Raw genomic sequence first — 55,784 nt, 5'->3', positions numbered from 1 at the left:
AGCGATGGTGCGCTCGATGTTGTTGACGGCCTGGCGCTTGGCGATTTCGCCAACCAGGACCTCGCCGGACTTGGAGAACGCAACGACCGACGGCGTGGTGCGGCCACCCTCGGCGTTGGCAATAACGGTGGGCTCGCCACCTTCGAGAACGGAGACGACGGAGTTGGTGGTTCCGAGGTCGATACCTACTGCACGTGACATGTGTTGCTTCCTTCTTTCCTTGGAAACTGGTTGGCGCCCTAAGCATTGAGCGTTCTGCACTCAACTCTACTCAGGGCGCCACCGATGTCAATCCAAAGTTGAGTGAAGGACGCTCAACTTTGTGGGCCGCGCGCGGATCCAGCCTCCACATTCCGCGGATTTCCGCCGCCAGATCCGCAAAAGTACGACGGCGGCAGCCAGGTTCGCTTTGGGAGAACGCTTGCGCGGAGGTGCTCAGCGCTCCGTGCCGCGGTCACCATGCAGGGGGCCGCGCTCATCATCCGTCGCCTGGACCTGGCCCGCCGTCAGCCCCTCACGGATGGCCTGCTCGGTGCGGGCGTCGCCGGCCGCACCGGCGTCGCCGTAATCGCCTTCCTCGTATTCGCCGTCAGCGGGACCCCTCTCGGGCTCATTAATCGTGCCGGCATCGCCAAAATCACCGTCGACGTACTGCCCGCCCTCGCCCTCCAGTCCAGGTGCACTGCTGGCCCGGCGGGGCTCCTCGGCGGCAACTTCAGGATTCTCAGTCATGGTGCATCTCTCCTTCGAGGCTCGGCGTCCTTGGCGGCGCACTTGGCAGTCTATCCACGGGGCGGGCGCACCGACAGGGCCGCGGCCCCGCCTCAGCCGACCGCCGGCGGCAGGCCCGCGACGCCGGCCAGGACCGAAAGATGGTGCTCGAAGAGCTCCGCCGGCGCCGTGAAGGTGTCGGGCCCGTACTGGTTGAACACCTCGAAGCTCACCGCACCGAAGAGCGAACTCCACACCAGGACGCCCCGCGCCACGAGCGCCTCCGGCATCTCCAGCCCGAACTGCCGGCGGATGGCGGCCAGGTTCCCCGCCAGGGTGGGTGGCAATTCCGGGAAAGGTCCCGCTGCCACAAGACGCCCCGCCATGGAGGCGGACTCCAGGATGCCGATCAGGCTCACGATGACCCGGGTGCCGGGGACGGTTGTGCGGTCGGCCGGCGCGTTGTACCCGGGAACCGGGCTGCCGAACAGAAGTGCGTAACTGGCAGGTTCCCGCAGGGCCCACGCCCGGACCGCCCGGCCCAGCGCTGCGAACCGGGCAAGGTGGTCCCCGTCCGGAGCCTCGCCCACAGCCGCGTCCACCTCATCCCCCAACTCATCGAAGGCATCGATGAGCAACAGCGTCAGCAGCTCGTCCCGGCTCTCCACATAGCGGTAGACGGCGGAGGACACCACCCCCAAGTCCCTCGCCACCGCACGCAGGGAGAGCGCCGCCGCCCCATCCGTGGCCAGGTGCCGCCTGCCCAGCCGCACGATATCCGCCACAGTCTGCATCCTTGCCCGCTGCCGCGGCGTGAGCGGGCGGGACTTGACGGCGGTGTTGTCGATGTCATCCACGGCTTCATCATGTCATAAAAGAGAGCAGCAGGATCAGAAGAGAGCACCGCTCTTGACTTCTGCTCCAAGCGGCTTCATGCTGGCTTCAGAGAGCGGTGCTCTCGATAACCGAGGAGGAGGCCAGGGTGTCAAATGTAAATGTAGTGACCGGCGCGGGACCGGTGGGGTGGGCGGTCGCGGAGCAGCTGGTGGAACAGGGGCGCCAGGTGCGCGTCCTCACGCGATCAGGCAGTGGGCCGGAGCACCCGCTGATCGAGCGGATCCAGGGGGACGCGAAGGATCCTGCGGTCCTGGGGGACACTCTTGCCGGCGCCAAAGCGGTCTTCCATTGCATCCACGGGTCGGCCTACACGGCCAATGCCTGGCGGGCCGAACTCCCCGCCGCCGAGCAGGCGGTGCTCAAGGCAGCCCGGGAGGTGGGCGCCGTCGTCGTCTTTCCCGAAAGCCTCTACTCCTACAGCGAGCCGGACCGCGTGATGACCGAGGACAGCCCCCGCCGGGCAGCCGGGGGCAAGCGGGGAGTACGGACGGAGCTGCTGCAGGCCCGTGAGGCCTCACCCGCGCCAACGGTGAGCGTGGTGTCGGGCGACTTCTTTGGTCCCCGCGTCCGGATGGCCCACGGCGGCGAACGCATGGTGGCTCCCATCATGGCGGGGAAGAGCGTCAGCGTGGTGGGAAGCTCCCGGCAGCCGCACTCGTTCACGTTCGTTCCTGACCTTGCCCGCGCCATGATCGCTGCGGCCAACAGTCCGTCTGCCTGGAACGCCGTATGGCATGCACCCACGGGTCCTGCCATCACCCAGGAGGAACTTGCATCTGCCTTCGCTGCCGCTGCGGGACGGGCCGCCCCCAAGGTGCGCGTCCTCCCTGGCTGGACGCTCCGGGCGGCTGGCCTCCTCTCGGCGGATGCGCGGGAGCTCGCGGAGATGCTGTACCAGTTTGAGCGTCCGTTCGTCATGGCCTCTGCGGTGTCCGAGGCAATGCTGGGCGTCAGCCACACCCCATTGGAAACGGCTGTTGCCGCCACCGTGGAATGGTGGCGGCAACAGGGCTAGCCTCCGGGAAAGGCGGGGCTAGCGGCTGGGAACCTCTTCAAGGGGTTCGACGCCGGACTCCGGCGTGCGGACGGCATTCCCGCCATCCGTCCGGCCCAGCTTGCTGGGCCACCAGATCTTCGGGCCAATGTCGTAGGCCAGGGCCGGCACCAGCAGCGAGCGCACCAGCACGGTATCCAGCAGGACGCCAAAGGCCACAATGAACGCCAACTGCACCAGGAACATGATGGGAATGACGCCCAGGGCGGCGAAGGTGGCGGCCAGGACCACGCCTGCCGAGGTGATCACGCCGCCGGTCACCACCAAACCACGCAGGATGCCGGGCCTGGTGCCGTGCTTGAGGGATTCCTCGCGGACGCGGCTCATCAGGAAGATGTTGTAGTCAACGCCCAGGGCCACCAGGAAGACGAAGCCGAACAGCGGAACGGTGGCGTCGGCTCCCGGGAACCCGAAGAGGTTGTTGAACACGAAGGCGGACACTCCCAGTGCGGCCGCGTAGGACACCACCACCGAGAGCACCAGCAGGACCGGGGCCACGATGGAGCGCAGCAGCAGCATGAGGATGAAGAGGATCACCACCAGGACCACCGGGATGATGACCACCAGGTCGTGCTGGGCCGTGGTGTTGGTGTCCAGCGCCGTAGCAGTCACGCCGCCCACCAGGGCGCCGGGATCAACGGCCTTCACCTCGGCGCGAAGGGCCTTGATGGTCTCCTCCGCCGCAAGCGAGTCAGCGGCATTCTTCAGCGTGGCGTTGATGAGGACCTTTCCGTCCCGGACGTCCGGTGCGGTGGGAGCGCCCGGGGCTCCGGTGACGGGCACGCTGCCGCGCCCCAGCAGGTAAGCGTCGCCCACGCCGCCGTCCGCTTTCACTTTGTCCAGCACCTCGGCTGCGTTGCCCTGGTCTGCAACCACGACGGCGGGGCTGCCGCTGCCGGCGTCGAAGTGGCGGGCCAGCGCATCCTGGCCGTCCACTGCGTTGGAGGCGGTGAGGATGACGTCCGTCTGCGGCACGCCGTTGGCCTTCAGCTGGAACAGCCCGCCCGCTGCGACGAGGAGCAGGAGGACCGAGGCCACCCAGATGGTCCTGGGGCGCCGCGACACGAGGGAACCCATAGCCCGCCAGAGGCCCTTTTGGCCCTCCAGGCCGGTGACCAGTTCCGGTTCGCGCTGGTCCGCGGGGAGGAGCCTGGGCCGGAAGGGCCAGAAAGCAGCCCGGCCCAGCAGCGCCATCAGTGCCGGCAGCAAGGTCAGCGCGGCGAACAGGGCGCAGAGGATGCCTGCTGCCGCAACCGGGCCCAGGGCCTTGTTGGAGTTGAGGTCGGAGAAGAGCAGGCACAGGAGCGCGATGATCACGGTGGCGCCGGAGGCAAGGACTGGCTCGAAGGACGCCTTCCACGCGGTCAGGACCGCGGCGGTGCGGTTGGTCGTGTGGGTGAGGGCCTCCCGGAACCGGGCCACGAAGAGGAGGGCATAGTCCGTGGCTGCGCCGATCACCAGGATGGAGAGGATCCCCTGGCTTTGGCCGTTGAGCTGGATCCAGCCGGCCTTTGCCATGCCGAACACCAGCAGGATGGCCGCGCAGAGGGCGAACACCGACGTGAGCAGGACCATGACGGGCAGCAGCAGGGACCGGTAGACGATCAGGAGGATGACGAATACCGCGGACAGCGCCACGAGCAGGAGGATCCCGTCAATGCCGCCGAACGCTGCAGTGAGGTCCGCCGCCAGGCCGGCCGGCCCGGTAACGAAGGTCCGCGCGCCTTCAGGGGCCGCCGCGGTGACGGTGCCGCGGAGTTCCTTCACTGCGTCCTTGATTTCGCCGGAGGACCCGATGGGAACCACGAACTGGACGGCCTTGGCGTCCTTCGACGGAATCGGGCCGATCACAGTACTGCCCAGCTTGAGGTCTTCAAGGCTGGTCTTCAGCGTGGCCAGCTCCCCGAGCTGCTGGGGAGTGAAAGCCTCGTTCTTCTCGATGACGATGATGCCGGGGACCTCGTCCGAGTCCCGGAACTTCGCCTGCCAGTCCTGGGCTTCGGTGGCCTCAGCGCTTGCGGGGAGGAACGACGCCTGGTCATTGGATGAGACCTCCTCCAGGCGCCCGAACGTGGGCCCGCCAACCCCGGCGAGTCCCAGCCAGGTCAGCACCAGGACCACGGGTACCAGCCAGCGAAGCCAGAACGGAACACGTTCCCTGGCGACTTTTGTGCGATTCATGATGCCTTCCGTCCACGAGCAGGGGGAGTAAGATTTGTTTCCAGCATAGATTATCTCCACGATAGAGATAAGTGCCAGTCAAGCTTTATTTGGATTGGGTGATCCTGCCGGCAGCGGCGTCAGCAGGCGATCTCCCGCGCTGGAGTAATATCCGTCAGGACGCCGGCGCATAAAGTGGCCCGGGACAGAACGACAGGGAGGTGGAGATGGAAGGCAAGAGCGCTCCCCCACCATCCCCCTTCGAGCGGTCCGGCCCTGAGTTCGGCCACCCCCTGCTGAGGATCCTGCAGGAGTTCACCATTGAAGCGAACCGGTACGTCGATGCCGCCGGCGAGCGCAAGGACATGCACCGCACTGACATGAACGCCCTGGCTGTGATCATGCGGCACACGGCGCGGGGCAATGTGGTGACGCCGGGGCTGCTGCGGAAGGAACTGAACCTGAGTTCGCCGGCCACCACGGCGCTGATCGACCGGCTGGACAGTTCCGGTCACGTGGTCCGCGAGCGGCACAGCACGGACCGGCGGCAGGTCCAGCTGAAGATGACTCCAAAGGCCTTCCAGGAGGGCGGAGCCATCTTCGCCCCGCTGGCGCAGCACATGGGCACCGCCATGGCAGGGTTCTCTGAAGCCGAACTGGAAACCGTCACGCGCTTCATGACGGCGATGATCGATGCCACCGTGGCGGCCAGGACAGAATCCGGATAGCGGGCCCCCGCAGGGGGTAGCGTTTGGTTATGAGTGCGCAGCAGCCTGAGGAAGACGTTTACACGCACGGCCACCACGAGTCCGTGGTCCGGGCCCATGCCGCCCGGACCGCCGAGAACTCGGCCGCCTTCGTTCTCCCGTACCTCACACCCGGGTCCACCCTGCTCGACGTCGGCTGCGGGCCGGGAACCATCACCTGCGATTTCGCCGCCCTGGTCAGCCCCGGCAGGGTCACCGGCCTGGACCGCTCGCCTGACGTCATCAGCCAGGCGCAAGCACTCGCCGTCGAGCGGGAAGTGCCCAACGTCGAGTTCGTGGCGGGCAACATCTACGATCTGGACTTCCCGGACGAAACGTTCGACGTCGTCCACGCCCACCAGGTGCTCCAGCACCTTACGGACCCTGTGGAGGCACTCCGGGAAATGCGGCGGGTGGCCAAGCCGGGCGGCATTGTGGCGGTCCGCGATGCCGACTTCCATGGGATGAGCTGGTACCCGGAAATTCCGGAGCTGGACGAATGGATGGACCTGTACCAGCGGATCGCCCGCCGCAACGGAGCAGAGCCCGACGCCGGGCGGCGGCTGGTCAGCTGGGCCCAGTCAGCGGGATTCACCGACGTCGCTCCCACCAGCAGCAACTGGCTGTACGCCACGGCGCAGCAGCGCCGCTGGCAGGCGCGGGTCTGGGGCGAACGGGTCCTGCATTCAGCCTTCGCTGAGCAGGCACTGGAGTATGGATTCGCCAATGCGGCTGACCTTGCCCGGATTTCGGCCGGCTGGCACCGCTGGGGTTCCACCGACGACGGCTGGTTCCTGATCCCCAACGGCGAGGTGATTGCCCGGGCCTGACCAGCCGCACCAGTGAGTTCGAAGTATGGAAAGGGCGGCCGACGCGAGGCCCTGCTTTTGCCCGCGTAATATTGTTCAGTGCAATTTTCCCTGTGGCTCGCCCTTGCGGGCGCCGGCGTCCTGATCAGCTTCACCCCGGGAGCCGGGGCCATCAACACCATGAGCAACTCGCTCAATGCAGGCTTCCGCCGGTCCATCTGGGGAATCCTGGGCCAGCAGGCGGCCCTCATCGTGCACGTCCTCATCGTGGCGCTGGGCGTCGGAGTGCTGGTGGCCAGCTCCCCCGTAGCCTTCAACGTGATCCGCTACGCCGGCGCCGCCTACCTGGTGTACCTCGGCATCCGCCAGTTCCTGAGTAAGCCAACCGTGGCGCAGGAGCAGGCGGCCGCCCTCCGCAATGAACCCGCCTGGTCCATCTTCCGGCGTGGCTTCTGGGTCAACCTGCTGAACCCCAAGGCCATCGTGTTCTTCCTGGCCTTCACCCCCCAGTTCATCAGGCCCGACCAGCCGCTGTTCACCCAGTACGCAGTACTCACCGCTACCATCGTGGCCATCGACATCCTGGTGATGTGGTTCTTCTTTGCCGCGGCGGCACGGTCCTTCCAGCGGTTCACCAGCACGGAACGGGGCCAGTCGGTGCTCAGCAGGGTGTTTGGCGTCCTGTTCGTGGGGGTGGGCATCCTGCTGGCCCTGATCCACTAGGACTCCGCTGCACCAGGACTCCCTTCGCTCCTCTGCACCACCTGTCACATACCCATACCGCGCCAAGTAATGCATCTTTACAACCCCGTAAAGCATTGTGAACGGACGGGTAGCCAAGAGTGATCGGCAGCGCGCATGCTTAGTCCATGGACTCAACGTCGAGCGCATACCGCGTCATCACCGTCTGCACCGGCAACATCTGCCGGTCCCCCATGGCCGAGCTGATGCTCGTGGCAGCGCTTGAACGTGAGGGCCTGGCCGGACTGGTGGAGGTGGACTCCGCCGGGATCACCGGTTACGAGGCCGGGCGGCCCATAGATCCCCGGGCAGCCCGCAGGCTCGCTGCAACCCAGCTCTCCTCGGAGCACCACATTGCGCGCGAGTGGGAGCCGGAATGGTTCCACGAGCGCGACCTGATCCTGGCCCTGGACATCGACCACTTTGCCTGGCTGAGCCAAGCGGCGCCGGACCAGGATTCCCTGGGCAAGATCCACATGCTCCGCAGTTTCGATCCCGCCATGGCGGAGCGGCACCGGCTGGACCAAGGCATTGAGGACCCCTGGTACGGCGGGCACGCGGACTTCGATGCCGTGTGGCACCAGATCCACGCCGCCCTGCCCGGCCTGGTCCGGCACATCAAGGCAGCGGTCCTGCAGAACACCCAGCTTCAGCCGCACTAGCTGGGTCCCGGCGCAGGAAGAACCTTTGCACCCCGGCAGGAGGAATGCCTCCGGGCAACGGCGCCGTTCATGGATGAAAGCTGCCAACGGAAAACGGTACGCTCTAGTCCATGAGCCCAGCCCCCGTCATCATCGCCGTCGACGGGCGTTCCGGCGCAGGGAAGACCACCCTCGCCGTCGAGCTTGCGGCCAGGCTCCGCGCCCACCATAAGGTCTCGCTGTTCCACCTTGAAGACATCTACCCCGGCTGGGACGGGCTGGCGGCCGGCGTCGAACGCTACGTCACAACGGTCCTTACGCCGCTGAGCCGCGGCGAGGCCGCCACCTGGACAAGCTGGGACTGGAAAAACCATTACGACGGCGACACCCGGGTGACGCTGCCCGCGGAGATCGTGATTATCGAAGGAGTGGGGGCCGCGGCAGAGGCAGCCCGGCCGATGCTCCACACAGTGATCTGGGCGGAGTCGCCCGACGACATCCGCAGGACGCGGGCGCTGGACCGTGACGGGGCGACGTATGAACCGTACTGGGACCAGTGGGCAGCGCAGGAGGACGAGTGGCTGGGCCGCGACGACGTCCCCGGCCATGCGGACCTCCGGGTCCACAACCTTGCCGACGCATCCGCTCCGGCCGAGCTGCTGCAACTCCTCCCCTACCTGCCCGCTCTGGCACCCGCGCTGGCGCCCGAACTTTCCGCACGCCGCAGCCTGCGCCTCCATGCCGAGCGCCTGACGGCCATCCCCGATGCGCCCGCTCTGTTCCAGGCCCTGTATGGCCGCTCTGCCAATGCCGTCTGGCTGGACTCCTCCAATGCAGGCGCGCGCCCGGACAACGCCGGGGTGAAGGAGGCGGGGCAGGCAGCGCGGACCGCCGCTGAGCGCAGCCGGTTCAGCATCATGACGGACGACGGCGGAATGTTCGGCCAGTCGGTGACGCACCGGGCAGGCGTAAGCCGGATCAAGGCGGGCTCGTGCACGGCCACCGTTCCGGGCCCGTTCTTCCGCTGGCTGGACACTGTCTGGGGCCGGGGGGCGGTGCGCACCCCGGATGGATACCCCTGCGAGTTCACCTTGGGCTGGCTCGGCTGCCTCGGCTACGAGCTCAAGCGTGAAACCGGCGGCAGCGACGTTTCCGCGCCCACGCCGGATGCCAGCCTGATCTTTGCCGGCCGGGCGGTGGTCCTGGACCACGCCGATGGGACCGTCTGGCTCCTGGCGCTGGATGCCCCGGATGCCGGCGAGTGGCTGGCTCAGGCACGTGCGGCTGTTGAGGATGCCGCGATCCGCGCCGATCCTGCCCAGGCAGCGGAGGCCGGCGCCAGCACCGGCGTCGTACTGCCTGAACCGCCTGTCTTCCGGAGCCGGGACACGGGCAAACGGTACCGGGAGAAGATCAGCGCCGCCCAGCACCAGATCGCCGAGGGAAACACGTACGAGGTCTGCCTGACCACCACCCTCGAGGCCCGGATCCCGGCCGCCTCGCTGGACCCCTGGACCACCTACCTGGCCTTGCGCCGGAGGAACCCGGCCCCGTTCGCCAGCTACCTGCGGCTGGGAGATCTCTCTGTGGCCAGCACCTCGCCCGAGCGGTTCCTGAAGATAGCGTCCGACGGCCGGATGCGCGCCGAGCCGATCAAGGGCACACGGCGCCGCGCTGCCGACCCCGAAGAGGACCGGCAACTGCGCACCGACCTGGCCACGTCCCTGAAGGACAGGGCCGAGAACATCATGATCGTGGACCTGCTGCGCAACGACCTCAGCCACTTTGCCGAGCCGGGATCGGTGACCGTCAGCAGGCTGTGTGCGATCGAAACCTACGCCACGGTCCATCAAATGGTCAGCACCATCGACGCCCGCCTCCTTCCCGGTGCCCTGCGGGCGGAGGCGGTGGCAGCATGCTTCCCGGCCGGTTCCATGACCGGTGCCCCGAAGATCAGCACCATGGCCATCCTGGACCAGCTCGAAGCCGGACCCCGCGGCCTCTACTCGGGTGCCATCGGCTACTTTTCGCTCAACGGGGCAGCGGACCTCGCCGTCGCCATCCGGACCCTGGTGGTCAGCACGGCGGGTGACGGAACGGCTGAACTGTCCCTCGGCGTCGGGGGCGCCATCACCTCGGATTCCGTACCGGACGATGAATATGAGGAGATCCGCACCAAGGCCCACGGGGTGCTCTCCACCCTGGGCGCGGACTTCCCTGACGACTGATTCCAGGTGACCCGTACCCCTGTCCACAGTGCGGACGCCCGTTTAGGAGGAACCAGCCGCGGGTAGGCACCTGAGGGTCAGCTGACCCGCCCAAGACATGCGGCGGACCCAAGCGCCCACGCAAGGCAGGTTGCCGCATGACGGAACCGTCCCATCCCCAAAACTCCAGCAGGCAGGCACCGCGCAGTTTCAAGTATGTGCTCATGCTCGGGGCCCTGGCGGCGCTTCCGGCGCTCACCACGGACATGTACCTGCCCTCCCTGCCCGCCGTGGAGGCGGACCTCCACACCACCCAGACGGCCGCCCAACTGACGTTGTCCGGAACCCTCGTGGGCGCCGGCATCGGCCAGCTGGTCATCGGCCCCTTCTCGGACCGGTTTGGCCGGCGGCTGCCGCTGCTCATCGGCATTTCCCTGCACGTGGCCATCTCGCTGTTGTGCTCCATGACGCCGAACATCGAAACGCTCACAGGGCTGCGCGTGCTGCAGGGCTTCTTCAACGCGGCCGCCGCCGTGGTGGCCCTCGCCGTCATCCGCGACCGGTTCGTCGGCTCCGCCGCGGCCCGGCTGCTGTCCCGGCTGATGCTGGTGATCGGGGTGGCGCCGCTCCTGGCCCCCACCGTGGGGCAGGCCATCGCCGGAGCCTGGAACTGGCGCGCCGTCTTTTACGCGCTGGCTCTCATCGGGCTGGTTTTGGTGGCGGTTGTCGTGAGGTTCATGCCGGAAACGCTGCCGGAGGACCGGCGCAGTTCCGGCCACCCCAGGCATGTGGCCCGTGCGTACTGGGCGCTGCTGCGGGACCGGCACTTCATGGCGCTGGCCGTCATCCCGGGCCTGGGCCTGGCCCTGATCATGAGCTACGTGGTGGGCTCGCCCTTTGTGTTCCAGAACGAATACGGCCTCACGGCCCAGCAGTTCGCCCTGGTCTTCGCCCTCAACGGCGCGGCACTGGTGCTGTCGGCCCAACTCAACGCCGCCCTGGTCCGGAAATTTCCGCCGGTCCGCCTCCTGCGCACCGCCCTCCTGGTCCAGCTGGGCTTCGCCGTGCTGCTGCTCCTGGTGGTGGGGACCGGTGCCGGCGGAGCCTTCGGAGTGGTGGCCGGCCTGTGGCTGGTCCTGTCAATGCAGGGCATGGTCCCGGCCAACGCGTCGGTCCTGGCCCTCCACAACTACGGGCATATGGCGGGGACGGCGGCAGCGGTGATCGGAGCCCTGCAGTCCGGAGTGGCGGGGCTCGTCAGTCCCCTGGTAGGGGTCCTGGGCGGAAACTCGCTGTCCATGGTCGTTGTCATGATCGGCAGCTGCGCCGTGGCAGTCCTGGTGCTGGCCCTGGGAACGCCTGCCTACCGGAAAGGCGGCTGGCCCGAGCACGCAGGGAACGACGGCGGCCAGCGGGTCGGCGCCGGCGGGTAAGTCCGCGTACCCGCGCCTACTGGACCGTGGCTGTCAGCCGGGCCACGTTGTCCACATACCGTGCAGCGAGCGGCCGGGTTAGCCAGTCCGCGAGTTTGAGCTCGTGCGAGATGTCCCGGTAGGTGTCCTCCACTGCCCGCATCTTGTTGACGATGTCCTCGCCCAGGAGCATCACGGAGACCTCCAGGTTCAGGGAGAAGGACCGCATATCCATATTGCTGGAGCCCAGGACGGCCACCTCGTCGTCGATGGTGAAGTGCTTGGCGTGCAGTACGAACGGGGCCTTGTACAGATAGATGCGCACCCCGGCCTCCAGGAGGGCCTCGTAGTAGGACCGCTGGGCGTGGTGGACCAGGAACTGGTCCCCCTTCTCCGACACGAACAACTCCACGTCGACGCCGCGCTGGGCCGCGGTGGTGATGGCATACAGCAGCGAATCGTCCGGAACGAAGTAGGGGCTGCAGATCGAGATCCGGTGCTGGGCGGAGTAGATGAGCGTGTTGAACAGACGGAGGTTGTTCTCGGTGATGAATCCGGGCCCGCTGGGTACTACCTGGGCCGTTACGCCGCCGGGCTCGGGATCCGCCGGAAGCTGCAGCTGTTGTTCCAGTGACTCGTTCGTTTCACTCAGCCAGTCGGTGGCGAAGACCACGTTCAGGGTGGTCACGATCGGTCCCCGCAGGCATGCCATCAGCTCCACCCACTCGCGGCCCGCCTTGCGGTGCCGCGGGTTGTTGTAGGAGGGCTCGATCAGGTTCTGCGACCCCGTGAAGGCGACCTCACCGTCCACCACCATGATCTTGCGGTGGTTGCGCAGGTCCGGCCGGCGCCACTGGCCGTGGATGGGCAGGAGCGGAAGCATCCGCCTCCACTGGATCTTGCCCGCCCTCAGGCGCTTGAGCAGCTTCTTGTAGCCCTTGATGCGCAGCGTGCCGATGTGGTCGAACAGGAGGCGCACTTCCACGCCCCGCTCCGCGGCTTCCTCCAAGGCAGTGAGCAGGTCATTGGTCACGTGGTCCGAGCTCATGATGTAGAACTCCGCGTTGACGAATTTCTTGGCCTTCCGCACGGCGTTCGTCATTTCAAGGATGGAGTCCGGGTACCCGGGAATGAGGTCCACGGAGTTGCCGTCCACCATGGGCAGGGACCCCAGCGTGCGGTTGAGCTCAGCGGCCGACTTGACCCACTCCGGGCCCGGGTAGTCGCTTTCCGCGTCCGAGAGTGCTGTGATGCCGGCCTGTACCCGGTCGTTGACCAGCTGCTGCTGCGCGCGCCGGCGGCTGGACAGCTGGAAGTTGCCGAACAGCAGGAAGAGGACGATGCCCACAAACGGGATAAAGAAGATGCCCAGCAGCCAGGCCATGGCCGTGGTGGGGCGCCTGTTGCCGGGGATGATGCCCAGGGCAAGGACCCTGATGGCCAGGTCGATAAAGCCCAGGAGCACCACAACCCACGTCGGCGCGGTGCCGGCAAGCGAAAAAGGCCACAACACGTCTATAACTCCCGGGAGATTAGGCTCCGGGGAACGGCTTCCGGCCGGTGCACTCCGCCCAGCTTAGCCGCGGCACCGCACTAAGCTGGTGCCATGAGCTCTCCAGCACCCGTGGTTCTCCTTTTCCTCGACCCCGATTTCCCCGACGGCCGGGCCGCCGATGCGTCCAAGCCCCAGCTGCTGGTCACGGACCTGGGGGTAACCAGGGGCGATGGCGTCTTTGAAACCATGCTGGCTGTGGGTGGATCGGTGCGGAAAATGCAGGCCCACCTGGACCGGCTTGCCGGCTCTGCGGTGGCACTGGACCTGGACATCCCGGAGCAGGATGTATGGCGCCGGGCCATCACGGCGGCCGTGTCCCGGCACCGGGCGGAGAACCCGCCGGCAGACCCGGCGGCTGATGAACTGGTGGTCAAGCTGGTGGTGACCCGCGGTGTGGAGGGCGCCCCGGCTCCCACGGCCTGGGTGCAGGCGTCCCCGGCGGGTGCGGCCGGCCGACGCCAGCGGGAAACAGGAATCGACGTGATCTTCCTTGACCGTGGCTATGACAGCGATGTGGCCGAACGGGCGCCCTGGCTGCTCCTTGGCGCCAAGACGCTTTCGTACGCCGTCAATATGGCCGCGCTCCGCTATGCGCACAAGCAGAGTGCGGACGATGTCATCTTCCTGTCCTCCGACGGCCGCGTCCTGGAAGGCCCCACGTCCACGGTGCTGCTCGCGCACGTGAAGTCCGACGACGACACTCCGGTCAAGCGCCTCATCACACCCCAGCTGGACAGCGGCATCCTGCCCGGAACGTCCCAGGGCGCGCTCTTCGCCGCCGCCAAGGCAGCAGGCTGGGAGCTGGGCTATGGTCCGCTGGAACCACAGGACCTCCTGGACGCCGACGCTGTCTGGCTGATTTCCAGCGTCCGCCTGCTGGCACCGGTGAACACGATCGACGGCAAGCAGATCGGCACCCCGGCAGTGCAGAAGGAACTGACGGCGGAATTGAGCGGACTTTTCGCCGGCATCCACTAGACCTGCACCAGGCGGCGCAATCCCTTTTCCCGCCCCCTGATCACCCGTAAGGTGTGGATCATGGACTCGCGAAACCTGCCGATCGAAAAACTGTCCTTCGACGACTGCTGGGAACTGCTCGATACTGACACGGTGGGCAGGCTGGCCATCGTGGTGGACGAACATCCGGAAATCTTCCCGGTCAACTACGTTGTCCACCTGCGCAGCATCGTGTTCCGCACAGCTCCGGGCTCAAAGCTGTGGGGCGCACGGATGGAACGGCCCGCAGCCCTGGAAATCGATGGCTATGATCCCTCCAGTGAGCAGGCCTGGAGCGTGGTGGTCCGCGGCGAAACGGAGATCATCGAAGACCAGGCCGTGAGGGATGCCGTGGACGGCCTGGGCCTGGAGCCATGGCAGCCCGGCGAAAAGGCCAATTACGTCAGGCTCAACGCCAAAGCGCTGACCGGGCGCCGGTTCAAAGTGAACAGGCCCGATGTTTGGAACACCCGTCTCCAGGACCGGCGCCGGGCCTCGTTCGAGTAGCCGTCGTCAGCGACCGGAACGGGCAGCCTGCCTGGAAAGCTGTGCCTCAAGCCCGGAAAGCAGGATGGTAAGTCCCTGGTCAAGCTCGGTGGCGCCGTCGTACTCCGCCAGCGCCGGGGCCAGGGCGCGCAGGCGTGGAAACTCCTTGGCGGGGAGGCGGTGCAGGCCCAACCGCAGCAGGACTTCGTTCTCTTCAGGGTCCACCACGTACTCCTGCAGTTCGTTGAGGATGTGCCCATAGAGGAAGCCGTAGTAGGCGCGGTAGACGTGCAGCGCATCGGCCGGTTCGAATCCTGCGGCCACCAGCAGGGACAGGATCTGCTCCAGGGGCCGCAGCGTGCCAAGGGGACGCAGGCCCAGCGGCGTGGAAAGGGGCCTGGTCACCAGCAAGGGAACGACGTTGGGGTGCCGGAGTGCCAGCATGCGCAAATTGTGCGCGATCTTCCGGAGCTGCTCTTTCCAGTCCGGGTCCTCGGGATGGATGTTGAGCTGGTTGAGGACCAGTTCCGTGACCCCATCCAGCAGTGCTGCCCGGTTCTCGGCGTACCGGTAAAGGCTCATGGGATCCCGGCCCAGCTCCTGCCCCAGGCGCCGCATGGTCAAAGCGTCCAGGCCTTCGGCGTCCACCAGCTCCAGCGCCTTCGCAAGCACGATGTCCCTGCTCAGCCTTGTTCTGGTGCCGTCGGAGCCGGAGGTCTTGGCGGAAGTCATTTGATCGGTCCTTGCTGGCGGGCGGCCGTCCCGAGGGATTCGAGACGCTTGCCTCACTTGTAGTCTACGAGTAAAGTCTACATTGTAGACAAGCGGCGAAAGCGCTCCCGGTCCCTCCAGTCTCAGCGGGGGACACCCAATAGGCCCCGACCGCCCCCTGTGCAGGGCATCGAGGTTCTGCTGCTGTAGCCGAACGGCGGCGCCACGCACCGAGCGAAGGGATGCCGTCATGGCTAATTCGCAGTTCGATCTTTTCCTTTCCGAAGCCACCTACTCCGACCCTGCGTCCGGCTGCAGCCTGGACCGCGACCGCCTTTACGGGCTTTACATCAGCTGGTGCTCCGTCAACCAGCAGCCGCTCGGCACCGAATCCAGCTTTTGGGCAACCATGAAACAGCGGATCAGGCCTGCAAGAAACGGGCTCCGCATGACGGGTCCGGCGGCAGCCGACTACATCCTGGCCAGCTATCCGCGGCTCCTGTAGTCCGGGGTGGGAGCCGCCGGCAGGAGTCGGCGAATGATCAAATGCTGCGGCACCTTTGTGCCGCAGCATTTTTATGTGGGGATGATCCGGAAGAGGAACCTGGTGCGCACCATCACCCACAACAGCCCCAGGACCACAGCGTAGGCCGCCGTGTTGAGGAAGATGCTTTGCTGCTGGAGGCCGGGAATATTGGCGACGACGGCGATCAGCACCACGTGCATGATGAAGACGTAGAGCGTTGCCCTGCCCAGCGGAATCAGGAACCAGCCGAGTACACGCTGCACCGGTTTCCAGTAGGCGCTGAGGAACGCATAGGCCGCCACCACCAGGACCAGGACGTTGAGCAGCCGGCCGGGGGCCAGGTACGTCCGGCCGAAGAGCGCGTCATACATGGCGCGGTAGGCCGCATCCGATATGAGCGCCAGGCGGACGTCATAGTTGTTGGCCAGGTAGGGATTGCCCCAGGACAGAAAGGCCAGCGCGAACGCCGCTGCCGTGCAGGTTGCCACCACCCAGGTGTGCCTTGACAACCAGGCGATGAGGGCCCGGCGGTGGTAGCCGGCCACCAGCCCGAGCACGAACAGCACCTGCCACACCAGCAACGGGAACGAGTCCTCGAACTGCGACGGCAGGATCCGGAACCTGGTCACGGCACCAACGGCGTACACGGCGAGCGTCGCCACCAGCACCCAGAGGGCCTTGCCGCGCTTCAGTGCCGCGAGGACCAACGGGCTGACCAGCAAAAGCACCACATAGAGACCCATGACGTTGAACTGCCATGGCCCGAACTGCAGCAGCACGATGGCCGGCAGCACCTGGGGCGGGACGGGGAACTGGAACAGGGATGACATGCCGGCGTAGAGGTCGTAGGTCCGGCCGGCACCGCTGTGCCCTGCCCCGCCGGTTCCCTGGTCAACGAACGTGGTGAGCGCCTCGGTGTGGAAGAACGGGAGCAGGGAGAGGAGGAAGACCCCGATCAGGACGGCCAGCGCCGTCAGGTAGAGCTTTCCGGCGCGGCGGGACGTCAGGTCCACAACCCGGCCGAAGTCCTCCTTGGCCTTGGGCCCGTACACCATGCCCACCACCAGCCCGGAGAACAGGACGAACAGTTCAGCACCGGAGACGAACCCGATGGCCTCCTGGGTCAGGAGCTGGAACAGCGAGGACATGCCCAGATGGTTGACCACCACAAAGACGATGGCCATCCCGCGCAGCAGGTCAACCCGCGAGTCCCTGCTGGAGGGGTCCTGGTAACTCCAGGCCGTTGCCGCGTTGATGCGGCGGGGAATCTGCCACAGGGCCGCCAGGAGGATGGCCATGGCGGCGGCAACAGTCCAGACGGCGGCCCCGGAGAGGGTGTTCGCCCGTTCATAGGTGCTGCCGGAGACCGCATCGGTCACGGGGCCAGTCACCATGGGGGACGCCTTCAGCCGGTCCAGCGCGGCCTTTGAGACATCCGGGGTCCCGGTGAGCAGCCAACTGATGCTTGCCACGCCGGTGTCCCTGGTGCTGGTGCGCTCGTCCCAGACCACGGCGGCCGTCTGCGCGTAATCAGGCGAGGTGGCGGTTGACACCACCTGGTCCCACCAGCCCTCCTTGATGTCCGCCTCGGGGGGTCCGCCTGTTGCGGGGCTGTAGAACGCGGAAGTCTGCAGCAGGAAAGGTTTGTTCCGTCCCTGCGAATAGGTGCCGTAGAAGTTTTCGCCGCCGGAGGCCGTCAGCATCTCCTGGAGCTCGCCTGGGCGCGGCACTGTGTTGACTGCGGCGCCGCCGGCAGTGTCGTCATGATAGGCAGCGAGCCCCACCCAGTCCACTGCATCGTCCCCGGGGTAGTACGGGGCGTAAGCGCTGTCGCTTCCGTTCCAGGCTCCATCCCCGTTCGTATCGAGCAGGGCGAAACCTTCGCTTCCGGGCTGCGGCGCATTCCGGCTCCGGTCGAAGGGGTAGTCCTTGCCCAGGTACGGCGCCCACACCATGGCGGCCCGGCCGCCGTCGTACTTCCTGAAGGCCGCCGCCACGTTCCGGAACGCCTTCCGGTAATCGGCCGGCTGCTGGCCCCATGCCACCCAGCTCGTGTTCATGTCGGGGGCGAAACGGATCAGCAGCCGGCCCTTGAAACCGGAGGTAAGGTCCCGCACCTGCTGGGCGAAGGCTTCCGCTTCCTGCGTGCCAAGCTGGTCCAGCGGCACCGACGGCTTCACCGTGAGCAGTGCGTGCGCGCCTTTGGCTGCGGCCTGCTGGAGGAAGCCGTCGAGGTCATTCTGTTCTGCATCCCGGTAGGGAATGGCGACGTCATGGCCGAAGACGGCGGGCGTGGCCCCGAGCCGGTCGCTGAAGCCGGCGGCAGTATCCTCACCCCACTCGAGCACGGCCCCCAGCCACGGCTTTCCCTTGTCCGGGGCCGCGTCTGCCGCCCGGGCCGGCACGGCGGGGGCCAACAGGGCCACGAGGGCGATCAGTGCGGCAGCCAGGAAAGTTCCGGCAGAATGCAGACGGTTCCGCCTGCCGGCGGCGTGGTGGTGCGATGCGTGCGCCCGCATGGTGACAAGGACCCCCCGGTACTCATTGCTCTGGAGACGGGGCGGCGTCCCCGGTAAGAACTTTATCGCCCTGCCGCCCGCTCAATTACGGAACATGACGACGGCGGCGGTGCGGTTTGGCGCCTCAGGTGTTATTTTTTTTGGGAGTAATGAGTACCGGTGCCAAGCCCTGACTGGCCGGTCGGCAACCCTCCCTTTCGCGGCGGGGTGCCTCAGGTGAATACTCGGCATATCGACCGATTCGAGCTGCAAGCGTGAAAGAAGGAGATCCGTCGTGTCTGACGCACCCGCCCCCGACGAAAGACTGTCCTACCGCCTGATTACCGGCGCGGACAACCGTGAATTCTGTGAACGGATCTCGGCTGCGCTGGCGGACGGCTACGTGCTGCACGGCAGCCCGGCGGCAACCTTCAACGGCACCACCGTGATCGTGGCACAGGCCATCGTCCTTCCGGCAGCGATTGCCTCCGCGGATGCCGCAGTGGCCACTGCCGTAGACGAGCTGGAGGGCGAATTCGACGGCGAGGGCCACGCATGAGCTACGCAGGGGACCTGACTCCGCAGGAAGCCTGGGCCAAGCTGGAGCAGGGCGCCGTATTGGTGGACGTCCGTACCGAGGGTGAATGGGCCCACATTGGCATTCCGGACACCAAGGCCACCGACAACGACCCCCTCTTCATCCAGTGGACCTTCCCGGGAGGCATTCCCAACCCCGACTTCGTGAAGGACCTTAAAGAGCAGGCGCCCGAGGACCCCGCCACCGAACTGGTGTTCCTGTGCCGTTCCGGCAAGCGATCCATCGCCGCAGCCACCGCAGCCACGCAGGCGGGCTTCACGGCCTACAGCGTGCTGGAGGGCTTCGAAGGCGACCCTGACCGGTACGGCGAACGCACCGTCAACGGCTGGAAGAACCGCGGCCTGCCCACCAACCTCGGGAAGAACTAAGTGACTTTCAACCAAGACGCCTCCGGCTGGAGCCCAGACACCCAGGCCGTCCGCGGCGGCCTGGACCGCACCAACTTCCAGGAAACCTCGGAAGCCCTTTTCCTCAATTCCGGGTTCGTCTATGAGTCCGCGGCCGCGGCCGAACGGGCCTTTACCGGGGAAGACGAGCGGTTCGTGTACTCCCGCTACGGCAACCCGTCGGTGGCCACGTTCCAGGAGCGGCTCAGGCTGCTGGAAGGCACCGAAGCTTGCTTTGCGACGGCGTCGGGCATGTCCGCGGTCTTCACCGCGCTGGGTGCCCTGCTGGCTGCCGGCGACCGGGTGGTGGCTGCCCGTTCCCTTTTCGGTTCCTGCTTCGTGATCCTGAACGAAATCCTGCCGCGGTGGGGCGTGGAGACTGTATTCGTGGATGGCCCGGACCTGGACCAGTGGCGTGAGGCGCTTTCCAAGCCCACCACCGCCGTCTTCTTCGAGTCCCCGTCCAACCCCATGCAGGAGATCGTGGACATCGCCGCGGTCAGCGAACTGGCACACGCAGCGGGCGCCACCGTGGTGGCGGACAACGTCTTTGCCACTCCCCTGCTGCAGTGCTGCGGTGACCTTGGTGCTGATGTGATCGTCTACTCGGGCACCAAGCACATCGACGGCCAGGGCAGGGTCATGGGCGGTGCCATCCTGGGCACCAAGGAGTTCATCGACGGCCCGGTGAAGCAGCTGATGCGCCACACCGGCCCCGCACTCTCCCCGTTCAACGCCTGGGTCCTGACCAAGGGCCTGGAGACCATGGGCCTGCGCGTGAAGCACTCCTCCGCCACGGCCCTCCGCCTCGCCGAGTGGCTGGAGGAACAGCCGGCGGTGAGCTGGGTGAAGTATCCGCTGCTGGAGTCGCACCCGCAGTACCAGCTGGCGGCCAAGCAGATGAGCGCCGGCGGCACCGTACTGACCCTCGAGCTCGCCCCTTCCGGCGGACGCTCCGGGAAGGAAGCCGCCTTCGCGCTGCTGGACGGGCTGCGGATCATTGACATCTCGAACAACCTGGGCGATTCCAAGTCCCTGATCACCCATCCGGCCACCACCACCCACCGCGCCATGGGCCCGGAGGGGCGCGCTGCGATTGGACTGACGGACGGCGTGGTCCGGCTCTCCGTGGGGCTCGAGGACCCGGAAGACCTCATCCGGGACCTGGAACAGGCGCTGAAGCAGATCTAGGTTTTCGACGCGCCTTCGCATTTTCGACAGGCAGGTTCCCTTGCGCGGCCCGAATGTGCGCCGCGAAAGGGGACCTGCGCCGCGAAAATGAAGCCGCGCGTCGCAGACAATTGAGGGCGGGCTGTCCGTCAGGCCTGGCGGACCCGCAGCAGCTCCGGTGCGGCCGCCACGTCGGCGAGGTCCAGCGCGTCGCGCATGGTCACGTACACGGCCTGCCGGACAACGGCGCCGAACCCCATGTCCTCCGGCGGCGGCCCGGCAAGGGCCTTGTCGCGGGCGCGGCGCTGCTCAGCGGCCCCCGTTCCGCGGGCGATGATGTCCTCCACTCCCTGCCGTGCCAGGGCCAGTTCACCCTGCTCCTCCAGAACGGGGGCGAGGTAGTCCACCAGGGACCGGGCCACATCCGCGGCGGGGGCGGGGCGGAAGTTTCCAAAATCCAGGAGTTCGCCGCTCAGCCCTTCACTGCTCGCCTGCCATGAGGCCATCCGCAGCAGGACGGTGGGAACGGGTGCCGGGTCCACGTCCTCACGCCATTCCCGGCTTGCCGACTCCACCAGCGCCCGGACCAGCACGGCGATGAGCGCTGCGTCCCCGGCCCGAAGGCAGACGTCCGCGACGCGCACCTCAACGGTGGGGTGGTTGCGGGACAGGCGTGCATCGAAGTAGAGCATGCCTTCGTCCAGCATTACCCCGGTGTCCAGCAGCCGGGTCACCACCCGGCGGTAGGCGGGATAGGTGCTGTAAATGCCTGCCGGGCCGGCAGTGGGCCAGCGGTTCCAGGCCTGCGTCCGGTAGCTTTCGAACCCGGTGGGTACGCCATTCCAGAACGGTGAATTGGCGCTCAGTGCCGTGAGCACTGCCAGCTTGTCGCGGATGCGGTCCAGGACCGCCACTCCCTCTTCCGGCGATTCGATGTACGTGTGGACGTGGAAGCCGCAGGTCAGCTGCTCCTGGGCGGTGAGGCCGAACCGCTCCAGCATCCTGGCGTACCGGGGATCGGGCGTGGTGTGGCTGGGGGATGCCACCGGCGAGGTGGCAAGCGCCGCCACCCTGGCCCCGTGCTTCCTCGCCGCCTGGTCCGCCAAGCTGCGTCCGGCACGGATCTGTTCCAGCAGGCTGCCGTACTCCAGGCACGGCCGGGTCTGTGTCTCGATCTGCTCAAGCTTCAGCTCGGCACTCAGGCCCATCTCGTCGTCGTGCGCGGCCTGGTGCCCCGCATGGCTGCCCTCCGGATCCACGGGAAGATCGTCAGCAGCCACGCGGCGCCCGGCAAGGAGGGCATCGGCCAGGGCAAGGGGCTCTCCCGACTCCGGATCAACGATCAGGAGTTCTTCCTCTACGCCGAATGTACGCATACGAACATTCTGCGGCAGCACCCGGGAGTAGGAACTGTCACACGCGGTTCATGACGAAGCGTTAATGCTCAGTCCTGGAAGTACTCCACCTTGGCGCCGATGGTGTTCAGCCGCTCCGCCAGGTCCTCGTAGCCGCGCTCGATCACATAGATGTTCCGCAGTTCCGATACACCCCGCGCCGCCAGCATGGCCAGCAGCAGGCAGGCGGCAGGGCGGAGCGCGGGCGGGCAGCCCACCTCCGCGGCGCGCCATTTGGTGGGCCCGTTGACGTAGATCCGGTGCGGATCCAGCAGCTGCACCTGGGCGCCCAGCCGGTTGAGCTCCGTCAGGTAGATGGCGCGGTTCTCATAGACCCAGTCGTGGATCATGGTCTGGCCGGAGGCGTTGGCGGCAATGACGGCAAAGAACGGCAGGTTGTCGATGTTCAGCCCGGGGAAGGGCATGGGGTGGATCTTGTCCTCGGGGGCGCGGAGCTCCGAGGGCTTGGTGGTGACGTCCACCAGCCGGGTACGGCCGTTGCGGGCCATGTACTCGCCGGAGATCTCCAGCTTCTGCCCCATCTGGCCCAGGGTGGCCAGCTCGATTTCCATGAACTCGATGGGGACCCGCCGCACAGTGACCTCGGAGTTGGTGACGATGCCTGCCGTGATGAGGCTCATGGCCTCGATGGGATCCTCGGAGGGGAAGTACTCGATCTCGGCGTCGATCACGGGCCGCCCCGTGATCTTCAGGGTGGTGGTGCCCACGCCCTCGATGGTGACACCGAGCATCTGAAGGTAGAAGCAGAGATCCTGGACCATGTAGTTGGGGCTGGCGTTGCGGATCACGGTTGAGCCCGCCCGGTGCGCCGCGGCCATGATCGCGTTCTCGGTGACGGTGTCGCCCCGCTCGGTAAGGACGAAGGAACGGTCGCAGTCATCGGCAGGGGGCGCCTGGACCGTGTAGAAACCTGTGGTGGCTTCCACCGACAGGCCGAACTGGCGCAGTGCCTGCATGTGGGGCTCCACGGTGCGCGTGCCGAGGTCGCAGCCGCCGGCGTAGGGCAGCCGGTACTCCCGGGACTCGTCCAGCAGGGGGCCGAGGAGCATGATGACGCTGCGGGTTCTGCGTGCCGCGTCCACGTCCATCGCCGCCAAGTCCAGGACGGCGGGGCGGCGCAGGCGCAGGTCGGTGTCATTGAGCCAGGTGCACTCCACGCCGATGCTGGTCAGCACCTCGACGATGCGGTTGACTTCCTCGATCCGGGCCAGCCGGCGGAGCACGGTGGTGCCACGGTTGATGAGGCTGGCACAGAGCAGGGCGACGCCGGCGTTCTTGCTGCTGTTCACGTCAACCGAGCCGGACAGGGTGCGGCCGCCTTCCACCCGGAGGTGCGTCATCTGCGGTTTGCCCACGTTGACGATGCTGCGGTCGAAGATGTTCTCCAGCCGCTGGATCATCTTCAGGCTCAGGTTCTGCTTGCCCTGTTCCATCCGGGCAACAGCGCTTTGGCTGGTTCCGAGTTCGGCGGCCAGCTGGCCTTGCGTCCAGCCCTTTTCGCTCCGGGCGTTCCTCAGCATGGCGGCAACGTGCCCAGCGGTTTCCTGCGTCATATCGAAAAATATATCATAAATGAGTTATCGGGCTGGCCGTGGGGGTACTACTGAATCCCAGATGGGGACCTGCGCCCCCGTCCTACCCAGCCGATGCGATAGGGGTTCGCCCTTCACAACTCAGCTGCCCAGCCACACCATATTCCACGTCCCCGCCGTGACCGCCGCAACCAGGGCGAGCGCGGCAACCAGGACACCGCCGGCCACCACCCAGAGGTCCAGCACGCTGAACGTGGATGCGCGCGCCCAGGTCCGCTTGCCGCCGCCAAAGCCCCGCGCCTCCATGGTCACGGCCAGCCGCGACGCTCGCCGGATGGCCTGCACCAGGAGCCCGAAGCTCTGTCCCAGTGTCGCCTTCACCCGCTGGGCCAGGCCGCCGCGCGAACCCACGCCCCGCGCCCGGCGCGCCATGCCGATGGTCTGCCACTCCTCGGCCATCAGGCCCACCAGGCGCATCGCGGCCAGGGTTCCCAGGACGAACCGGTGCGGCAGGCGCGCTTTCTGGGCCAGCGCGTCAGCCAGGTCCGTCGGGTCGGTGCAGCTCATCAGGAGGACCGCCGGCAGGGCGATGGCAAAGCCGCGCAGCAGGAAGCCGATGCCCAGCTGGAGGGAGCCCTGGCTCATGGTCCAAATGCCGGCGTCCAGCAGGATCCTTCCGCTGTCGGGCGCCAGGATGGACGTGCTCCAGCCTCCGATGGCGGCCGCAACTATCAGCGGCCAGCCGCGCTGCCACAGCAGGGACAGGGTGAGCCCGGCCAGGGGGAACAGGAGAAGTTCAAAAACCAGGGCAACTGAGGCCGACACCCAGTCGATGGACAGTGCCAGGACCGCCGTGATCAGCAGCACGGCCGCGAATTTGCTCAGCGGGTTGGCGCGGGCCAGGAGGGCGTGGTTGCCGTGCAGGGTCAGTTCCTGCCTCATCGGGCCACCGCCTCCGCCGCAGCCATCCGCAGTTCCACCCCGCCCAGGGCGGCCGTGAACTCCGCATCATGGGTTACCGATACCACCGCGGTTCCTGTGTCCAGGAGCTCGGACAGGAACGAGGCGAGCTCAGCCCAGGTGTTGGCGTCCTGCCCGAATGTGGGCTCGTCGAGGACCAGGACCTGGGGGCTGGCGGCAAGGACGGTGGCTACCGACAACCGCCTCTTTTCGCCCCCGGAGAGCGTGTAGGGGTTGGCGTCCACCACATGGGTGAGGCGCAGGCGCTCCAGGAGTTCGTCAACCCGCTCCTCGCCGTGGCCCAGGTGCCGCGGGCCGAACAGCAGCTCGTCAAGCACCTTGCCGGTCACGAACTGGTGTTCCGGCTCCTGGAACACGGTGCCCACGCGGGAAATCAATTGCTCGGCCTTCCACCTGTACGGGTCGATCCCGGCGCCCTGGCTGAGGTCAAGGGTGGCGGAGACCGTTCCGGATACGGGCTCCAGCAGCCCGGCGAGGGTCAGCGCGAAGGTGGACTTCCCGGCTCCATTGGGCCCGGTCACGGCCAGGGCCTGACCTGCGCGGACCTGCGCGGCCACCCCGTCCTGGACGGGTACCGGCTGGATCCTGCGGAAGCCTTTGCGGCGTGGACGTTCACGGGAAACCGCCAGTTGTTCTGCGGCCAGCAGGAGGTTTCCCGTTCCGGGTGCAGGGACCACGTCCCGGGCCCGGGTGGCGGGCACATAGCCGGGGACCCACACCCCCGCGGCGGCGAGCATGGTCCGCGCTTGGCTGAGCACGCGGTCCGGCGGGCCGTCCAGGAGCACCGCAGATTCGCTGCTGCTGCCCGGCTGCAGGACGACGATCCGGTCCACCAGGTCCTTCCAGACGGACACCCGGTGTTCCACCACCACCAGCGTGGCCCCGGTCTTGTCCAGGCAGCGGGCAACGGCGTCCCGGACTTCCAGGACGCCGTCCGGGTCCAGGTTGGCGGTGGGCTCGTCCAGCAGGATCAGGCCGGGACGCATGGCAAGGATGCCGGCGAGCGCGAGGCGCTGCTTCTGGCCGCCGGACAGGGCCGACGTCGGGTGGTCCAGCGGGAGGTGGGCCAGCCCGACGTCGGCCAGCGCCTCGTGCACGCGCGCCCAGATGGCGTCGCGGGGTACGGCAAGGTTTTCGGCACCGAAGGCGACGTCGTCCCCGACGCGCGACAGCACCACCTGCGTTTCCGGGTCCTGCTGCATGAGCCCGGCCCGCCCGCGCTGGGCTCTGGGCACGGCGCCGTCAACCAGCAACGAACCGGACTCGTCGGCGTCCCCGGCCTCGCCGTTGTCGTCGTTGATGTCTCCCAGCACGCCGGCCAGCGCGTGCAGCAGCGTGGACTTCCCGGCGCCGGAAGGTCCGAGGAGGAGCACGCGCTCACCGGGAGCGATGTCCAGGTCGAGGGCATGGACGGCGGGTTTGGACCGGCCGGCGTGCCGCCAGCCCCATCCGCGGGCCCTGACGGCGGCGGGGTGGACCGCGTCGCCGGCGTCCTGGGAGGGGACCATCAGGAGAAGACTGGCTCCGTGGCGGCCTTGCGGGACGCGAAGGAGCTCAGGACCCCGGTGCGGGCCAGGCCGCGGGTGGCAATCCAGCACAGGGCACCGGCCAGGATGGCCCCGGAGACCGTGGTGAGGACGATGTAGGCGAGCTTGTCCGCGCCCGAGTAGGCGATGTTCCAGCCCCAAGGGGCGAAGGAGTCATTCAGGCCGCAGAAGAACCCGGCGGCGGCGCCTGCCAGCAGGGAGACGGGCAGGTTGAACTTGCGGTAGACGAAGATGGCGAAGATGATTTCCGCGCCCAGGCCCTGGATGAAGCCCGAGAACAGGACGGACGCGCCGTACTGCGAGCCCATGAGGAGCTCGCCGGTGGCGGCAACCGTCTCACAGAAGATGGCGGCGCCGGGCTTCCGGATGATGAGCATGCCCAGCACGCCGGGAATCATCCAGCCGCCGGCCAGCAGCCCGGTGAGGGGCGGGTAGGCGGCGTTCATCGGGGCGGACAGCGCGGCGGCACCCTGGTCCCATGCCCAGAAGATGACGCCACCCGCGATGGCCACCAGGGCCGCCACGACGATGTCCAGGACGCGCCAGGACTTGCCGGCGCTTTTCTTGATTGCTGCAGTGCTCATGTAATCCTCCTGGGAAACAGGAGGGGAAAGTGGACCCGGCCCACGGCCGTTGCCGTAGGGCCGTGACACCCCGAGAACTCGACTCCCTTGCGCCGGTACTAACCGGATCAGGTTCGAGGGTCTGCGGCTGTCCGCACTCTCAGCGCCCACCTGCGGTGCCCGGCTTGTGCCAGGATGCCCGACGGCGGCGCTCCCCTGTCGTTTTAAGTGATGCTTTTTGGTTTGGGTAAGGCTTAAATATCCGCCCAGCTGGGCGTGGTCAAGTTTACACCGGACAGGGGTAGATTGAGGGCCATGACCGCCAATCCACCGGTTGTGACCGGGTTCGATCCCGACTCCGGCGACGCGCAGCCCGAAGGCTCCCTGGAAGCATTGATCCTCCGGGTCGAGGCCGAAGTCCGGGAACTCCAATTCCCCGGTTTCTCGCCGGATGACTCCTTGAACCTGGGCCTGCTGCTGGTGGAGCTCGGCAAGGAGCGGGCCCTGCCCATTGCCATCGACATCACCAGGGGCGGCCAGGTCCTGTTCCACGTTGCGCTGCCGGGTGCCACTCCGGACAACGAATACTGGATCCGCGCCAAGCAGCGCACTGCCGCCCGGTACGAGGTGCCGTCCCTGCTGGTGGGCCTGCGGGGCCGGCTTGGCGGCGGCCGGATCGAGGACAACGCCTGGTTTGACCAATCCCGGTACGCGGCACACGGAGGCGCATTTCCAATCTATGTCACAGGAGTGGGCGCAGTGGCGACGGTCGCGGTCTCCGGGCTGCCGCAACTGCAGGACCATGACCTGGTGGTGGAGGCGCTGCGGGACATCCTGGGATCGGCCCTGCGGGACTAGGAACCGGGGGACCTGCCGCCAACCGGAGGTTCGCTGGGCTTTTATTAGTAATCATGCTTAGCATGCTGTCTCCCCGGGTACGACGACAGGGAATGGGGGCGCGGTCCGTTCCCTGGAACATGCGCGTCAACCAAGGAGCACCATGAGAATCCCGGATGCCAGAGGCCCCATCAGCAGCGCCCTCTTTGCGGCCCTGTCGAAGGCCCCCGGCGCGGCGACGTCCGAGCTGGACCGGCTGTACCGGCTGGCGGCGCAGCAGGTTCTCAAAACGGCCGACATCATTGCCGACGAGGATATCCAACTGGCGCTCTTCTGCCTCTACGAGCTGCACTATTCAGGCCTGGACGGGGTGAGCGGGCACTGGGAGTGGGAGCCGGCGCTCATCAGGGTCCGCCGGTTGATCGAGGAACCCTTTGAAGGGGCCCTCCGCAGCGCCGCCCTCCAAGCCGCCGGAGACTTCGAAGCGCCCTCCGGGGCTGCCATGGACAGCGACGCCGTGGCTGATGTGCTCTTCGGCCTGGCCGCCACGGACTCCGGGCCCAGCGTCTCCCGCTACGTGGCCAGGAAGGCCAGCTTTGACCAGCTCAAGGAGTTCCTGATCCACAAATCCATGTACCAGCTGAAGGAGGCCGACCCGCATACCTGGGCCATTCCCCGGCTCACCGGCCGGCCCAAGGCTGCCCTGGTGGAGATCCAGGCGGATGAATACGGGGGCGGCAGGCCTGACCGCATGCACAGCGCCCTGTTCGCCCGGACCATGCGCGGCCTGGGACTGGACGACTCGTACGGCGCCTACGTCAACGCCGTCCCTGCCGTCTCCCTGGCATCCGTGAACCTCATGTCGCTCTGCGGCCTGAACCGGCGGCTCCGCGGAGCCATCATTGGCCACCTGGCAATCTACGAAATGACTTCCTCCCACCCCAACCGCTTCTACGGCAACGGATTCCGCCGGCATGGTTTCGCGGCGGACATCACGCACTACTTCGACGAGCATGTGGAAGCCGACGCCGTCCACGAGCAGATCGCCGGGCGGGACCTGGCCGGCGGCCTGGTGGAAGCCGAGCCGGAACTCCTTGCGGACGTCCTCTTCGGAGCCACCGCCGCCATGGCCCTCGACGGCCGCCTTTCAGCCCACCTGATGTCCTGCTGGGAAGCCGGGAAACCATCGCTCCGCACTGCCGTTCCGGCGGCCGCGTGACAGGCATGAACCCCGAACAGCATGAAACAGGTCCTGGCGTGGAGCAGGAAGCAGCGGCAGGCTCCATCGTGGTGTGCCCGGACGGGCCGCTGATTGTCAGGGGCGAATTCGATATCGTCACGCCGTCCGGCAGTCCGGTGCCGCGGGACCGGAAGACCGTCGCCCTGTGCCGTTGCGGGGCCTCCGCCATCAAGCCGTACTGCGACGGCACGCACAAGCTGATCAAGTTCCGGAGCGGGCCTCCGGCCGGTTAGTCCACCAACCCGCGCCGGCTTGCCACGCCCTTGCCCTGACCGGCACACGCGGGCGGCTAGGCTGGAGGCAGTCCGTTTTCCGCCCGCAAGGAGTAATAGGAATGAACCTTCTCATCAAGCTGCTCGGGACCGGGGTGAGCCTGGGTGCAGGCCTGGCCGGCACCAAACTGGTCAACACCATCTGGGAAAAGACCACCGGGCAGAAAGCGCCCACGGGCAAACACGAGGACGTCCCCACCAGCCTGCGTTCGGCGCTGACCTTCGCGCTGATCTCGGCGTCCGTCAGTGCCATCATCCAGGTCCTGGCCAACCGCGGCACGCAGCGCGCCATTGCCCGGTTCGCCAAGACGCAGGACATCGTCTAAGCGCAGCGCTACCTGCCGCCGTCGGGGTTGTCCTTCAGGGCAGCCTCGGCGGCGGCTTTTTGCACTACGGCCTCCAGCTCATCCGCAGTGAGCAGTTCCCGGTGCAGATGCTTGGTGCGGTAGCCGGCGCGGCCAACCATATGCGCGGACACGGGCACCGTGAGCAGCTGGAAGATCCACGCCACCGCCAGGACCGGCCACACCCACCACGTCCGCAGCTGGAGGCCAATGGCGGCCAGCAGCAGGAACAGGCCCAGGACCTGCGGCTTGGTGGCGGCGTGCATGCGGCTCAGCAGGTCCGGAAAGCGGAGCAGGCCGATCGCAGCGCCCAGGGACATGATCGCCCCCACCACCATGAACACCGCGGAGAGGGTGTCGATCCAGGCGTCAGGGCCGGAGAAGTCAGGATTCATTGGGCTTCACCCTCCGGTCCGCCACGAACCGGGCCACCGTCACGGACCCGATGAACCCGATGATGGAGACGGCCACCACCAGCATCAGGTTGTTCAGGTGCCGGTTCACGGCCATGTCGACACAGAGCGCACCGCCCAGGATTGCCAGCAGCACGTCCGCTGCCAGCACCCGGTCCAGCAGCGACGGGCCGCGGGCGATCCTGATAATGGCCCCTGCCGCGGCCAGCGAGAAAATGACTGCTGTAACAGCCAGGACAATGTGCATCATGCGGCGGCCTCCGACCGGACGGCTTCAAGTTCTTCCACTGTGCCCATGATGCGGATCAGGCCTGCCTCCATGGACCGCACCTCGTTCCGCAGGCCCTCCACGTCCTGCTTGGACGTGATGTTGAGCGCGTGCAGGTAGAGCGTGGAGGTGGAGCGGTCCACCTCCACCACCAATGACCCCGGGATCAGGGAAATGACGTGCCCCGTGGCGGTGACGATCAGGTCCTGGTGGCTGCGCAGCCGCACGGCGACGACGGCGTTGGTCACCCTGGGTCCGCGGACGGTGGCCAGGTACAGGACCTGGGCGCTGGCCACCACCACTTTCCAAAGGAACGCCAGGGCGAAGGGAACAGCGTAGAGGATGTTGAAGCGCCCGCTGAGCTCGACGGGCGGAAGGTAGAAGAGCCGGGCGACCCCTACTGCCAGCAGCGCACCGAACAGGAGGTTGCCGGGGCTGAAGTCCTGCCACAGCGCGCCCCAGACAATCACCAGCCAGACCAGCAGCGGCAGCTCCTGACGCAGGGATATGCGTTTGCGGCTCATCGCGTTCCTCCCGCGCCAGTGGTCCCCGCAACGGCGGCATCACCCAGCACCGCGTGGATGTAAGGGCCGCGGTCCAGCATGTCGCGGGCGGCCCGGTCCGACAGGCCGAACAGCGGCCCGGCGAAAACGGTCAGTGCAACCCCCACCATCACCAGGGCCGCCGTGGAGCCCACCATGGTGCGCGGCAGCAGCGTCACGGTGCTGTTGAGCTTGGCCCCCGGCCCGGCAACCCGCACCGGCTGCGGGGCAAGCAGCACCGGGTCGGGATGCTCCGCGTCCGTGGGCCGGCGCCAGAATGCGCGGTTCCAGACCCTGGCGACGGCCAGCAGCGTCAGCAGGCTGGTCACCACCCCGCCGATCACCAGCGCGTACGCCAGCGGCGTTCCCAGTTCAATGCCGGCCTGGAGGAGCCCCACTTTGCCCAGGAAACCCGAAAACGGCGGGATGCCGGCAAGGTTCATTGCGGGGATGAAGAACAGCAGCGCCAGCATCGGCGAAAGTTTGGCCAGTCCGCCCAGCCGGTCCACCGAGAAACTGCCGCCGCGGCGTTCGATGAGGCCGGTCACCAGGAAGAGGCTGGTCTGGATGGTGATGTGGTGGGCCACGTAGAAGACCGCCGCCGCGAGACCCGCCACGGAGGACATGGCAAGGCCGAACACCATGTAGCCGATGTGGCTGACCAGGGTGAACGAGAGCAGTCGCTTGATGTCGCTCTGCGCCAGCGCGCCCAGGATGCCCACCACCATGGTCAGCAGCGCAGCCACCATCAGGGGCGTGTTCAGGGTGTCGCCGGGAAAGAGCAACGTCTCCGTCCGGACCATGGCGTACACGCCTACCTTGGTCAGCAGCCCGGCGAACACGGCCGTGACGGGCGCCGGGGCCGTGGGGTAGGAGTCGGGCAGCCAGAAGGACAGCGGGAAGACGGCGGCCTTGATGCCGAACGCCACCAGCAGCATCACGTGCAGGAGCGTCCTTGTCCCCGGGTCCAGGTCACCGAGCTTGAGGGCCAGGTCCGCCATGTTGACGGTGCCGGTGGCCCCGTACACCATTGCGATGGCAATCAGGAACAGCACAGATGACACCACGGACACCACCACGTACGTGACACCGGCGCGGATGCGCGGGCCGGTGCCGCCCAGGGTCATCAGCACGTAGCTTGCGGTCAGCAGGATCTCAAAGCCCACGTAAAGGTTGAAGAGGTCCCCGGACAGGAAGGCGTTGGAGACCCCCGCCACCAGGATCAGGTAGGTGGGGTGGAAGATCGAGACGGGCGCGTCGTGGTCGCCGTCGGCCATGCCCTGCCCCGTGGCGTACACCAGCACGGCCAGGCTCACCGCGGAGGAGACCACCAGCATCAGCGATGAGAACTGGTCCACCACCATGACGATGCCGAAGGGCGGCAGCCAGCCGCCGATGGTCACCGCCGCGGTGCCGCCGTTCCAGGCAGACGCCAGCAGGAGGCATTCGAGCGCCAGGGTCAGCGACAGCAGGGCAATGCTCACCCCCCGCTGGGCACGGGTGTGCCGGATCAGCAGGAAGGTGAGGGCGGCGCCCAGGATGGGAAGTACGACGGCGAGCGGCGCCAGGCTGGCGATGTTCACTTGCCGCCTCCTTCCGGGCTGGGGTCAATGTTGAGTGAGCCGGGCTTTTCCTCCGCGGCGGCATGTTCCGCGGGCATCTCCCGGCCGCCGGCCAGGACCGTGGCCGGTGGTTGGTCCGCTTGCCGGCCCGCATGCAGCGTCGTGTCGGCACCGGAAGCCCCACGGTCGGAGATGTCCATGCCATCAGAGCCGAGCATAGTGAGCGGAAACTCGGAGGTTTCTGCGGGCACTTCGGCATCGTCCTCGGCGTCGAAGCTGGGGGTCGCTGCCACGCGGCGGTCCTCCGCGTCGTCCTGGATCTCATCCTGGCGGGCCAGGAGCCAGGTGCGGTAGATGATGCCCAGCATGAAGGCCGTGACCGCGAATGAAATCACGATAGAGGTCAGGATCAGCGCCTGCGGCAGGGGGTCGTTGTAGTCCTTGGCAGCGATGTCCTTGGCGAACAGCGGGGCCAGACCGGCGTATCCCCCGGTGGCCAGGATCAGCAGGTTGGTTGCATTGGCCAGGAGCATCAGGCCCAGCAGCACCCGGGTCAGGCTGCGCTCCAGGATCAGGTAGATGCCGCAGGCATACAGTGCGCCCATGACGATCAGCAGGGTCAGGTTGACGCTCATGCGTGGCCCTTCGCGGTGGTCTCGGCAGGAACCGCATCCGGTTCCTGTTCCAGCTCCGGTGCCGGTTGGTCGTGGCCGGCCTCCCAGGCCCCTGCCGCTTCCTGGCCGGCCGCCAGGGACCGCTCCTCCAGGTGCTCGTCGATTTCGGCGCCGAGGCTGCGCAGGACATCCAGCACCAGGCCCACCACCACGATGTACACGCCAATATCGAAGATGGTTGAGGTGACGAACTTGATGTCCCCGAACACAGGCAGCCATACCTGGACTATGGCGGACTGGAACACCTGGCCACCCAGCAGCAGGGGCATGACACCCGAGGCGGCAGCCAGCGCCAGGCCGATCCCCAGCAGCGCGCCGGCGCTGAGCGGCGCCGCTTCCCGCAGCTCAAACCGGCCGCCGGCCAGGTAGCGGATGGTCAGCGCCAGGCCGGCGGTGAGGCCGCCCGCGAAACCGCCGCCGGGCAGGTTGTGCCCTGCCAGCAGCAGGTACAGCGAGAAAATGATCATGGAGTGGAAGATCAGCCGGGTGACCACTTCGAAGATGATGGAGCGGCGCTCGGGGGCCAGGGTCCGGCCCGCCACGATCCATGGGTCCCGGGCAGCGGCGGCGAACTTCCGGCTGATGGCCAGGGCCGCGCCGTCACGGGAGCCGGGATCCACGCCGTGGTAGCGCCCTACCGTTCCCTCCGCCACCGACGCGGAGGCCTGCAGCCTGTCACCGCGGCCCCGGACGAAGATCAGGCTGGCCACGCCGGTGGCGGCGAGCGCCAGGACGCTGATCTCGCCGAACGTGTCCCAGGCGCGGATGTCCACCAGGGTCACGTTGACCACGTTCAGGCCCCCGCCGCCTTCATAGGCGAGCTGCGGGAACTGCAGCGATACCGGAATGGCGGTCCTGGCGCCCATGGCGAAAATCGCGGCGAACACCATGGTCACGCCGAATCCCAGCCCGATGATGACCCTCAGCACGCGGTACTTGCCGCCGGTTCGGTCCCGCAGTTCCGGCGGCAGGCTGCGCATGGCCAGGACGAACGCCACCAGGATGATGGTCTCCACCAGCATCTGGGTCAGCGCCAGGTCCGGGGCACCCTGCAGCGCGAACACCAGGGCAATGCCGTACCCGGTCACGGAGACCATGAGCACCGCAAGGAACCGCTTGTTGGCCCTGACGGCGGCCAGGGCGCCGATCACGATGCCTGCACCTGCCACGAGCTGCAGCGGGGAGTTGGGGTCCACGAGGTAAATGCCCTGTGGCAGGGGGTTGCCGCCAAACAGGATTGCCGCGAGTGGAAGGACGAACGCCACGCTGAGGATCACGGCAAGGTAGAAGTACAGTGATCCGCGCTGGGTCCGGCCGGTGATCCAGACGGCGGCGTCGTCGAGCGCACCGATGGTCAGCTGGTAGGCGCGGTCGCCGTCCACCCACGCCGGCACCAGTGCCTGGGTCCGGGCAACGGCGTTGCGGCCAAGGTACATCGCCGCGCCCAACGCGAAGGTGACGGCCGTCAGCCCAAGCGCCGGCGTCAGGCCATGCCACAGCGCCAGGTGACCTGCCTGTTCGGCTGGGGTGCCGGCGTCGGGCGCCATGGACGCAAACAACGCCGCATACGGTTGGATCCAGGCGTCCACCGGTACCGGCCAGAGCCCGTACGCGATGGTCAGGAGGCTGAGGACCGCAGGCGCGGCAAGGAAGGAGGGCCTGATGGCCTTGAACGGAATCGGTTCCACACCGGGCTTGGCCGCGAACGCGCCCCACATGAATCGGGCGCTGTAGGCGAACGTGAGGATGGACCCCACCACCAGCCCCGCCAGGACCACCACACCCCACGCACCGGAATGCGGATCGCCCGCGTGGTGCACGAAGGCCTCAAGCACCGATTCCTTGGCGACGAAACCGCCGAGCAGCGGGACACCCGCCATGGAGGCGGCGCCGACGGCGGCCACGATGCCCAGCGCACGCGAGGAGCGGAAAACGCCGGAGAGTTTGCGCACGTCACGGGTTCCCGATTGATGGTCGATGATGCCCACCACCAGGAAGAGCGTTGCCTTGAACAGGCCATGGGCCAGCAGCATGGCCAGGCCCGCCAGTGCGGCGTCGGGCGTGCCGAGGCCCACCACCATGGTGAGCAAGCCCAGCTGGCTGACGGTGCCGTAGGCGAGGATCAGCTTGATGTCCGTCTGCCGCAGCGCCCGGTAGCCGCCCACCAGCATGGTGGCCAGGCCCAGCCCCAGGACCACCGGCTGCCAGTAGGCGGTGTCCGAGAACCCGGGGGCAAGCCTCGCTACCAGGTAGATGCCGGCCTTCACCATCGCCGCGGCGTGCAGGTACGCGCTGACCGGGGTGGGCGCCGCCATGGCGCCTGGAAGCCAGAAGTGGAAGGGGACCAGCGCGGACTTGGTGATGGCACCGACCAGGATGAGGACGACGGCGGCGCTCACCACGGGCGCCGTGGCTCCGCCGGCCAGCGCGGGCGCTTGCTCGAGGATGGCGGAGATGCGGTACGTCCCCGCCGAGTAGCCAAGCATGATCAGGCCCACCAGCATGGCCAGGCCGCCCGCGGTGGTGACCATCAGCGCCTGCAGGGCGGAGCGGCGCGCGGCAAGCCGGGTCCGCGCGAAGCCGATCAGCAGGTAGGACAGGATGGTGGTCAGTTCCCAGAAAATGAACAGCAGCAGGAGGTCGTCCGCCGTGACCAGGCCGAACATGGCGCCCGCGAACGCCAGCAGCTGGGCGCCGAACGCCCCGAGGTCCTGGTCTTTCCTCTTGAAGTAGCGCGCACAGTAGACCAGCACCAGGGAACCAACGCCCAGCACCAGCAGGGACATCACCGAGGCCAGGGCGTCCATACGGAAGGCCAGTTCAAGATGGAGGCTGGGGATCCACTCGAAGGTTTCGACGACCGCCCCGGGACCCGAATAAATGGGTCCATGCTGGAACATCAGCCAGGCGAAGGAAACCGCGGGGACTGCGGCCAGCGCGTAGAAGGCGTTGCGGCCCCAGAGCCTGAAGAGGAAGGGCGCGAGGACAGCCACCGAAAAGTGCACGGCAAGGACTGTGATCACTGGATTCTCCGCAACGTCAGGAATTCGATTGTCAAAAGTTGGAGCAGGCGGCAAAAAAGTAAGGTCCGGGAGGGCTCAGTTTACCAAGGCGGCCCTGCCGCCTTCCCCGCCCGGCGGGGTCCCGTGGCCGGAATCCCCGCGGGACGGGGGCCACGGTCCCGCAGCTGTTCGCCACGGGCGGATACGATGCATCCTATGAACAGCGCCAGCGCGCCGGGAGCAATGCAGCCTGCCTCGGAACTCGAATCCGGAACCCGGTCCTCCAGCAAAGGCCAGGTGCTGGCCTGGGCGTCCTGGGACTGGGGCTCGGCGGCCTTCAACGCGGTCATGACCACGTTCGTGTTCACCGTCTACCTGACGTCAAAGGCATTCGGTGGTGAGGACAATGCCTCGGCAGTCCTGGGTGCGGCCCTGGCGGTCGGCGGGCTTGCCATCGCACTGCTGGCACCCGTGACGGGCCAGCGCTCGGATGCGGGCGGCAGGCGCAAGCTGTGGCTGGGAGTGAACTCGGCCGCCGTCGCCATTCTCACGGCCCTGTGCTTTTTTGTGTTCCCGCGCCCGGAATTCCTGCTCCTCGGTGTTTCCCTGATTGCACTGGGCAACGTCTTCTTCGAATTTGCCGGCGTCAACTACAACGCCATGCTGGCCCAGGTTTCCACGCCGCAGAATATCGGCAAGGTCAGCGGCTTCGGCTGGGGCGCCGGCTACCTTGGCGGGATCGTGGCTCTCCTGATCGTCCTGCAACTGTTCGTCCAGCCTGCCTTCAACTGGTTCGGCTCCTCCACGCAAGACAGCCTCAACATCCGGCTGGTGGCCGTCTTCTCCGCAGTGTGGTTCTTCGTCTTCGCCCTGCCCGTCCTGTTCGCCGTCCCGGAGCTTCCCCGGGCCGCCCAATCCACGCGGCTCGGCTTCCTTGCCAGCTACGGGCTGCTGTTCCGGCGGATCAAGGCCATTTACGCCACCAGCCCGCACACCATCTACTTCCTGCTCGCCAGCGCCGTATTCCGCGACGGCCTGGCGGCCGTCTTTACCTTTGGCGGCGTCATCGCCGCCGGCACCTTCGGGTTCGCCCTCCCCCAGGTGATCTTCTTCGCCATCTTTGGGAACGTGGTGGCTGCCGTGGGCGCTGTGATCGGCGGGTTCCTGGATGACAAGGTGGGTCCCAAAGCGATCATCACCGGCTCACTCGTTGGGCTCCTGGTTGCCGGGACCGCCATCCTGGTTCTGGGCAACGGAAACTATTCCTTCTTCGGCATGCAATGGGCCGGCACCACCACCTTCTGGGTCTTCGGCCTGTTCCTCTGCCTCTTCGTCGGGCCGGCCCAGTCCTCGTCCCGCGCCTACCTGGCCCGGCTCGCGCCGCACGGGGAATCCGGCGAGCTTTTCGGCCTGTACGCCACCACCGGCAGGGCCGTCAGCTTCCTGGCGCCCGCGCTGTTCACCCTCTGCATCACCCTTGCCACGCCGTTGGTTCCCGCCGGCCAGGCCCAGCGGTGGGGCATCCTGGGCATCATGGTGGTCCTCCTCGCAGGGCTCCTGGTGCTGCTGCCGGTGAAGTCCCCCGCGAAGGCTCCCATCGCCGTCGTGCCCGCCGTCTGAGTACCCCGGCGAGGCCCGCGCCGCCTCTCCGGCCAGGTGTTGCCAGGCGGACTAGGCTGGATTCATGAACGTGGACGAAACCAACCTTCCGGGCCTTGGCCTCAGGAAGGATTTCATGACCGCCTCCGGACGCCGCATCGGCGTGGTGGAGCGGCGGGAAGGCCAAACGGAACTCATCGTTTCCACCTGGGACGATCCCGATACCTGCCAGGCTTCCATTCCGCTCACCAGCGACGAGGCAGCAACGCTCGGCAACCTGCTGGGCGGCACCCACCTGGCCATGAAGCTCGCGGAGGAGCACAAGGACGTTCCGGGCATCGTCACCCGGCAGTTCTCCATCGCCGCGGACTCCCCGTTCCAAAACCAGCCCATGGGCAAGGCCTGCATCCGCACCCGGTGCGGGGTCTCCATTGTTGCCATCATGCGCGAGGGTGAGGTGCTGCCTTCGCCCGGGCCCGACGTCGTCCTTCACGCCGGTGACCTGCTGGTGGCCGTCGGCACCCAGCAGGGCCTCGATTCAGCGGCCGATATCCTGCGCAACGGTTAGTCCGCATGGACCCGCTGGCCCTGACCCTCATTGAGCTGGGGGCCGTCGTGTTCTGCCTCGGCCTGCTGGCCAGGCTGGCGGGACGGATCGGAATGTCGCCCATCCCCCTCTACCTGCTGGGCGGCCTCGCTTTCGGTGCCGGCGGCATCATCAAGCTGGAAGGCATGCACGAGTTCGCCCACCTCTCGGGCGAGATCGGCGTCATCCTGCTGCTGCTTATGCTCGGACTGGAATATACAGCGGCCGAACTCTTCACGGGCCTCCGCCGTTCGTGGCAGGCGGGCGTCCTTGACCTTGTCCTGAACTTCGTACCCGGGGCCGCGCTTGCCGGGCTCCTGGGCTGGGGCGGCGTGGGCGCCATGGTCATGGGCGGGGTGACCTACATTTCCTCGTCCGGCATCGCCGCCAAAGTCATCACGGACCTCGGCCGGCTCGGAAACCGTGAAACGCCGGTGGTCCTCTCCATCCTGGTGTTCGAGGACCTCGCCATGGCCGTCTACCTGCCCATCCTGACCGCCACCCTGGCCGGCGTCGGTTTCCTTGGCGGCCTCACCACGGTGGGGATTGCCCTGGCCGTGGTCACCATGGTCCTCATGGTGGCCCTGCGGCACGGGCACCACGTCTCCAAGGCCGTCCACAGCGAGAACTCCGAGGTCTTCCTGCTCAACGTCCTCGGGGCTGCCTTGCTGGTGGCCGGCGCCGCGTCCGCCATGCAGGTCTCTGCCGCTGTGGGGGCCTTCATGCTGGGCATCGCCATCTCAGGCTCCACCGCCCACAACGCCACGCGCATCCTGGAGCCGCTGCGGGACTTGTTCGCGGCCATCTTCTTTGTGGCCTTCGGCCTCAATACGGATCCCACATCCATTCCGCCGGTGCTCGGGTGGGCGCTGGTCCTTGCGGTGGCCACGGCAGCCACCAAGATGGTCACCGGGATCTGGGCAGCCAGACGGGCCGGGATAGCCCGGCCCGGCCGCTTCCGCGCCGGAGCAGCGCTGGTGGCCCGCGGTGAGTTCTCGATCGTCATTGCCGGCCTGGCCGTTGCCTCCGGCGCTGTTCCCCATGACCTCGCGGCACTGGCCACCGCCTACGTCCTGCTGATGGCCGTGATGGGCCCGCTGGCGGCGCGCTACGTTGAACCTCTGGCCAGGCCGTTCATCCGGCCGCGGGCGGTGGCACCGCAGGCCTAGGCACAGAGGCAGCCGCCAGGCAGCTGCCGCGCGGCTAGATCCGGGTCTTGTGGAAGTTCAGGTGGCTGCGGCTGGCAGTAGGCCCGCGCTGGCCCTGGTACCGGTTGCCGTACTCCCCCTGCCCATACGGGTACTCCGCAGCGGAGCTGAGCCGGAAAAAGCAGAGCTGGCCGATCTTCATCCCGGGCCACAGCTTGATGGGCAGGGTGGCCATGTTGGACAGCTCAAGGGTGACGTGGCCGGAGAAGCCGGGATCGATGAAGCCGGCGGTGGAGTGCGTCAGCAGGCCCAACCGGCCCAGCGACGACTTGCCTTCCAGACGGGCCGCAATGTCATCCGGCAGTGTCACGGTCTCATAGGTTGAACCCAGGACGAACTCCCCCGGGTGCAGGATGAAGGCCTCGTCCTGCTCGACTTCAACCAGCCGCGTCAGTTCGGGCTGCTCCTGCGCGGGATCGATGTGCGCGTACTTGTGGTTGTCGAACAACCGGAAGAACTTGTCTATCCGGACATCCACGGACGACGGCTGGACCATCGCTGGATCGTACGGTTCCAGCACGATCCGTTCGGAATCAATTTCGGCACGAATGTCGCGGTCAGAGATCAGCACCGTCCCAAATTACCGTATCGGTTATCCCCACCTGCATTTTCCCGTTGTTGCCGTAGCCCAGTGAGGCTAATGTTGCGAATGATAGCCGCCGGAATGGTCTCCCGGATGGCGTAACAGGGCTGGGGATGTTGTGAATAAATTAGTGGCACCGTCTGTCATCGGCGTGCTCTGTGCGTTGGCGCTGGTCTCTTCGAACACGGCAGCACCCCCTAGGGCGCTGCCCCCCGGCCAAGCAGGACCGGCAAACATCACGCTTGCCGCTCCCCTGGTGCGCAACACCGGGGGGTCCGCCGCCGGGTCCGGGCCCACCGGCGCCCTCACTCCTGCCGTGGACCCAGACATCCGTGCCGCTTCACCCCTGACGGCGGCCACCCCCGTGCCGGCGCCCACCACCGCGGCGCCGGCTCCTGCCACCAGCGGGGTAGCACCCTCAACGGAAACGTCACCGGCACCGGCCGCCGCTTCCACGCCGCAAACGGCCTCCATCCCGCCGCTGTGGGCGCCGGACCAGGAACTGGCGTCGCCGCCTCCTGCGCCGCAGGCCGTGCCCCAGTCCGCTGCCGCCCTTCCGTCAACGCAGGCCCTTGTGCCGGACAGCAACTCCGCTGCCATCCTCACGGTGTTCACCAAGATCAACGAGTACCGGGTGGCCAACGGGCTGAACAAGGTGAAGTACCACCCCACTGTGGCGGGGTTGGCGCAGGACTGGTCGGATAACATCGCCACGCGCGAGGTGGTCGAGCACCGGGCCAGCTTCTGGACCGACCCCCGCGCCCTGAGCCCCAGCAGCGCCGGCGAGGTCATTGCCATCCGGACCGACCGTGACGCCGCACAGCTCGTCGAGTGGTGGAAGGGTTCCCCGGGCCACAACGCCATGCTCCTCGATCCACGGTTCAACGTGATGGGCATCGGCATTTCCTACACCAACTCCACGTACCAGATCTGGGGAGTGGTGGACTTTTTCGGTTACGCCACGCTTCCGGCCGGCACCATCGATTCCCCGGGCGGCGCAGGGTCGGCCGGCTCGGGGTCGGCCAGCGCCTTTCCGACACCGCCGCCAAGCCTGTGTGACGCCCCTGTACGCCACATGCCGCCCACCCTGAACCTGGCAGCGGCAGCCATCAAGGGACCGGCGGACCTCGTTTCCGTCGACTCAGCCGGCCAACTGCTTGACCGGGCGTCCGCCGGCCCCCGCACCTATGCGCCGGCCAGGGTGATCGGTTCGGGCTTCGGCGGAGCCAAGGAAGTCTTCGTCACGGACTGGGACCGCGACGGCACCTATGACGTCCTGGCCCAATGGACCAACGGCAACCTGACGCTGTACCGCGGCGTTGCAGCCGGAGGGTTCCAGGCTCCGATCACTCTCGGCACGGGCGGCTGGGACACCCTGACCCTGGCTGTGGGAGGCTGGTGCGCCAACAACCGGATGCCCCAGATCCTGGCCCTGGACAGCGCCGGCAACCTCTACCTGTACGGCAACAAGGGGACCGGCGACATCGCGGAGCGCGTCACGGTGGCCACGGGCATCTACGCCTCCCGGCTCTCCATGGTGGACTACGACGGCGACGGCTTCCAGGATGTCCTGGCGCTGAAGGGGGATGGAAGCGTACAGCTCTACCGCGGGTGGGGCACAGCTTCGCTTCGCACGGAAACCCGGCCCACGGTGGCCACGGGATGGTCAGACGTCACGGGAATCCGGGCGCTGCGCAACGTCACCGGACTGAACTCCACGGGCGTCGCGCTCCGGCGCGCCAACGACACCGTGCAGTACTGGGACCTCAGCGCCGGAAGCCTCGCCTCGCCGTCGAACATTGCCGGCCCCTGGACGGGGCAGCGGCTGGCGCAGTGACTGGGCGGTGAAACGGACGCCTCAGACGGCCGGCTCGAGTTCCAGCACGTGCTTCAGCCGGGCCAGCTGGGCCACGTCGGCACTGACCCGCCGCTGCAGCATTCCGTCAATGAACCCCAACCTGCTGAGGAAGCCAAAACGTCCCTGGCGTTTCGCCTCCATGGCGAAACGCACCCGGGTTCCGGCACCTTCAGTGCTGAGGTAGTAACCGCCCCACCGGGTTGCCGGACCGGACACGATGTGGAACTCAATTTCGGCCCCGGGGCGCACATTGGTGATCTCAAGGTCCGCCGGGATGCTCAGGCCGGAGCGGCCGGCCACCATTTTGCGGTACACCGCTCCCTTGGCGTCCGCGGGGCCCTGCATGAGTTTCACGCTGCGCACATCGGTCCGCCATGACGGGAGGTTGGTCGCGTCAAGGAGGTATTGGTACACGGCCGTGGCGTCGCGTTCTATGAGGACCTCGTGCTCTGCGATTGCCATGAAAGAAATTCCTGTGGTTGACGTCGGCTGCCGCAATAGCGCACCTCCCCCAAACTCGGCGGCTACCCGGATCAGGTTAGCCAGCGCCTGCGCCCGGACCTAGCGGGCACCGCGGACGTTATTGAAGAGTTACTGGATGACGCGGGGTGAAGGACACCGACCCGCCGCGCGCCATGGTCGCGGGGAGCGCCCGGATCTGCGCTAAGCTAAGTTCTGCCCCGCGCAGGCGGCGGCACTGCGGCTGTAGCTCAATGGTAGAGCGCTAGCTTCCCAAGCTTGATACGCGGGTTCGATTCCCGTCAGCCGCTCCAGTCCCGCTTCCCTGTCTTTTCAAACCCCGGCGCCCATTGGTGTGCAGGGGTGTAGGGTCGGTAGCCAGGAACCTTTCCGGTTCCGCTACAGGAGCAATCATGGCTGATAAGTCCCCGCGTCAAACGGCATCAAAGAAGTCCGGCAAATCCATCAAGGAAAAGCGCGCAGACAAGAAGGCCGCCGCTGCGCCGGCCAGCTCCCTGGACACCACGTCCACAAAGGCGACAAAGAAGAAGTAACCCGGCAAGAGAGCCTGCCGGCGTAAGCAGAAGACTCCGTCATCGGTCCCGATGACGGAGTCTTTCTTTACGGCCCACGGGAGCTTGCGGACCCTGCCGCCTAGGCACCTGCGTGGCGGTTGACGATCCTCACCGGGTGACGGCCCTTCAGCTCCATTCGAAGCTTCAACCCGCCCTTCCGCGCCAGGATTGTGCCTACGGTCACCGCGGCAACGGCCGGGACGCCGCCCGAGACCAGCAGGGCAACATGCGGGTTGGCATGTTCGGCGATCGAGCCCAGCATGGGGCCGCCCAGTGCCTGGCCCCCGATCTGCACCATGATGTACAGGCTCATCACGCGGCCGCGGATGCCCAGGTTGGAACTGACCTGCACCAGCTGGTTGCAGCCGGTCAGGAACATGAGGCACCAGAATCCCGACAACACCATTACCGCGCCGAAGGACACCATGGACGGGGCAAGCGCGGCAACGCAGAGCATCAGGCCGTACATGCCGGCGCAGAACACCACGGAGCGAAGGCGCAGTTGACGACGACGGGTGGACGCCACCGCGCCGGACAGCGCGCCGAGTGCCACCAGAGCGTTAAGCACGCCGTAGCCGCCGGCACCCACCTGGAAGACGTGGTCCGCGAACGCAGCAAGGATGACGGGAAGGCTCATGGCGAAGACGGAAACAAATCCGGCCATCAGCCATGGCCAGTAGATGGTGGGCTTGCTCAGGGCGTAGCGCAGCCCCTCCCGGAGCATCCCTTTGCTCTTGGGGGCAGGCGGGTTGACGTACAGCTGGTCCTTTCGCAGGATCAGGAGCATCGCCACCGTGGAGCAGCAGGCAACGGCGTTGGCGGCGAAGGCCCAGCCCGCCCCCACAGCGGTCAGGAGCAGGCCGGCGATGGCGGGCCCGATCAGGCCGCCCAGCTGGAAGGTGGTGGAGTTGACGCTGATGGCATTCCGCAAATAGGCAGGACCCACCAGTTCATTGACGAACACCTGGCGGGCAGGCTGGTCGAGGACGGTCACCAGGCCAAGGACCAGTGCGATGCCGTAGACATGCCACACCATGATGACGCCGGTGAGCGCAAGGGTGGCCAGCGTTGCAGCCAGGACGGCGGCCGTGCTCTGGCACAGGATGAGGATCTTCCGCTTGGCGAACCGGTCAGCGATCATGCCGCCCCAAGGACCCAGCAGCAGGGATGGCAGGAACTGCAGCGCAACGGTGATGCCGACGGCGGTCACGGAACCGGAGAGCTGCAGCACCAGCCAGTCCTGGGCGATCCGCTGCATCCAGACGGCGATGACCGCGATGAAGTGGCCGGCCGCGAAGATCCGGAAGTTGGGCACCTTCAGTGAGATGAAGGTGTGCTTCCAGGGGAGGCGCTCGGCAATGACGGGTAGCGGCTGGGTCTGGCTGGCAGGCCGCGCTGCACCCGCCGCGTCGATGACTGGTTGGGAGATGGAGGCCGACGAAGGCGGTGGGGGTGCCACAGGTGTGTCCTCAAAATTGCGGGCGGGCTGGGATGCCCTTAACGCTAGGCTGGCAAAGCAGATTATGGAGGCGTATGGTCCCTATAACTCGTATTGCAGAACGCAATATATCCGCAGGACCTTGGACCACCGGAGACCCACCATGTTTGAACCAGCCCAGTTGAGGTCCTTCCTTGCAGTGGCGGACACCCTCAGCTTCACCAAGGCCGCCGAACGCCTGGGGCTGGCCCAGCCCACCATCAGCCAGCACATCCGCAAGCTTGAAGCGGCCGCCAAACGCACCCTGATCACCCGGGACACACGGGACGTCCGGCTGACCGACAACGGCGACGCCATGGCCGGTTTCGCCCGGACCATCCTGTCCGCGCATGACGCCGCAGCCCGCTATTTCTCCGGTTCGGCGATGCGGGGGCGGCTGCGGTTCGGCACGGCCGATGACCTCGCCATCACAGGACTGCCGCGGATCCTGCGCGAGTTCCGGCAGATCTACCCCCAGATCAACCTGGAACTGACGGTGGGGCAAAGCGACCAGCTCTACCGCAAGCTCAACGCGGGCCAGCTGGACCTCGTCTTCGTGAAATGGGTGGCGGGGGCAAAGGACGGCACAGTGGTCCAGCACGACTCGTTTTCCTGGGTGGGCCTGGAACAGACCATGCTGGAACCCGGCACGCCCGTGCCGCTGATCGCCTACCCGGCCCCCAGCCTCAGCCGCAAGCTGGCCATCGATGCGCTGGAAGCCCATGGCCGGACCTGGCGGATCACCTGCACCACCCGGCAGATCAGCGGGGTGCTCGCAGCGGTCCGGGCCGGCATCGGCGTGGCCGTCATGCCGACGTCACTGGTGCCCGAAGACTTAAAGATCATCACCCGCCGCTTTGACCTGCCCGCCGTGGGGGATGTGGACTTCACCCTGATCCGCAACCCGCTGGCCAACCCTGAGGTGATCGACGCCCTCACCCAGTCGATCGTGGGCCGGACCATTAACCGGCAAACTTAACTCTCTTTGGACCCGATTTCCAGCATTTAGGGGAGATAGGGGGCCCGTGTCCATTGATAGGGGAACTGGCTTGACCTATGCTCTATTACCAAGGTCAAGCAGCAGGCCGCGTTCACTCACCACAAACGCGCTTCCGCACGCCGGCCCGCGTTTGGGACAGGCAGCCAATGACGACAGCCAGGAACACCCATCTCAACTCTGCGCACGCCCGCCCGTACGCCGAAGCCCGGCCCGCTACCCGCCAGAACACCCTTGGCAGCGGACGGGCCTCCGTTGACACGGGATACGTGGGGAAGCCCACCTGCGACAAGTGCCGGACCGACGAATTCGTTTACCTTGAGTCCTACATTCCGCCAACGTACCGGCGCGATGGCAGCGTGGCCGCACTCGGCGAAGTGGCCTACACCTGCACCCGCTGCGAGGATTTCTCAGCCCACAATGTCCCGGTCACCTGGACTCCGCCCGGCTGGTACCTGGGCTAGCGGACACGCAAAATGTCCGGTGGTTGAGCTTGTGCAGACAAGCCAACCACCGGACATTTTTGTGTCTGCCGGTGCTAGATCAGCGCGTCCGAAAGGTGGTTCGGGGTGCCGAAGCGGTGGGCGGTGATGCTGACGGCCTGCTCGTGCAGGAACGGCAGCAGTTCCACGCGCCCGGCCTCGGTGACGGGGTGGGCGTAGATGGCCACGTCAGGCCGGCCGCCGGTTGCCCCGGCCAGCGCGGAGGCGTCGCCGCCGATCAGCCGGATGCGGGCGTTGGACAGCTTGCCTGCCGAAGCGAGGCGTTCCGCCGAAGCCAGCCAGCCGGCGTCGGACTCCACCGTCACCTCGATGTCCTGCGCGGTGAGTACGGACCGCAGCTGCGCGGGAAGTTCGACGGCGGTGGACACGGTCAGCGCCGAGCCCGCCAGAACGCCGGCGGCCACAGTCCGGACAAGGTGGCCCAGCGGCGCACCTTCGGAGAGGCGGACGGTGACCGGCAGGCTGCGGTAGCGGAAGATGTTGCGTTCCGCGCTCAGGCCGGAGACGTCCTTGGCGGTGCCGAATTCTCCAGCCCAGGCCTCGGCGTCGGAGGCCAGGGCCCGCTGGACGGACTCAAGCTCGGCCGGCTGCAGGGCGGAACCGGCCGCGTCGAGGATGCGGCGCACGACCGGGTTGGTGACGGCTGCCGTGGCGGTGCTGTTGGCAGGAACCCAGTCGCCCAGGCCGGCCAGGTAGTTGGGGCCACCGGCCTTGGTGCCCGCGCCGACGGCCGACTTCTTCCAGCCGCCGAACGGCTGGCGCTGCACGATGGCTCCCGTGATGCCGCGGTTGACGTAGAGGTTGCCGGCCTGGATGGAGTCCAGCCAGATACCGAGCTCCTCGGAGTTCAGGGAGTGCAGTCCGGCGGTGAGGCCGTACTCGATCTGGTTCTGGATGGCGATGGCCTCTTCGAGGGTCTCGGCCGTCATGACGCCGAGCACGGGGCCGAAGAACTCGGTCAGGTGGAAGTAGGAACCGCGCTTGACGCCGTAGCGCACACCCGGGCTCCAGAGCCGTCCGGTCTCATCAAGCTTCTTCGGTTCCACGGCCCAGTCTTCCCCCTCGCCCAGCGTGGTGAGGGCGTTGAGGAGCTTGCCGTTGGCCGGCTCGATGATGGGACCCATCTGGCTGGTGGGATCCTGCGGGTAACCCACCTTGAGGGAGGTCACTGCGTCGATCAGCTGGTTGTGGAACCGCTTGGACTTGGCCACGGAGCCCACCAGTATCACCAGTGAGGCAGCGGAGCACTTCTGGCCGGCGTGCCCGAACGCGGAGTAGGCAACGTCCTTGGCCGCGAGGTCCAGGTCGGCGCTGGGGGTGACGATGATGGCGTTCTTGCCGCTGGTTTCGGCCAGCAGCGGCAGGTCCTTCCGGAAGGAGCGGAACAGCTCGGCGGTCTCGTAGCCGCCGGTGAGGATGACGCGGTCCACGGACGGGTGGCTGATGAGCTGCGTTCCCAGCTCGCGCTCCCCCAGCTGGACCATAGTCAGCACGCCCTTGGGCACGCCGGCTTCCCAGAGTGCTTCCACCATGACGGCGCCGCTGCGGGCAGCCTGCTTGGCAGGCTTGATGACGACGGCGGAGCCGGCGGCGAGTGCCGCAAGGGTGGACCCTGCCGGGATGGCGACGGGGAAGTTCCACGGCGGGGTGACGACGGTGAGCTTGGCAGGGACGAATGTGGCGCCGTCGACCGTGTCCAGCCTGCGCGCCGACTCGGCGTAGTAGTGCGCGAAGTCCACGGCCTCGCTGACTTCGGGATCGCCCTGGTCGATGGTCTTGCCGGTCTCGCTGGCCATGACCTCGAGCAGGTCGGCGCGGCGCGCTTCCAGGATCTCGCCGGCGCGGTGCAGGATTTCCGCGCGCTCGTTGCCGGAGAGCCCACCCCAGGCCTTGCCCTTGTCCAGCGCGTTGTCGATGGCGGCGTTGAGCTTTGTTTCGTCGTTGATGAAGGCGGCCTTCACGGCGGCGTTGCCGAGGGTGGAGGACGGCACGCGGTCCAGGATGGCCCGGCCCCAGTCCCGGTTCGCGGGCAGGGACGGGTCGGTGTCCGGGGTGTTGTCGAAGCCCTCATGCGGCCTCGGAACCGGTGGCAGGCTCCGGTCCTGGCGGCGGTTCGGCAGCGGGACCGTGTTGTCCAGGGCCTCCAGCGAAGCGAGGAAGCGCTGCTTTTCGCGCTCGAACAGGCCCTCGTTTTCGCTCAGCTCAAAGACGGCGGACATGAAGTTGTCCTGGCTGGCGCCCTCTTCGAGGCGGCGGATCAGGTAGGCGATGGCCACGTCGAACTCGGACGGGTGCACCACCGGGGTGTAGAGCAGGAGGGAGCCGACGTCCTTCTTGACGGCCTCGGCCTGGCCCTGGGCCATACCCAGCAGCATTTCGAACTCGATGCCGGACTCCACGCCGCGCTGCTTGGCCAGCAGCCAGGCGAAAGCGATGTCGAACAGGTTGTGGCCGGCGACGCCGATCCGGATGTTCCTGATCCGCTCCGGGTGCAGGGCGTAGTTGATGACGCTCTTGTAGCTGGTGTCCGAGTCCTGCTTGGAGCCCCAGGTGGCCAGCGGCCAGTCGTGCAGGGAGGCTTCAACCTGCTCCATGGGCAGGTTGGCGCCCTTGACCACGCGGACCTTGATGCCCGCTCCCCCGTTGGCGCGGCGGCCAGCGGCCCAGTCCTGCAGGCGGATCATGGCGGACAGGGCGTCCGGGAGGTAGGCCTGGAGGACGATGCCGGCTTCGAGGTCCTTGAACTCGGGCTTGTCCAGGATCCGGGTGAAGACCGCGATGGTCATGTCCAGGTCCTTGTACTCCTCCATGTCCAGGTTGATGAATTTGGCCTTAGGGAAGGAGGCGGCGCGCTGGAACAGCGGGGTGAGCTTTTCGACGACGTGCTCCACGGCCTCGTCAAAGGCCCAGGCGGAGTGCGGGGCCACGGTGGAGGAGACCTTGATGGAGACGTAGTCGACGTCGGGGCGCGCCAGCAGCGTGTGCGTGCCCTCGAGCCGGCGGGAGGCCTCGTGCTCGCCGAGGACGGCCTCGCCAAGGAGGTTGACGTTGAGCTTGATGCCGTCCTTCCTGATCTTGGCGATGGCGGGGCCCAGCTTGGCGTCGGTGGCGTCAACGATCAGGTGGCCCACCATTTCCCGCAGGACCTTGCGGGCGACGGGGATGACCACCTGCGGCAGGACGGGGGCCATAGTGCCGCCCAGCGCCACGGCGCTGCGCATGTACCAAGGCAGGAAGGCCGGAACCTTCGGTGCCAGCTTGGCGAGGTTGCGGGCGGCAACGTTCAGGTCTTCGGGACGGACCACGCCGTCCACGAACCCAACGGTGAATTCCAGGCCATTGGGGTCCTTCAGGACGCCGGCGAGCTGCTGGGCAGAGGCGTCTACGGGAACCTTTGAGGCTTCCGTGAGCCAGCGGCGGACAAGGGCGACCGCTTCATCGGCGAGGGCCTTTGCCTGGGGGACGTCGACGTCGACCGTCCGCGGGGTGGCCGCTTTGGCGACTGCCGGTTCCATTGCAACGTGGGTCATGATTTTCCCGATCTTTCTTAGTGTGGGAGGGGTCTTTCCACCAGTATGAGCTTCTCCTCACATAAGATAAAGCGATCTTTTCCAACGTATACAGGTTAGAAAAGTCAATTAATTGCAGGGCGTCCGAAAGCTCTTAAATGCCGGCGGCAGGCCTCCCCCCTCCCCCGTTGCTCCATCACTTTTGGTGGTCAAAGCGTCCGTTTAGGGACCAAAAGTGATGGAGCAAGTCGGGGGTTGTATGGGTGGAAGGCCTGCCGGGGGGAACGCGCGGAAGGTGATGGCGCGTCGGGTGTGAGGTTAGGTAAGCGGGCGGTGCAGTTCCGCGAGTTCCTGGTGGCGCGGGCTGTTGGGGTTCATCAGGGAGTGCTTCCGGCCGTAACCGAAGTAGATCACCAGGCCGATGATCAGCCACACCACGAACCGCAGCCAGGTTTCCCAGTGCAGCTGCAGCATCAGGAAGGCCGAGGCCAGGACGCCGAAGGCCGGGATCACGGGCATCAGGGGCAGGCGGAACGTGCGGGGCGCGTCCGGCCGCCTGTAACGGAAGATGATCACGGACAGGCAGACGACGACGAACGCGGCCAGGATGCCGATGTTGGTGAGGTCCGCGACCGCCTTGATGGGGAAGACGCCGGCCAGGAAAGCGGAGGCGACGCCCGCGATCCAGGTAACACGCTGCGGGGTGCCGTGGCGGTCAGTCTTGGCGAACCAGCCGGGGAGCAGGCCGTCGCGGCTCATGGAGAACCATACGCGGGTCACGCCGAGCAGGAAGGTAAGCATCACGGTGAGGATGGACAGCACCGCGAACACCGAAATGATGGTGGCAATGACGGGCAGGCCCACCGAAGTGAACGCGGAAGCGAAGCCGGCCTTGGGATCGATGTCCTTGTAGTTCTGCATGCCCGTGAGGACCAGGGTGGCGGCAACGTAGAGCAGCATGGCGATGATGAGCGAGAGCACGATGGCCTTGGGCATGTGCTTCTTGCCGTCCTTGGCTTCCTCGGCGGCGGTACTCATGGCGTCGTACCCGAACACGGCGAAGAAGACAGTGGCGGAGCCTGCCACGACCGGGCCGAAGCCGCTGGGCATGAACGGGTTGTAATTGTCGGTGTTGATGTAGAAGACACCCAGCCCGATGATGAAGAGGATCAGGACCACCTTGATGGCCACGGCAACAAGCTCGAACCTGCCGAAGGCCTTGGTGCCGCGGGAAAGGATCCAGGTCACCAGGAGGCAGACCAGGATGGCAGGGATATTGACGATGCCGCCCTTGCCCTCATCCACCGTGGACGTCATCCAGGTAGGCATATGGATGCCGATGCCGGCCAGGAAGGCGTCCAGGTAGCCGGAGATGCCGATGGCCACCACGGCCACAATGGCGATGTATTCCAGCAGCAGGTCCCAGCCGATGAACCAGCCGATCACCTCGCCGAGCGCCACGTAGCCATAGGTGTAGGCAGAGCCTGCGCGGGGAATCATGCCCGCGAACTCCGCGTAGGACAGTGCCGCGGCCGCTGAGGCCAGGCCTGCAATCAGGAAGGAAATCAATACCGTGGGCCCCACTCCCGGGTTGCCCTCGCTGCCGGCGGCCACCAGTCCCGCAAGGGAGAAGATGCCGACGCCGATAATGCCGCCAACGCCAATGGCGGTGAGCTGCCACAGCCCGAGGGACTTGAACAGTCCGCTGTGCTTGCTCTCTTCTTCGATGTCATCGATCGGCTTGCGCCGCATGATCGACTGGCTCAAATCTTTGCTGCTCATCAGGAACTCCTGCTTTGGGGTCTACCCCGCCGCGGCACGCCAAGGAAACTGACTGTGACGGGGGTAACTCGGTTCCAACAGTATGCGTGCGGGGTTGCGTTAGATAAAGTGACTACTTCTAACCTATATTCGTTAGTTTTAGTTAGGAATCCATCATGCTTGACGTCCGCAGGCTCCGGCTGCTCCGCGAGTTAAGCATCCGCGGCACGCTTGCCGAGGTGGCCGAGGCACTGCAGTACAGCCCGTCGTCGGTATCCCAGCAACTGGCGCTCCTGGAAAAGGAAGTGGGGGTGGAACTGCTCCGTAAAACCGGCCGGCGGGTGCAGCTGACGCCCCAGGCGGAAGTTCTGGTGGCGCACACGGCACAGCTGCTGGAGACCATGGAGCAGGCCGAAGCGGACCTGGCTGCGTCCCTGACCACGGTGACCGGAACCGTGCGGATCGCCGTTTTCCAGTCCGCCGCCCTGGCGCTGATGCCCGATACCTTGACCAGGATGGCCGCCGCGTATCCGGAGGTGCGGATCGAGATGATCCAGCGTGAGCCGGAAACGGCACTGCATGAGACGTGGGCGCGGGACTTTGACCTGGTGATCGCCGAGCAGTATCCGGGCCACGCAGCCCCTCGATACCCAGAACTGGACAAGGTGAAGCTGACTACCGATGCCATCCGCCTGGCTGTTCCCCCACCATCCCCGGGCAGGCCGGCGATCCGTTCCCTAGCGGACACGGCGGAACTGTCCTGGGTCATGGAGCCGCGGGGTGCCGCATCACGGCACTGGGCCGAACAGGCGTGCCGCAGCGAGGGGTTCGAGCCCGACGTCCGCTTTGAAACGGCCGACCTCCAGGCCCAGGCCCGGCTGATCGAGTCCGGCAACGCGGTGGCCCTGATGCCGGACCTCGTCTGGACCGGCCGCGGCACAACGGCCCAGCTGCTGGAGCTTCCCGGACAGCCGCACCGCACCATCTTCACCTCGGTCCGCCGCTCCAGCGCCCAGCGGCCGGCGATCCTTGCGGCACGGGAGACGCTTGCTGCAGCAGCCGCCGCCGTGGCAACGGACGACGCCGGGTGACCGGCCGCCGTCGCCCGAGTCCTTAAGTGCGCTCCGAGTCCGCCGAAACCCCGTCGACTGCTCCGTACTTGTCGTTTTCGGGCCTGGAAACGACAACTACGGAGCAATCGATGATGGATGCTCCGGGCAGCGGCGCGTTCCCTCACTCCGTATGCGCCTCCCGGAGTCGCCGTGTTTCGTGCGTCACTGCGGCCAGGGGGCCACAGGTCTAGACTTGAGCCGTTATGAATCGAACAATGTTCAAGTCCAAGATCCACCGGGCCACCGTCACGCACGCCGACCTGCACTACGTAGGCTCGGTCACCGTCGACCTGGACCTGCTCGAGGCCGCCGACATCCTCCCCGGCGAACTGGTGTCCATCGTGGACGTCACCAACGGCGCGCGGCTTGAAACCTACACCATCGCCGGTGAACGCGGCTCCGGCGTGATCGGCATCAACGGTGCAGCGGCGCACCTCATGCACGAGAACGACATCGTCATCCTGATTACCTACGCACAAATGACCACCGAAGAGGCCAAGTCCTTCGAGCCGCGCGTGGTCCACGTTGACGAAAACAACCGGGTCATCCAGCTGGGCAGCGACCCCGCCGAGGGCATCACGCCCGGCATGATGCGCCCGCCCTTCGCGCTTAACAACGCCGCCCTGTAACCGGAGCGTGGACTCCGGCAGACACCTGACGCATGCCCGGGGAGGCATCCCTTGCTAGGGGTGCTGGCAGGGTTCTTCGTGGTCTGGTGCATCATCCTGGTGGGGTGGTTCGTGGGCCGGCGGCGGATCCTCGGGGATAACGCCCGGCCTGTCCTGAGCGGCCTTACCTTCTTCGTGGCCAGCCCGGCTCTTCTCTTTGAGACGCTGAGCAAGGCCCACCTGCAGGAAGTATTCGCAGAGCCCCTGCTGGTCACCGCGGTTGCGGCCATCACCACGGCCGCCCTTTTCTTCACCATCGCCCGGTTCTGGCTGCGGCGGGCGCTTCCCGAGGCGCTGATGTCCGCCATGTCCGCTTCCCTTGCCAACTCGGCCAACCTCGGTATTCCGATCGCGGTATATGTCCTGGGTGACGCCAGCTATGTGGCGCCGCTGCTGATCTTCCAGTTGGCGTTCTTCACCCCGATGTTCCTCATGGTCCTGGACTCGAGCACCAGCACGCACCGCACCACGGTGGTGGGGTTCTTCCTGATGGTCCTGCGCAATCCCATGATCGTGGGCTCCGGCCTGGGGCTGCTGGTGGCCGGCACCGGCTTCCAGGTCCCGGCGCTGGTGATGGAGCCGATCCACCTCATCGGCGGGGCGGCGATTCCTGCCATGCTCATCGCGTTCGGAATGAGCCTCAACGGCACCCGGCCGCTGCAGGCCGCTGCCGGCAGACGGGTGGACACCTTGCTGGCGAGCGGTTTCAAGCTCGCCGTCCAGCCGGCCCTTGCCTATACTTTTGCCCGCTTCGCACTGGGGATGGATGGCCATGCGCTGTTCGCCGTGGTGGTCACGTCTGCGCTGCCCACCGCGCAGAACGTCTTCGTGGCGGCAAGCCGGTACCAGACCGGACTCACCGTCGCCAAGGACACCGTCCTGATCACTACCGTGGTGGCAGTGCCGGCGATGATTGGCGTGGCACTGCTGCTGGCATAGGCACTGACCAAAGGCATAACCGCAGCTTGGAGGGCTGATGAATACTGTGTTGGACACCGTGGTGATCGGGGGCGGGGCCATGGGCTCCGCGGCTGCCTGGGCCCTGTCGCGACGGGGGCGGCACGTGACGCTGGTGGAGCAGTTTGGCCCCGGTCACAAAATTGGTGCGTCCCACGGCGCCACCCGGAACCTCAACCCTGGCTACTACCAGCCCGACTATGTGGACATGCTGGCCGAGGGGCTGGCCCTGTGGGATGAACTGGAGCAGGAAAGCGGCGAGCAGCTGCTGGCGCGCACGGGCATTGTCACCCATGGCCCGGGCGGGGACCTGCCCAAAGTCTTTGACGCGCTGACTGCGGCGGGCATCGAGGCCGAGTTCCTGGACCCGGCGGAGGCCGCCGGGCGCTGGGGCGGCATCCGGTTCGACCGGCAGGTCCTGCACATGCCCGGCGGCGGCCAGTTGAACCCGGAAGCCGCCCTCCCGGCGTTCCAGCGGCTGGCCGTTGCCCGCGGCGCCGAGATCAGGCACCACACCAAAGTGGTGGACTTCGAAGTGTTCGACGACGGCGTGCGGCTCACGCTCGAAGGGGCGGCCGGCACGGAGGTGGTCACCGCAGCCCAGGCCGTGGTGACGGCGGGCGGCTGGACTGAGAAGCTGCTGGCGAGGGTCAGGGGCGACGACGCAGCAGCCTTCCGGATTCCCAGGCTGAGGGTTACCCAGGAGCAGCCGGCGCACTTCCGGGTGGCGGATACCGGCGCCGTGTGGCCCGGCTTCAACCACTACCCGGGCCCGGATTACCGGGGCTGGTACTCCCCCGTGTACGGGATGCTGACCCCGGGCGAGGGCGTCAAGGCCGGGTGGCACGGCGTGGGACCGGAGGTGGACCCGGACCAACGCGACTTCCTGCCGGAACCCACGCAGCTCGCGGCCCTGCAGGACTATGCGCGGCAGTGGCTTCCCGGCGTCGACGCGGATTCCTTTGAGGCCATCAGCTGCACCTACACCACCACCCCGGATGAGGACTTCGTCCTGGACCGCATAGGGCCCGTGGTGATCGGGGCAGGCTTCTCCGGCCACGGCTTCAAGTTCACCCCGGTGATCGGGCGGATCCTGGCAGACCTTGCCACGGGGACACGACCCGCACCGGAGATCTTTCGGGCCTCGCGGTCGTGCAGCCCATAGAAACCCTGGACCCCATGGTGCGTCAACCGGCGCTACCCGACCTAGAGAAAGAGAACCAGTGATGACAATCCCAGAAGAAGTCGACACTCCAGAGATCCTGGTCGACCGGGATGTGCTCCAGCGGAACATCGACCGCATGGCCGCTGCCGTCCGCGCGAAAGGCTTGAACCTCCGGCCCCACGTGAAAACCCACAAGGTGCCCGAAATCGCGCAGCTGCAGCTGGCGGCCGGTGCAGTCGGCATCACTGTAGCGACCCTCGGGGAGGCTGAAGTCTTTGCAGAACAAGGAGCTACCGACATCTTCATCGCCTACCCCATCTGGGTCGGTCCTCGTCAAGCCGAACGCCTGCGCCGACTTGCTGCCACCACAAAGATCTCAGTAGGGCTGGATTCACGGGAGGCCGCCCAAGCTATGGGAGCGTCCTTGGATGACGCAGCCAGCGACTTTGACGTGCTGCTGGAAATCGACAGCGGCCATCACCGAAGCGGAATTGCCCCAGGTGCGGTCGTTGAAGTGGCCCACGCCGCGGCACGCGCCGGTCTGCAGGTCAGAGGCGTGTTCACCTTCCCGGGCCACAGCTATGCCCCGGGGATGCCCCTGAAAGCAACCGAAGAAGAACGGTTGGCCCTCAGACAGGCCTCGGACCTGCTCACACAGGCAGGATTTGAAATCCTGCACCGCAGCGGCGGTTCAACTCCCACCGCCACCCTCACCGGTGATTCCGTAGCCACCGAGGTCCGGCCGGGAGTCTATGTCTTCAATGACGCCCAGCAACTGGAACTGGAACGATGCAACCCTGAAGACATCGCGCTGACCGTCGCCGCAACAGTGGTGAGCCGGCATGAGGGCGACGACGTCATACCGCGAAGGATCGTCCTGGACTCTGGCAGCAAAATCCTGGGCGGCGACCGACCTGCGTGGGCCACCGGCTTTGGACGGCTGCTCGACTATCCCGAAGCACGCATCACGGCGCTCTCGGAACATCACGCGACCGTGGTCTGGCCAGCAGATGCAGAGCTCCCGCCTCTCGGAGATCGGTTACGGGTAATACCGAACCACGTATGCGTGGCCGTGAATCTCGTTGACGACATCACTGTCGTCAACAGCGGCAAAGTCGTGGACCGCTGGCGTGTAGCCGCACGCGGAAAAAACAAATAGCGCTGGGAAGAAAACACACATTCGCCCTTGGGGCTTGTCTGTAGGAAACATCTCCCCCGGCGGCAGCCTAGCTGTATTGATCTGAGAGGTTGGTGACGCGGCTGGCTGGCGT

At 66.7% G+C, this 55,784-nt stretch carries 52 protein-coding genes, 1 tRNA gene and 2 riboswitches (1 of these 55 running past the window's edge); of the genes, 30 read left to right on the top strand and 23 right to left on the bottom strand.

Going from position 1 to position 55,784, the window contains the following annotated elements:
- From dnaK to VXJ37_RS18980, 3 genes are all read right to left on the bottom strand, one after another.
- A protein-coding gene (gene dnaK, locus VXJ37_RS18990) for a molecular chaperone DnaK (RefSeq protein ID WP_331324586.1) crosses the window boundary here: on the bottom strand, positions 1-201 show its beginning. The gene continues 1,674 nt to the left of window position 1, outside the view; 201 of the gene's 1,875 nt are visible here — the first part of the coding sequence; its start codon is at positions 199-201; its stop codon lies off the left edge, out of view.
- A gap of 234 nt (positions 202-435) precedes the next feature.
- Positions 436-732 (bottom strand): hypothetical protein, encoded by a 297-nt coding sequence (locus VXJ37_RS18985; protein ID WP_331324585.1) that lies wholly within the window; start codon positions 730-732, stop codon positions 436-438.
- Between the two features lie 92 nt (positions 733-824).
- Positions 825-1,505 (bottom strand): TetR/AcrR family transcriptional regulator, encoded by a 681-nt coding sequence (locus VXJ37_RS18980; RefSeq protein WP_331324594.1) that lies wholly within the window; start codon positions 1,503-1,505, stop codon positions 825-827.
- A gap of 188 nt (positions 1,506-1,693) precedes the next feature.
- Here VXJ37_RS18980 and VXJ37_RS18975 point away from each other — a divergent pair, with 188 nt between their 5' ends.
- A complete protein-coding gene (locus VXJ37_RS18975; RefSeq protein ID WP_331324584.1) occupies positions 1,694-2,623 on the top strand; it encodes an NAD-dependent epimerase/dehydratase family protein in 930 nt (309 codons plus the stop codon).
- 18 nt (positions 2,624-2,641) lie between these two features.
- On the opposite strand, the gene VXJ37_RS18970 is transcribed toward VXJ37_RS18975, so the two are convergent.
- Positions 2,642-4,843 (bottom strand): MMPL family transporter, encoded by a 2,202-nt coding sequence (locus VXJ37_RS18970; RefSeq protein ID WP_331324583.1) that lies wholly within the window; start codon positions 4,841-4,843, stop codon positions 2,642-2,644.
- A gap of 206 nt (positions 4,844-5,049) precedes the next feature.
- On the opposite strand from VXJ37_RS18970, the gene VXJ37_RS18965 reads away from it, so the two are divergent.
- The 6 genes from VXJ37_RS18965 to VXJ37_RS18940 all read left to right on the top strand — a co-directional run bounded on the left by VXJ37_RS18965 (position 5,050) and on the right by VXJ37_RS18940 (position 11,399).
- Positions 5,050-5,550, top strand: a complete 501-nt coding sequence (locus tag VXJ37_RS18965; protein ID WP_141945381.1) for a MarR family winged helix-turn-helix transcriptional regulator — start codon at positions 5,050-5,052, stop codon at positions 5,548-5,550.
- 29 nt (positions 5,551-5,579) lie between these two features.
- Positions 5,580-6,398: a methyltransferase domain-containing protein gene (locus VXJ37_RS18960; protein ID WP_331324582.1), complete on the top strand. Its 819-nt coding sequence runs from the start codon at positions 5,580-5,582 to the stop codon at positions 6,396-6,398.
- Between the two features lie 78 nt (positions 6,399-6,476).
- The gene (locus VXJ37_RS18955) at positions 6,477-7,100 is read left to right on the top strand and encodes a LysE family transporter (RefSeq protein WP_331324581.1); all 624 of its coding nucleotides are present in this window, start codon (positions 6,477-6,479) and stop codon (positions 7,098-7,100) included.
- Between the two features lie 146 nt (positions 7,101-7,246).
- Positions 7,247-7,780, top strand: a complete 534-nt coding sequence (locus tag VXJ37_RS18950; RefSeq protein WP_331324580.1) for a low molecular weight protein-tyrosine-phosphatase — start codon at positions 7,247-7,249, stop codon at positions 7,778-7,780.
- A gap of 110 nt (positions 7,781-7,890) precedes the next feature.
- The gene (pabB, locus tag VXJ37_RS18945; protein ID WP_331324579.1) at positions 7,891-9,987 is read left to right on the top strand and encodes an aminodeoxychorismate synthase component I; all 2,097 of its coding nucleotides are present in this window, start codon (positions 7,891-7,893) and stop codon (positions 9,985-9,987) included.
- A 137-nt stretch (positions 9,988-10,124) separates the two neighbouring features.
- On the top strand, positions 10,125-11,399 hold the full coding sequence (locus VXJ37_RS18940; protein WP_331324578.1) for a multidrug effflux MFS transporter: 1,275 nt from the start codon (positions 10,125-10,127) through the stop codon (positions 11,397-11,399).
- Positions 11,400-11,415: 16 nt separating this feature from the next.
- Here VXJ37_RS18940 and cls read toward each other — a convergent pair whose 3' ends face one another.
- Positions 11,416-12,891, bottom strand: coding sequence for a cardiolipin synthase (gene cls, locus VXJ37_RS18935; protein WP_440589835.1), 1,476 nt, complete (start codon positions 12,889-12,891; stop codon positions 11,416-11,418).
- Positions 12,892-12,984: 93 nt separating this feature from the next.
- Between cls and VXJ37_RS18930 the strand changes: the two genes are divergently transcribed.
- Positions 12,985-13,911: an aminodeoxychorismate lyase gene (locus VXJ37_RS18930; protein WP_331324577.1), complete on the top strand. Its 927-nt coding sequence runs from the start codon at positions 12,985-12,987 to the stop codon at positions 13,909-13,911.
- 60 nt (positions 13,912-13,971) lie between these two features.
- Positions 13,972-14,436 carry a pyridoxamine 5'-phosphate oxidase family protein gene (locus VXJ37_RS18925; RefSeq protein ID WP_331324576.1) on the top strand — a complete coding sequence of 155 codons (465 nt, stop codon included), beginning with the start codon at positions 13,972-13,974 and terminating at the stop codon, positions 14,434-14,436.
- 6 nt (positions 14,437-14,442) lie between these two features.
- Here VXJ37_RS18925 and VXJ37_RS18920 read toward each other — a convergent pair whose 3' ends face one another.
- On the bottom strand, positions 14,443-15,147 hold the full coding sequence (locus VXJ37_RS18920; RefSeq protein ID WP_331324575.1) for a TetR/AcrR family transcriptional regulator C-terminal domain-containing protein: 705 nt from the start codon (positions 15,145-15,147) through the stop codon (positions 14,443-14,445).
- 229 nt (positions 15,148-15,376) lie between these two features.
- Here VXJ37_RS18920 and VXJ37_RS18915 point away from each other — a divergent pair, with 229 nt between their 5' ends.
- The gene (locus VXJ37_RS18915) at positions 15,377-15,631 is read left to right on the top strand and encodes a hypothetical protein (RefSeq protein WP_331324574.1); all 255 of its coding nucleotides are present in this window, start codon (positions 15,377-15,379) and stop codon (positions 15,629-15,631) included.
- Positions 15,632-15,702: 71 nt separating this feature from the next.
- Here the strand turns inward: VXJ37_RS18915 and opgC are convergent, their stop codons facing one another.
- Positions 15,703-18,171: an OpgC domain-containing protein gene (gene opgC, locus VXJ37_RS18910; protein ID WP_331324573.1), complete on the bottom strand. Its 2,469-nt coding sequence runs from the start codon at positions 18,169-18,171 to the stop codon at positions 15,703-15,705.
- Between the two features lie 145 nt (positions 18,172-18,316).
- Positions 18,317-18,432, top strand: a riboswitch (SAM riboswitch).
- Between the two features lie 13 nt (positions 18,433-18,445).
- Here opgC and VXJ37_RS18905 point away from each other — a divergent pair.
- From VXJ37_RS18905 to VXJ37_RS18895, 3 genes are read left to right on the top strand one after another with little or no spacing between them, the layout of a single operon-like run.
- A complete protein-coding gene (locus VXJ37_RS18905) occupies positions 18,446-18,709 on the top strand; it encodes a DUF1737 domain-containing protein (RefSeq protein WP_142132353.1) in 264 nt (87 codons plus the stop codon).
- Complete coding sequence (locus tag VXJ37_RS18900; protein ID WP_331324572.1) at positions 18,706-19,116, top strand: rhodanese-like domain-containing protein; 411 nt, start codon at positions 18,706-18,708, stop codon at positions 19,114-19,116. Before VXJ37_RS18905 ends, VXJ37_RS18900 begins: the two co-directional genes overlap by 4 nt.
- Positions 19,117-20,325, top strand: a complete 1,209-nt coding sequence (locus tag VXJ37_RS18895) for an O-succinylhomoserine sulfhydrylase (RefSeq protein ID WP_331324571.1) — start codon at positions 19,117-19,119, stop codon at positions 20,323-20,325.
- A gap of 128 nt (positions 20,326-20,453) precedes the next feature.
- Here VXJ37_RS18895 and VXJ37_RS18890 read toward each other — a convergent pair whose 3' ends face one another.
- The 5 genes from VXJ37_RS18890 to VXJ37_RS18870 form a co-directional block, all read right to left on the bottom strand.
- The gene (locus VXJ37_RS18890; RefSeq protein ID WP_331324570.1) at positions 20,454-21,680 is read right to left on the bottom strand and encodes a glutamate--cysteine ligase 2; all 1,227 of its coding nucleotides are present in this window, start codon (positions 21,678-21,680) and stop codon (positions 20,454-20,456) included.
- 68 nt (positions 21,681-21,748) lie between these two features.
- Positions 21,749-23,272, bottom strand: coding sequence for a UDP-N-acetylglucosamine 1-carboxyvinyltransferase (locus VXJ37_RS18885; protein WP_331324569.1), 1,524 nt, complete (start codon positions 23,270-23,272; stop codon positions 21,749-21,751).
- A gap of 120 nt (positions 23,273-23,392) precedes the next feature.
- A complete protein-coding gene (locus tag VXJ37_RS18880; protein ID WP_331324568.1) occupies positions 23,393-24,193 on the bottom strand; it encodes an energy-coupling factor transporter transmembrane component T family protein in 801 nt (266 codons plus the stop codon).
- Positions 24,190-25,740, bottom strand: coding sequence for an ABC transporter ATP-binding protein (locus tag VXJ37_RS18875; protein WP_331324567.1), 1,551 nt, complete (start codon positions 25,738-25,740; stop codon positions 24,190-24,192). Before VXJ37_RS18875 ends, VXJ37_RS18880 begins: the two co-directional genes overlap by 4 nt.
- Positions 25,740-26,363 carry an ECF transporter S component gene (locus VXJ37_RS18870; protein ID WP_331324566.1) on the bottom strand — a complete coding sequence of 208 codons (624 nt, stop codon included), beginning with the start codon at positions 26,361-26,363 and terminating at the stop codon, positions 25,740-25,742. Before VXJ37_RS18870 ends, VXJ37_RS18875 begins: the two co-directional genes overlap by 1 nt.
- Positions 26,364-26,429: 66 nt before the next feature.
- Positions 26,430-26,570, bottom strand: a riboswitch (TPP riboswitch).
- Positions 26,571-26,657: 87 nt separating this feature from the next.
- Between VXJ37_RS18870 and VXJ37_RS18865 the strand changes: the two genes are divergently transcribed.
- The 4 genes from VXJ37_RS18865 (at position 26,658) to VXJ37_RS18850 (ending at position 29,017) form a co-directional block, all read left to right on the top strand.
- A complete protein-coding gene (locus VXJ37_RS18865; protein WP_331324565.1) occupies positions 26,658-27,200 on the top strand; it encodes a heme-degrading domain-containing protein in 543 nt (180 codons plus the stop codon).
- Positions 27,201-27,342: 142 nt separating this feature from the next.
- Positions 27,343-28,398, top strand: coding sequence for an iron-containing redox enzyme family protein (locus VXJ37_RS18860; RefSeq protein ID WP_331324564.1), 1,056 nt, complete (start codon positions 27,343-27,345; stop codon positions 28,396-28,398).
- Positions 28,399-28,403: 5 nt separating this feature from the next.
- Positions 28,404-28,652 (top strand): CDGSH iron-sulfur domain-containing protein, encoded by a 249-nt coding sequence (locus VXJ37_RS18855; protein ID WP_331324592.1) that lies wholly within the window; start codon positions 28,404-28,406, stop codon positions 28,650-28,652.
- Between the two features lie 101 nt (positions 28,653-28,753).
- Positions 28,754-29,017: a DUF4235 domain-containing protein gene (locus tag VXJ37_RS18850; protein WP_141945336.1), complete on the top strand. Its 264-nt coding sequence runs from the start codon at positions 28,754-28,756 to the stop codon at positions 29,015-29,017.
- An 8-nt stretch (positions 29,018-29,025) separates the two neighbouring features.
- Here VXJ37_RS18850 and mnhG read toward each other — a convergent pair whose 3' ends face one another.
- From mnhG to VXJ37_RS18820, 6 genes are read right to left on the bottom strand one after another with little or no spacing between them, the layout of a single operon-like run.
- Positions 29,026-29,430 (bottom strand): monovalent cation/H(+) antiporter subunit G, encoded by a 405-nt coding sequence (gene mnhG, locus VXJ37_RS18845; RefSeq protein ID WP_331324563.1) that lies wholly within the window; start codon positions 29,428-29,430, stop codon positions 29,026-29,028.
- Positions 29,420-29,698 (bottom strand): monovalent cation/H+ antiporter complex subunit F, encoded by a 279-nt coding sequence (locus VXJ37_RS18840; protein WP_331324562.1) that lies wholly within the window; start codon positions 29,696-29,698, stop codon positions 29,420-29,422. Before VXJ37_RS18840 ends, mnhG begins: the two co-directional genes overlap by 11 nt.
- Entirely contained in the window at positions 29,695-30,240 is a 546-nt protein-coding gene (locus VXJ37_RS18835) for a Na+/H+ antiporter subunit E (protein ID WP_331324561.1), read from the bottom strand. The genes VXJ37_RS18840 and VXJ37_RS18835 overlap by 4 nt, the downstream gene beginning before the upstream one ends.
- Positions 30,237-31,841, bottom strand: coding sequence for a Na+/H+ antiporter subunit D (locus tag VXJ37_RS18830; RefSeq protein WP_331324560.1), 1,605 nt, complete (start codon positions 31,839-31,841; stop codon positions 30,237-30,239). The genes VXJ37_RS18835 and VXJ37_RS18830 overlap by 4 nt, the downstream gene beginning before the upstream one ends.
- Positions 31,838-32,455, bottom strand: coding sequence for a Na(+)/H(+) antiporter subunit C (locus VXJ37_RS18825; protein ID WP_331324559.1), 618 nt, complete (start codon positions 32,453-32,455; stop codon positions 31,838-31,840). The genes VXJ37_RS18830 and VXJ37_RS18825 overlap by 4 nt, the downstream gene beginning before the upstream one ends.
- Positions 32,452-35,517, bottom strand: coding sequence for a Na+/H+ antiporter subunit A (locus VXJ37_RS18820; protein ID WP_331324558.1), 3,066 nt, complete (start codon positions 35,515-35,517; stop codon positions 32,452-32,454). The genes VXJ37_RS18825 and VXJ37_RS18820 overlap by 4 nt, the downstream gene beginning before the upstream one ends.
- A 195-nt stretch (positions 35,518-35,712) precedes the next feature.
- On the opposite strand from VXJ37_RS18820, the gene VXJ37_RS18815 reads away from it, so the two are divergent.
- From VXJ37_RS18815 to VXJ37_RS18805, 3 genes are all read left to right on the top strand, one after another.
- The gene (locus VXJ37_RS18815) at positions 35,713-37,116 is read left to right on the top strand and encodes an MFS transporter (protein ID WP_331324557.1); all 1,404 of its coding nucleotides are present in this window, start codon (positions 35,713-35,715) and stop codon (positions 37,114-37,116) included.
- Positions 37,117-37,180: 64 nt separating this feature from the next.
- Entirely contained in the window at positions 37,181-37,663 is a 483-nt protein-coding gene (locus VXJ37_RS18810; protein ID WP_141945318.1) for a cation:proton antiporter regulatory subunit, read from the top strand.
- Positions 37,664-37,668: 5 nt separating this feature from the next.
- A complete protein-coding gene (locus tag VXJ37_RS18805) occupies positions 37,669-38,850 on the top strand; it encodes a cation:proton antiporter (protein ID WP_331324556.1) in 1,182 nt (393 codons plus the stop codon).
- 34 nt (positions 38,851-38,884) lie between these two features.
- Here VXJ37_RS18805 and dcd read toward each other — a convergent pair whose 3' ends face one another.
- On the bottom strand, positions 38,885-39,460 hold the full coding sequence (dcd, locus tag VXJ37_RS18800) for a dCTP deaminase (protein WP_141945314.1): 576 nt from the start codon (positions 39,458-39,460) through the stop codon (positions 38,885-38,887).
- A gap of 142 nt (positions 39,461-39,602) precedes the next feature.
- On the opposite strand from dcd, the gene VXJ37_RS18795 reads away from it, so the two are divergent.
- Positions 39,603-41,309: a CAP domain-containing protein gene (locus VXJ37_RS18795; RefSeq protein WP_331324555.1), complete on the top strand. Its 1,707-nt coding sequence runs from the start codon at positions 39,603-39,605 to the stop codon at positions 41,307-41,309.
- Between the two features lie 21 nt (positions 41,310-41,330).
- On the opposite strand, the gene VXJ37_RS18790 is transcribed toward VXJ37_RS18795, so the two are convergent.
- The gene (locus VXJ37_RS18790; protein ID WP_331324554.1) at positions 41,331-41,792 is read right to left on the bottom strand and encodes an SRPBCC family protein; all 462 of its coding nucleotides are present in this window, start codon (positions 41,790-41,792) and stop codon (positions 41,331-41,333) included.
- Between the two features lie 237 nt (positions 41,793-42,029).
- Between VXJ37_RS18790 and VXJ37_RS18785 the strand changes: the two genes are divergently transcribed.
- Together VXJ37_RS18785 and VXJ37_RS18780 are read left to right on the top strand one after the other, a co-directional pair.
- A tRNA-Gly gene (locus tag VXJ37_RS18785) sits at positions 42,030-42,103 on the top strand.
- A gap of 99 nt (positions 42,104-42,202) precedes the next feature.
- On the top strand, positions 42,203-42,343 hold the full coding sequence (locus tag VXJ37_RS18780) for a hypothetical protein (protein WP_331324553.1): 141 nt from the start codon (positions 42,203-42,205) through the stop codon (positions 42,341-42,343).
- Between the two features lie 100 nt (positions 42,344-42,443).
- Here VXJ37_RS18780 and VXJ37_RS18775 read toward each other — a convergent pair whose 3' ends face one another.
- Positions 42,444-43,823: an MFS transporter gene (locus VXJ37_RS18775; protein WP_331324552.1), complete on the bottom strand. Its 1,380-nt coding sequence runs from the start codon at positions 43,821-43,823 to the stop codon at positions 42,444-42,446.
- Between the two features lie 142 nt (positions 43,824-43,965).
- On the opposite strand from VXJ37_RS18775, the gene VXJ37_RS18770 reads away from it, so the two are divergent.
- A complete protein-coding gene (locus VXJ37_RS18770) occupies positions 43,966-44,820 on the top strand; it encodes a LysR substrate-binding domain-containing protein (protein ID WP_331324551.1) in 855 nt (284 codons plus the stop codon).
- A gap of 167 nt (positions 44,821-44,987) precedes the next feature.
- Positions 44,988-45,302, top strand: a complete 315-nt coding sequence (locus VXJ37_RS18765; protein WP_331324550.1) for a hypothetical protein — start codon at positions 44,988-44,990, stop codon at positions 45,300-45,302.
- Positions 45,303-45,376: 74 nt separating this feature from the next.
- Here VXJ37_RS18765 and VXJ37_RS18760 read toward each other — a convergent pair whose 3' ends face one another.
- The gene (locus VXJ37_RS18760) at positions 45,377-48,871 is read right to left on the bottom strand and encodes a bifunctional proline dehydrogenase/L-glutamate gamma-semialdehyde dehydrogenase (protein ID WP_331324549.1); all 3,495 of its coding nucleotides are present in this window, start codon (positions 48,869-48,871) and stop codon (positions 45,377-45,379) included.
- 297 nt (positions 48,872-49,168) lie between these two features.
- Positions 49,169-50,632, bottom strand: coding sequence for an amino acid permease (locus VXJ37_RS18755; protein WP_331324548.1), 1,464 nt, complete (start codon positions 50,630-50,632; stop codon positions 49,169-49,171).
- Between the two features lie 155 nt (positions 50,633-50,787).
- Here VXJ37_RS18755 and VXJ37_RS18750 point away from each other — a divergent pair, with 155 nt between their 5' ends.
- The 5 genes from VXJ37_RS18750 (at position 50,788) to VXJ37_RS18730 (ending at position 55,672) form a co-directional block, all read left to right on the top strand.
- Positions 50,788-51,702, top strand: a complete 915-nt coding sequence (locus VXJ37_RS18750) for a LysR substrate-binding domain-containing protein (protein WP_331324547.1) — start codon at positions 50,788-50,790, stop codon at positions 51,700-51,702.
- A 224-nt stretch (positions 51,703-51,926) separates the two neighbouring features.
- Entirely contained in the window at positions 51,927-52,352 is a 426-nt protein-coding gene (gene panD, locus VXJ37_RS18745) for an aspartate 1-decarboxylase (RefSeq protein WP_331324546.1), read from the top strand.
- A gap of 51 nt (positions 52,353-52,403) precedes the next feature.
- Positions 52,404-53,330, top strand: a complete 927-nt coding sequence (locus VXJ37_RS18740; protein WP_331324545.1) for an AEC family transporter — start codon at positions 52,404-52,406, stop codon at positions 53,328-53,330.
- A gap of 37 nt (positions 53,331-53,367) precedes the next feature.
- Positions 53,368-54,513: an FAD-dependent oxidoreductase gene (locus VXJ37_RS18735; protein WP_331324544.1), complete on the top strand. Its 1,146-nt coding sequence runs from the start codon at positions 53,368-53,370 to the stop codon at positions 54,511-54,513.
- A gap of 58 nt (positions 54,514-54,571) precedes the next feature.
- On the top strand, positions 54,572-55,672 hold the full coding sequence (locus VXJ37_RS18730; protein ID WP_331324543.1) for a D-TA family PLP-dependent enzyme: 1,101 nt from the start codon (positions 54,572-54,574) through the stop codon (positions 55,670-55,672).
- Positions 55,673-55,784 lie beyond the last annotated feature (112 nt).

It is taken from the genome of Pseudarthrobacter phenanthrenivorans (assembly GCF_036455295.1).
In the GTDB taxonomy this organism is placed as follows: domain Bacteria; phylum Actinomycetota; class Actinomycetes; order Actinomycetales; family Micrococcaceae; genus Arthrobacter; species Arthrobacter phenanthrenivorans_C.
This window is presented reverse-complemented; position numbering and strand designations above follow the sequence as displayed.

What these genes read in the sequence shown, in the direction of transcription:
- VXJ37_RS18985 (WP_331324585.1), bottom strand. Translation starts at nt 732, where the DNA reads ATGACTGAGAATCCTGAAGTTGCCGCCGAGGAGCCCCGCCGGGCCAGC.
- VXJ37_RS18980 (WP_331324594.1), bottom strand. Translation starts at nt 1,505, where the DNA reads ATGCAGACTGTGGCGGATATCGTGCGGCTGGGCAGGCGGCACCTGGCC.
- VXJ37_RS18970 (WP_331324583.1), bottom strand. Translation starts at nt 4,843, where the DNA reads ATGAATCGCACAAAAGTCGCCAGGGAACGTGTTCCGTTCTGGCTTCGC.
- VXJ37_RS18965 (WP_141945381.1), top strand. Translation starts at nt 5,050, where the DNA reads ATGGAAGGCAAGAGCGCTCCCCCACCATCCCCCTTCGAGCGGTCCGGC.
- VXJ37_RS18960 (WP_331324582.1), top strand. Translation starts at nt 5,580, where the DNA reads ATGAGTGCGCAGCAGCCTGAGGAAGACGTTTACACGCACGGCCACCAC.
- VXJ37_RS18950 (WP_331324580.1), top strand. Translation starts at nt 7,247, where the DNA reads ATGGACTCAACGTCGAGCGCATACCGCGTCATCACCGTCTGCACCGGC.
- pabB (WP_331324579.1), top strand. Translation starts at nt 7,891, where the DNA reads ATGAGCCCAGCCCCCGTCATCATCGCCGTCGACGGGCGTTCCGGCGCA.
- VXJ37_RS18940 (WP_331324578.1), top strand. Translation starts at nt 10,125, where the DNA reads ATGACGGAACCGTCCCATCCCCAAAACTCCAGCAGGCAGGCACCGCGC.
- VXJ37_RS18930 (WP_331324577.1), top strand. Translation starts at nt 12,985, where the DNA reads ATGAGCTCTCCAGCACCCGTGGTTCTCCTTTTCCTCGACCCCGATTTC.
- VXJ37_RS18925 (WP_331324576.1), top strand. Translation starts at nt 13,972, where the DNA reads ATGGACTCGCGAAACCTGCCGATCGAAAAACTGTCCTTCGACGACTGC.
- VXJ37_RS18920 (WP_331324575.1), bottom strand. Translation starts at nt 15,147, where the DNA reads ATGACTTCCGCCAAGACCTCCGGCTCCGACGGCACCAGAACAAGGCTG.
- VXJ37_RS18915 (WP_331324574.1), top strand. Translation starts at nt 15,377, where the DNA reads ATGGCTAATTCGCAGTTCGATCTTTTCCTTTCCGAAGCCACCTACTCC.
- opgC (WP_331324573.1), bottom strand. Translation starts at nt 18,171, where the DNA reads ATGCGGGCGCACGCATCGCACCACCACGCCGCCGGCAGGCGGAACCGT.
- VXJ37_RS18900 (WP_331324572.1), top strand. Translation starts at nt 18,706, where the DNA reads ATGAGCTACGCAGGGGACCTGACTCCGCAGGAAGCCTGGGCCAAGCTG.
- VXJ37_RS18890 (WP_331324570.1), bottom strand. Translation starts at nt 21,680, where the DNA reads ATGCGTACATTCGGCGTAGAGGAAGAACTCCTGATCGTTGATCCGGAG.
- VXJ37_RS18885 (WP_331324569.1), bottom strand. Translation starts at nt 23,272, where the DNA reads ATGACGCAGGAAACCGCTGGGCACGTTGCCGCCATGCTGAGGAACGCC.
- VXJ37_RS18880 (WP_331324568.1), bottom strand. Translation starts at nt 24,193, where the DNA reads ATGAGGCAGGAACTGACCCTGCACGGCAACCACGCCCTCCTGGCCCGC.
- VXJ37_RS18875 (WP_331324567.1), bottom strand. Translation starts at nt 25,740, where the DNA reads ATGGTCCCCTCCCAGGACGCCGGCGACGCGGTCCACCCCGCCGCCGTC.
- VXJ37_RS18870 (WP_331324566.1), bottom strand. Translation starts at nt 26,363, where the DNA reads ATGAGCACTGCAGCAATCAAGAAAAGCGCCGGCAAGTCCTGGCGCGTC.
- VXJ37_RS18865 (WP_331324565.1), top strand. Translation starts at nt 26,658, where the DNA reads ATGACCGCCAATCCACCGGTTGTGACCGGGTTCGATCCCGACTCCGGC.
- VXJ37_RS18860 (WP_331324564.1), top strand. Translation starts at nt 27,343, where the DNA reads ATGAGAATCCCGGATGCCAGAGGCCCCATCAGCAGCGCCCTCTTTGCG.
- VXJ37_RS18855 (WP_331324592.1), top strand. Translation starts at nt 28,404, where the DNA reads ATGAACCCCGAACAGCATGAAACAGGTCCTGGCGTGGAGCAGGAAGCA.
- VXJ37_RS18850 (WP_141945336.1), top strand. Translation starts at nt 28,754, where the DNA reads ATGAACCTTCTCATCAAGCTGCTCGGGACCGGGGTGAGCCTGGGTGCA.
- mnhG (WP_331324563.1), bottom strand. Translation starts at nt 29,430, where the DNA reads ATGAATCCTGACTTCTCCGGCCCTGACGCCTGGATCGACACCCTCTCC.
- VXJ37_RS18840 (WP_331324562.1), bottom strand. Translation starts at nt 29,698, where the DNA reads ATGATGCACATTGTCCTGGCTGTTACAGCAGTCATTTTCTCGCTGGCC.
- VXJ37_RS18835 (WP_331324561.1), bottom strand. Translation starts at nt 30,240, where the DNA reads ATGAGCCGCAAACGCATATCCCTGCGTCAGGAGCTGCCGCTGCTGGTC.
- VXJ37_RS18825 (WP_331324559.1), bottom strand. Translation starts at nt 32,455, where the DNA reads ATGAGCGTCAACCTGACCCTGCTGATCGTCATGGGCGCACTGTATGCC.
- VXJ37_RS18815 (WP_331324557.1), top strand. Translation starts at nt 35,713, where the DNA reads ATGAACAGCGCCAGCGCGCCGGGAGCAATGCAGCCTGCCTCGGAACTC.
- VXJ37_RS18810 (WP_141945318.1), top strand. Translation starts at nt 37,181, where the DNA reads ATGAACGTGGACGAAACCAACCTTCCGGGCCTTGGCCTCAGGAAGGAT.
- VXJ37_RS18805 (WP_331324556.1), top strand. Translation starts at nt 37,669, where the DNA reads ATGGACCCGCTGGCCCTGACCCTCATTGAGCTGGGGGCCGTCGTGTTC.
- VXJ37_RS18790 (WP_331324554.1), bottom strand. Translation starts at nt 41,792, where the DNA reads ATGGCAATCGCAGAGCACGAGGTCCTCATAGAACGCGACGCCACGGCC.
- VXJ37_RS18780 (WP_331324553.1), top strand. Translation starts at nt 42,203, where the DNA reads ATGGCTGATAAGTCCCCGCGTCAAACGGCATCAAAGAAGTCCGGCAAA.
- VXJ37_RS18770 (WP_331324551.1), top strand. Translation starts at nt 43,966, where the DNA reads ATGTTTGAACCAGCCCAGTTGAGGTCCTTCCTTGCAGTGGCGGACACC.
- VXJ37_RS18765 (WP_331324550.1), top strand. Translation starts at nt 44,988, where the DNA reads ATGACGACAGCCAGGAACACCCATCTCAACTCTGCGCACGCCCGCCCG.
- VXJ37_RS18760 (WP_331324549.1), bottom strand. Translation starts at nt 48,871, where the DNA reads ATGACCCACGTTGCAATGGAACCGGCAGTCGCCAAAGCGGCCACCCCG.
- VXJ37_RS18755 (WP_331324548.1), bottom strand. Translation starts at nt 50,632, where the DNA reads ATGAGCAGCAAAGATTTGAGCCAGTCGATCATGCGGCGCAAGCCGATC.
- VXJ37_RS18750 (WP_331324547.1), top strand. Translation starts at nt 50,788, where the DNA reads ATGCTTGACGTCCGCAGGCTCCGGCTGCTCCGCGAGTTAAGCATCCGC.
- panD (WP_331324546.1), top strand. Translation starts at nt 51,927, where the DNA reads ATGAATCGAACAATGTTCAAGTCCAAGATCCACCGGGCCACCGTCACG.
- VXJ37_RS18735 (WP_331324544.1), top strand. Translation starts at nt 53,368, where the DNA reads ATGAATACTGTGTTGGACACCGTGGTGATCGGGGGCGGGGCCATGGGC.